General features: G+C 63.9%; 51 protein-coding genes and 2 pseudogenes. 22 read left to right on the top strand and 31 right to left on the bottom strand.

Annotated elements, in window-relative coordinates; genetic code table 11:
- Positions 1-298: 298 nt before the first annotated feature.
- The 4 genes from MKK49_RS02495 to MKK49_RS02510 all read right to left on the bottom strand — a co-directional run bounded on the left by MKK49_RS02495 (position 299) and on the right by MKK49_RS02510 (position 2,227).
- Entirely contained in the window at positions 299-1,255 is a 957-nt protein-coding gene (locus MKK49_RS02495) for an IS630 family transposase (protein ID WP_244026483.1), read from the bottom strand.
- A gap of 264 nt (positions 1,256-1,519) precedes the next feature.
- Positions 1,520-1,726 carry a hypothetical protein gene (locus tag MKK49_RS02500; RefSeq protein ID WP_244026484.1) on the bottom strand — a complete coding sequence of 69 codons (207 nt, stop codon included), beginning with the start codon at positions 1,724-1,726 and terminating at the stop codon, positions 1,520-1,522.
- On the bottom strand, positions 1,719-2,036 hold the full coding sequence (locus MKK49_RS02505; protein WP_244026485.1) for a hypothetical protein: 318 nt from the start codon (positions 2,034-2,036) through the stop codon (positions 1,719-1,721). Before MKK49_RS02505 ends, MKK49_RS02500 begins: the two co-directional genes overlap by 8 nt.
- Positions 2,033-2,227, bottom strand: coding sequence for a hypothetical protein (locus tag MKK49_RS02510; RefSeq protein WP_244026486.1), 195 nt, complete (start codon positions 2,225-2,227; stop codon positions 2,033-2,035). Before MKK49_RS02510 ends, MKK49_RS02505 begins: the two co-directional genes overlap by 4 nt.
- A gap of 155 nt (positions 2,228-2,382) precedes the next feature.
- On the opposite strand from MKK49_RS02510, the gene tnpA reads away from it, so the two are divergent.
- From tnpA to MKK49_RS02525, 3 genes and pseudogenes are all read left to right on the top strand, one after another.
- Positions 2,383-2,769 carry an IS66-like element accessory protein TnpA gene (gene tnpA / locus MKK49_RS02515; protein WP_244026487.1) on the top strand — a complete coding sequence of 129 codons (387 nt, stop codon included), beginning with the start codon at positions 2,383-2,385 and terminating at the stop codon, positions 2,767-2,769.
- A 26-nt stretch (positions 2,770-2,795) separates the two neighbouring features.
- A pseudogene (gene tnpB / locus MKK49_RS02520) lies at positions 2,796-2,888 on the top strand (IS66 family insertion sequence element accessory protein TnpB); the annotation flags it as partial.
- 60 nt (positions 2,889-2,948) lie between these two features.
- Positions 2,949-3,434 (top strand): annotated as a pseudogene (locus tag MKK49_RS02525) (transposase); the annotation flags it as partial.
- Between the two features lie 223 nt (positions 3,435-3,657).
- Here the strand turns inward: MKK49_RS02525 and MKK49_RS02530 are convergent.
- From MKK49_RS02530 to MKK49_RS02545, 4 genes are all read right to left on the bottom strand, one after another.
- Positions 3,658-4,791, bottom strand: coding sequence for an HD domain-containing phosphohydrolase (locus tag MKK49_RS02530; RefSeq protein WP_244026488.1), 1,134 nt, complete (start codon positions 4,789-4,791; stop codon positions 3,658-3,660).
- Positions 4,792-4,888: 97 nt separating this feature from the next.
- Positions 4,889-5,080 carry a hypothetical protein gene (locus MKK49_RS02535; protein ID WP_244026489.1) on the bottom strand — a complete coding sequence of 64 codons (192 nt, stop codon included), beginning with the start codon at positions 5,078-5,080 and terminating at the stop codon, positions 4,889-4,891.
- Between the two features lie 87 nt (positions 5,081-5,167).
- A complete protein-coding gene (locus tag MKK49_RS02540) occupies positions 5,168-6,853 on the bottom strand; it encodes a methyl-accepting chemotaxis protein (protein ID WP_244026531.1) in 1,686 nt (561 codons plus the stop codon).
- 283 nt (positions 6,854-7,136) lie between these two features.
- Positions 7,137-7,757, bottom strand: coding sequence for a PAS domain-containing protein (locus MKK49_RS02545; RefSeq protein WP_244026490.1), 621 nt, complete (start codon positions 7,755-7,757; stop codon positions 7,137-7,139).
- 138 nt (positions 7,758-7,895) lie between these two features.
- Here MKK49_RS02545 and MKK49_RS02550 point away from each other — a divergent pair, with 138 nt between their 5' ends.
- The 4 genes from MKK49_RS02550 (at position 7,896) to MKK49_RS02565 (ending at position 10,255) form a co-directional block, all read left to right on the top strand.
- Complete coding sequence (locus MKK49_RS02550; protein WP_244026491.1) at positions 7,896-8,495, top strand: recombinase family protein; 600 nt, start codon at positions 7,896-7,898, stop codon at positions 8,493-8,495.
- Positions 8,496-8,500: 5 nt separating this feature from the next.
- Complete coding sequence (locus MKK49_RS02555; RefSeq protein ID WP_244026492.1) at positions 8,501-8,932, top strand: hypothetical protein; 432 nt, start codon at positions 8,501-8,503, stop codon at positions 8,930-8,932.
- 334 nt (positions 8,933-9,266) lie between these two features.
- Complete coding sequence (locus MKK49_RS02560) at positions 9,267-9,923, top strand: ParA family protein (RefSeq protein ID WP_244026493.1); 657 nt, start codon at positions 9,267-9,269, stop codon at positions 9,921-9,923.
- Complete coding sequence (locus tag MKK49_RS02565; protein ID WP_244026494.1) at positions 9,920-10,255, top strand: ribbon-helix-helix domain-containing protein; 336 nt, start codon at positions 9,920-9,922, stop codon at positions 10,253-10,255. Before MKK49_RS02560 ends, MKK49_RS02565 begins: the two co-directional genes overlap by 4 nt.
- A 186-nt stretch (positions 10,256-10,441) precedes the next feature.
- Here the strand turns inward: MKK49_RS02565 and MKK49_RS02570 are convergent, their stop codons facing one another.
- From MKK49_RS02570 to MKK49_RS02590, 5 genes are all read right to left on the bottom strand, one after another.
- A complete protein-coding gene (locus MKK49_RS02570) occupies positions 10,442-11,455 on the bottom strand; it encodes a DUF1376 domain-containing protein (protein WP_244026495.1) in 1,014 nt (337 codons plus the stop codon).
- A complete protein-coding gene (locus tag MKK49_RS02575; protein ID WP_244026496.1) occupies positions 11,452-12,933 on the bottom strand; it encodes a replicative DNA helicase in 1,482 nt (493 codons plus the stop codon). The genes MKK49_RS02570 and MKK49_RS02575 overlap by 4 nt, the downstream gene beginning before the upstream one ends.
- The gene (locus MKK49_RS02580; protein ID WP_244026497.1) at positions 12,933-13,163 is read right to left on the bottom strand and encodes a PC4/YdbC family ssDNA-binding protein; all 231 of its coding nucleotides are present in this window, start codon (positions 13,161-13,163) and stop codon (positions 12,933-12,935) included. The genes MKK49_RS02575 and MKK49_RS02580 overlap by 1 nt, the downstream gene beginning before the upstream one ends.
- 158 nt (positions 13,164-13,321) lie before the next feature.
- Positions 13,322-13,594: a helix-turn-helix domain-containing protein gene (locus MKK49_RS02585; RefSeq protein ID WP_244026498.1), complete on the bottom strand. Its 273-nt coding sequence runs from the start codon at positions 13,592-13,594 to the stop codon at positions 13,322-13,324.
- A 247-nt stretch (positions 13,595-13,841) separates the two neighbouring features.
- Complete coding sequence (locus tag MKK49_RS02590; RefSeq protein WP_244026499.1) at positions 13,842-14,456, bottom strand: GIY-YIG nuclease family protein; 615 nt, start codon at positions 14,454-14,456, stop codon at positions 13,842-13,844.
- A 287-nt stretch (positions 14,457-14,743) separates the two neighbouring features.
- Here MKK49_RS02590 and MKK49_RS02595 point away from each other — a divergent pair, with 287 nt between their 5' ends.
- The 6 genes from MKK49_RS02595 to MKK49_RS02620 all read left to right on the top strand — a co-directional run bounded on the left by MKK49_RS02595 (position 14,744) and on the right by MKK49_RS02620 (position 20,488).
- The gene (locus MKK49_RS02595; protein WP_244026500.1) at positions 14,744-15,412 is read left to right on the top strand and encodes a hypothetical protein; all 669 of its coding nucleotides are present in this window, start codon (positions 14,744-14,746) and stop codon (positions 15,410-15,412) included.
- Between the two features lie 11 nt (positions 15,413-15,423).
- The gene (locus MKK49_RS02600; protein ID WP_244026501.1) at positions 15,424-15,936 is read left to right on the top strand and encodes a hypothetical protein; all 513 of its coding nucleotides are present in this window, start codon (positions 15,424-15,426) and stop codon (positions 15,934-15,936) included.
- A gap of 51 nt (positions 15,937-15,987) precedes the next feature.
- Positions 15,988-16,419, top strand: coding sequence for a hypothetical protein (locus tag MKK49_RS02605; protein WP_244026502.1), 432 nt, complete (start codon positions 15,988-15,990; stop codon positions 16,417-16,419).
- Between the two features lie 410 nt (positions 16,420-16,829).
- Positions 16,830-17,084 (top strand): type II toxin-antitoxin system HicA family toxin, encoded by a 255-nt coding sequence (locus tag MKK49_RS02610; RefSeq protein WP_244026503.1) that lies wholly within the window; start codon positions 16,830-16,832, stop codon positions 17,082-17,084.
- Positions 17,085-17,119: 35 nt separating this feature from the next.
- A complete protein-coding gene (locus tag MKK49_RS02615; protein WP_244026504.1) occupies positions 17,120-17,464 on the top strand; it encodes a type II toxin-antitoxin system HicB family antitoxin in 345 nt (114 codons plus the stop codon).
- Between the two features lie 408 nt (positions 17,465-17,872).
- Positions 17,873-20,488 carry an EAL domain-containing protein gene (locus MKK49_RS02620; RefSeq protein ID WP_244026505.1) on the top strand — a complete coding sequence of 872 codons (2,616 nt, stop codon included), beginning with the start codon at positions 17,873-17,875 and terminating at the stop codon, positions 20,486-20,488.
- A 330-nt stretch (positions 20,489-20,818) separates the two neighbouring features.
- Here the strand turns inward: MKK49_RS02620 and MKK49_RS02625 are convergent, their stop codons facing one another.
- The 8 genes from MKK49_RS02625 to MKK49_RS02660 form a co-directional block, all read right to left on the bottom strand.
- Entirely contained in the window at positions 20,819-21,862 is a 1,044-nt protein-coding gene (locus tag MKK49_RS02625) for a site-specific integrase (protein WP_244026506.1), read from the bottom strand.
- A gap of 119 nt (positions 21,863-21,981) precedes the next feature.
- Positions 21,982-22,464, bottom strand: coding sequence for a hypothetical protein (locus MKK49_RS02630; RefSeq protein ID WP_244026507.1), 483 nt, complete (start codon positions 22,462-22,464; stop codon positions 21,982-21,984).
- Positions 22,430-22,654: a hypothetical protein gene (locus tag MKK49_RS02635; protein WP_244026508.1), complete on the bottom strand. Its 225-nt coding sequence runs from the start codon at positions 22,652-22,654 to the stop codon at positions 22,430-22,432. Before MKK49_RS02635 ends, MKK49_RS02630 begins: the two co-directional genes overlap by 35 nt.
- Positions 22,651-23,154, bottom strand: coding sequence for a DUF5681 domain-containing protein (locus tag MKK49_RS02640; protein WP_313899143.1), 504 nt, complete (start codon positions 23,152-23,154; stop codon positions 22,651-22,653). The genes MKK49_RS02635 and MKK49_RS02640 overlap by 4 nt, the downstream gene beginning before the upstream one ends.
- A 233-nt stretch (positions 23,155-23,387) precedes the next feature.
- On the bottom strand, positions 23,388-26,177 hold the full coding sequence (locus MKK49_RS02645; protein WP_244026509.1) for a hypothetical protein: 2,790 nt from the start codon (positions 26,175-26,177) through the stop codon (positions 23,388-23,390).
- A gap of 387 nt (positions 26,178-26,564) precedes the next feature.
- Positions 26,565-27,032: a hypothetical protein gene (locus MKK49_RS02650; RefSeq protein WP_244026510.1), complete on the bottom strand. Its 468-nt coding sequence runs from the start codon at positions 27,030-27,032 to the stop codon at positions 26,565-26,567.
- A gap of 125 nt (positions 27,033-27,157) precedes the next feature.
- Positions 27,158-27,691: a phage baseplate assembly protein V gene (locus tag MKK49_RS02655; RefSeq protein ID WP_244026511.1), complete on the bottom strand. Its 534-nt coding sequence runs from the start codon at positions 27,689-27,691 to the stop codon at positions 27,158-27,160.
- 185 nt (positions 27,692-27,876) lie between these two features.
- Positions 27,877-28,113, bottom strand: coding sequence for a DNA-binding protein (locus MKK49_RS02660; protein ID WP_244026512.1), 237 nt, complete (start codon positions 28,111-28,113; stop codon positions 27,877-27,879).
- Positions 28,114-28,571: 458 nt separating this feature from the next.
- Between MKK49_RS02660 and MKK49_RS02665 the strand changes: the two genes are divergently transcribed.
- From MKK49_RS02665 to MKK49_RS02675, 3 genes are read left to right on the top strand one after another with little or no spacing between them, the layout of a single operon-like run.
- Positions 28,572-28,784, top strand: coding sequence for a type II toxin-antitoxin system ParD family antitoxin (locus MKK49_RS02665; RefSeq protein WP_244026513.1), 213 nt, complete (start codon positions 28,572-28,574; stop codon positions 28,782-28,784).
- On the top strand, positions 28,769-31,621 hold the full coding sequence (locus MKK49_RS02670; RefSeq protein ID WP_244026514.1) for a PAS domain-containing protein: 2,853 nt from the start codon (positions 28,769-28,771) through the stop codon (positions 31,619-31,621). Before MKK49_RS02665 ends, MKK49_RS02670 begins: the two co-directional genes overlap by 16 nt.
- Positions 31,622-31,634: 13 nt before the next feature.
- Positions 31,635-33,356, top strand: coding sequence for a sensor histidine kinase (locus MKK49_RS02675; protein WP_244026515.1), 1,722 nt, complete (start codon positions 31,635-31,637; stop codon positions 33,354-33,356).
- Positions 33,357-33,521: 165 nt separating this feature from the next.
- Here the strand turns inward: MKK49_RS02675 and MKK49_RS02680 are convergent, their stop codons facing one another.
- The 3 genes from MKK49_RS02680 to MKK49_RS02690 all read right to left on the bottom strand — a co-directional run bounded on the left by MKK49_RS02680 (position 33,522) and on the right by MKK49_RS02690 (position 35,388).
- The gene (locus MKK49_RS02680; protein WP_244026516.1) at positions 33,522-33,785 is read right to left on the bottom strand and encodes a hypothetical protein; all 264 of its coding nucleotides are present in this window, start codon (positions 33,783-33,785) and stop codon (positions 33,522-33,524) included.
- Positions 33,786-33,788: 3 nt separating this feature from the next.
- Positions 33,789-34,553, bottom strand: a complete 765-nt coding sequence (locus MKK49_RS02685; RefSeq protein ID WP_244026517.1) for a Crp/Fnr family transcriptional regulator — start codon at positions 34,551-34,553, stop codon at positions 33,789-33,791.
- A 310-nt stretch (positions 34,554-34,863) separates the two neighbouring features.
- On the bottom strand, positions 34,864-35,388 hold the full coding sequence (locus tag MKK49_RS02690) for a hypothetical protein (RefSeq protein ID WP_244026518.1): 525 nt from the start codon (positions 35,386-35,388) through the stop codon (positions 34,864-34,866).
- Between the two features lie 770 nt (positions 35,389-36,158).
- Here MKK49_RS02690 and MKK49_RS02695 point away from each other — a divergent pair.
- A complete protein-coding gene (locus MKK49_RS02695; RefSeq protein WP_244026519.1) occupies positions 36,159-36,383 on the top strand; it encodes a hypothetical protein in 225 nt (74 codons plus the stop codon).
- Between the two features lie 549 nt (positions 36,384-36,932).
- On the opposite strand, the gene MKK49_RS02700 is transcribed toward MKK49_RS02695, so the two are convergent.
- Genes MKK49_RS02700 through MKK49_RS02720 form a run of 5 tightly spaced genes read right to left on the bottom strand, consistent with a single transcriptional unit; the run spans position 36,933 to position 41,271 of the window.
- Positions 36,933-38,738 carry a PAS domain-containing sensor histidine kinase gene (locus MKK49_RS02700; RefSeq protein WP_244026520.1) on the bottom strand — a complete coding sequence of 602 codons (1,806 nt, stop codon included), beginning with the start codon at positions 38,736-38,738 and terminating at the stop codon, positions 36,933-36,935.
- Complete coding sequence (locus MKK49_RS02705) at positions 38,728-39,015, bottom strand: circadian clock KaiB family protein (protein WP_244026521.1); 288 nt, start codon at positions 39,013-39,015, stop codon at positions 38,728-38,730. Before MKK49_RS02705 ends, MKK49_RS02700 begins: the two co-directional genes overlap by 11 nt.
- Positions 39,016-39,059: 44 nt before the next feature.
- The gene (locus tag MKK49_RS02710; protein WP_409565008.1) at positions 39,060-39,404 is read right to left on the bottom strand and encodes a circadian clock KaiB family protein; all 345 of its coding nucleotides are present in this window, start codon (positions 39,402-39,404) and stop codon (positions 39,060-39,062) included.
- Positions 39,401-41,089, bottom strand: coding sequence for a circadian clock protein KaiC (gene kaiC, locus MKK49_RS02715; RefSeq protein WP_244026522.1), 1,689 nt, complete (start codon positions 41,087-41,089; stop codon positions 39,401-39,403). The genes MKK49_RS02710 and kaiC overlap by 4 nt, the downstream gene beginning before the upstream one ends.
- Complete coding sequence (locus tag MKK49_RS02720) at positions 41,089-41,271, bottom strand: hypothetical protein (RefSeq protein ID WP_244026523.1); 183 nt, start codon at positions 41,269-41,271, stop codon at positions 41,089-41,091. Before MKK49_RS02720 ends, kaiC begins: the two co-directional genes overlap by 1 nt.
- Positions 41,272-41,472: 201 nt before the next feature.
- Between MKK49_RS02720 and MKK49_RS02725 the strand changes: the two genes are divergently transcribed.
- Positions 41,473-41,898, top strand: a complete 426-nt coding sequence (locus tag MKK49_RS02725; RefSeq protein ID WP_244026524.1) for a hypothetical protein — start codon at positions 41,473-41,475, stop codon at positions 41,896-41,898.
- A 1,547-nt stretch (positions 41,899-43,445) separates the two neighbouring features.
- Positions 43,446-44,270: a KilA-N domain-containing protein gene (locus MKK49_RS02730; RefSeq protein ID WP_244026525.1), complete on the top strand. Its 825-nt coding sequence runs from the start codon at positions 43,446-43,448 to the stop codon at positions 44,268-44,270.
- 1,636 nt (positions 44,271-45,906) lie between these two features.
- Here MKK49_RS02730 and MKK49_RS02735 read toward each other — a convergent pair.
- Positions 45,907-46,158, bottom strand: a complete 252-nt coding sequence (locus tag MKK49_RS02735) for a hypothetical protein (protein ID WP_244026526.1) — start codon at positions 46,156-46,158, stop codon at positions 45,907-45,909.
- A gap of 441 nt (positions 46,159-46,599) precedes the next feature.
- Positions 46,600-46,860: a hypothetical protein gene (locus tag MKK49_RS02740; protein ID WP_244026527.1), complete on the bottom strand. Its 261-nt coding sequence runs from the start codon at positions 46,858-46,860 to the stop codon at positions 46,600-46,602.
- A 302-nt stretch (positions 46,861-47,162) separates the two neighbouring features.
- On the opposite strand from MKK49_RS02740, the gene MKK49_RS02745 reads away from it, so the two are divergent.
- The 3 genes from MKK49_RS02745 to MKK49_RS02755 all read left to right on the top strand — a co-directional run bounded on the left by MKK49_RS02745 (position 47,163) and on the right by MKK49_RS02755 (position 49,135).
- A complete protein-coding gene (locus MKK49_RS02745; RefSeq protein ID WP_244026528.1) occupies positions 47,163-47,891 on the top strand; it encodes a hypothetical protein in 729 nt (242 codons plus the stop codon).
- A 185-nt stretch (positions 47,892-48,076) separates the two neighbouring features.
- Entirely contained in the window at positions 48,077-48,376 is a 300-nt protein-coding gene (locus tag MKK49_RS02750; RefSeq protein WP_244026529.1) for a hypothetical protein, read from the top strand.
- Positions 48,377-48,595: 219 nt separating this feature from the next.
- Positions 48,596-49,135 (top strand): MucR family transcriptional regulator, encoded by a 540-nt coding sequence (locus tag MKK49_RS02755; RefSeq protein WP_244026530.1) that lies wholly within the window; start codon positions 48,596-48,598, stop codon positions 49,133-49,135.
- Positions 49,136-49,426 lie beyond the last annotated feature (291 nt).

Below are 49,426 nucleotides of genomic sequence, written 5' to 3' on the forward strand. Positions count from 1 at the left end.
ACCAACTGCCATGCCGCGGGCCGCGGCGGTCCCTGCCGCCGCTGCGACGCCCAGGCCATCGCTCAGCGCGCCGTTGAACTGCGTCAGCGCATCATGGCGAACAAAGCCGAAGGCCGCCCCCTCTATGCGCCGCGCAGTACCGAACGAGGAACCGGACCGAGCAACTGATGTCGTTCGAACCGTCCTGTTGGGTGAGGTGACCTGAACGCAGAACGACGGGACTTTCGCCCCGCCGTCTTCTTGTCATCAGATCGCCCCAACATGAAGAGGCGTGCAACCAGCCTAGAGCATCGTCCATTTAATCGGACGCATAGTTTTTGGCTTTGAGATAGTTCCAGCACTCTTGAGGATCGAACAGGTCGCAGATGTCTCCGATGGCGCGCCAGAGGGCGTCGAAGGTGCGCGCCTTGGCCTTTCTGAGGTGTGCCTTGAGCTTGGCGAAGGCTTCCTCGATCGGGTTGAGGTCGGGGGAGTAGGGCGGCAGGAACAGGAACCAGGCGCCCCGCTCCTTGAGGCAGGCGGCGGCCCTTGGGCTTTTGTGGACGGCGAGATTGTCGAGGATGACGACGTCGCCCTTGTTCAGGGTCGGGGCGAGTTGGGTCTCGATGTAGAGATCGAACGCGGCCCGGTTCATGGCCTTGTCGACGACCCAGGGTGCGGTCAGGCCATGGCAGCGCAGGCCGGCGATGAAGGTCTGCGTGCCCCAGTGGCCGAAGGGCGCCGTGGCGGGCAGTCGGGTTCCCTTGCGGCTGCGACCGCGCAGGCGGGTCATCTTGGTGGTGACGCTGGTCTCGTCGAGGAAGACGAGGCGGTGACAGGCCACCCGCATCAGCGGCTGACGCTGCGCCTTCCAGACCCGGCGGTCCTCACGCACGTCGGCGCGTTCTTGCTCGGCCGCCATCAGGGCTTTTTTATATGTGAAGCCCTGTCGGCAGAGGAACCGCGACAGCATCGCGGGCGTGGCGCTGACGGCGTGGGCGACCAGAAGCCGCTCGGCCAGTTCCGGCATCGTGATATCCGGGCTCGCCTCGACCGTCGCGATGAGGAACCCTGCCACGGGCACCAGCTTGCCGCTGCCCGTTGGTCGACCCTGCCGCGCCGGCGCCGCAGACCCGGTCCGAGCGTGGCGCCGTAGAAGCTTGATCGCGCAACTGGCGCTCACCGCAAACTGCCGTGCGGCCGCCCGTCGCGATCCCCCGGCCTCGACGAACCGGGCCATCCGCTCGCGCAGGTCCAAGGAGTAGCACGCCCCCATGATACACCTCCGCCCAGGAGGGAATCACCCAGGCCCGCAGAGCGCAACCCACGAGTCCGATTTCATGGACGATGCTCTAACTTCGAACTTGGGCCACCGAATGGGGGTAGGACAAATCCACAAACAAATAGCTTATAATAAAAATGAACTTACTAGAGTAATAATTGATTTTTTTGATGGCGAATTTCTAAAATAGTTTGAGTTTTATGACGAGGCTTGTCGTGCGGTGCGGTGACCTAGGCCTCGTCGTAATATGCCGTTGGGTCAGTGCTTTGATTGGCCCATGCCGAAGCCCTCTTCCATCACCAGCTTCAACGCCTCGGCAAACTCATGCTTGGTTAGGTTCGGGAAATGCTCGGCGGTGTGATCGTAGAGAATATCAAATATCTCGGCGGGCGGTGTATTCGGGGGCGGCGGGGACCAAGGGGCCAGCGTAAGAAACACCACGATCGCGTCGATACGGTCAGCCATAGGATCGCTCCTTATCAACCTGCAACTCGGCGCAGGCACGCTTAGCCGCCACCTTGAGGGCGCGCCGAACGTCGGGGTCCGTCAGGGTGATGCGCGATCCGGTCTGACTGCACCGGGGCATGAATACCCTCATGCCGGACCCAGGCATAAAGATGAGGCGCACGCCCTGTATCTCGAACGGTCCGACCCGGCACGAGAAGACCAGCACCGTTGTCCCATCGCCCGGTGCCGGGTCTGCCGATGTAGGCAACCGGGCATCATAGACTTCGACCCGATCCACACTCGGAATGGTCATGGGCTCGTCAATCATCGGGTAGCGGCGCTCCGGTCTAGGTCATCATCAAACCATCCCGCGAGCTCAATGTCACATACGCGTTCAATGTCGTCGCCGGGCTGAAAAGCAAAGGTCACTCTGGCGCCGTCCGCGCGCCGAATCACGGTCATCAGGTTATCGAAGCCGGGCTTGACGATGTCGAAGGCTACGGCCTCATCCTCGGTCATCCTTGGTACCTAATCGTCGAAAGGTAAGAGGTGTTCCGACCCCATCTTCTATGAGACGACCTGACCGGTCAGTTTGACGATCCGCTTGAAAGGATCGTTTTGTGTCTGGACTTGACCGTAGACTTGAGCCGGAGGGGACCGTCCGGCGCTTTGAGGTGATCGACGGCGCGGCCGGCCGCAGGCGCTGGAGCCCTGACGACCGAGCGCGGATCCTGGAGGAGACGTTCGTGCCAGGCGCGGTGGTGTCGGCGGTGGCCCGCCGCCACGGGCTGACCCCGCAGCAGCTGTTCACGTGGCGACGCGAGGCACGCCAGGCAGCCGCCGCGCTGCCGGCCTTCGTGCCGGCAGTGGTCGCACCCGAGCCCGTGGAGATGGTGCCCGCCTGTGCGGAACCACAGCGTCAGCGCACCAAACGATCCTCATCGCGCCGCCGCGCGGTGGGAATCGAGGTGGAGGCGGGCGGCGTCACCGTACGGATCGGCGACGGCGCCTCGCCCGCCACCATCGCGGCGGTGATCGGCGCGCTGAAGGGCGGCGCATGATCGGGCCGACGGGCGCGATGCGCGTCATGGTGGCGACGAAGCCGGTGGACTTCCGCAAGGGCGCAGAGGGCTTGGCGGCGCTGGTGCGCGAGAGCCTGGGCGCCGATCCGTTCAGCGAGGCGGTCTATGTCTTCCGCGCGCGACGCGCCGACCGGGTCAAGCTCGTCTACTTCGACGGTATCGCTGAACTCTACCGGATCAAGGGCGAGATCCGCGGGCGTTCACACGACGCGCGGCGGGTCGTGCATCAGGACCGTAGCCAGCCGGTCGTGGTGGCGCTGGAGCCGTGGCTCACCGCCAAGCTCGGGCTGATCAGCCAGAAGAGCAAGCTTGCTGAGGCGATCCGCTACGCGCTCAGTCGCTGGGCCGGCCTGTCCCGCTTCCTCGATGACGGTCGTGTCGAGATTGACAACAACACGGTCGAGCGGGTGATCCGGTCGCTGGCCCTGACGCGCAAGAACACGCTGTTTGCCGGCTCGGACGGCGGAGCCGGGCATTGGGCAGTCGTCGCTTCGCTGGTCGAGACATGCAAGCTGAACGGGGTCGAGCCGCAGGCCTACCTGACCGAGGTCATCGCCCGCGTCGTCACCGGCCACCCGCAAAGCGGCCTCGACGACCTGCTGCCCTGGGCCTACGCCCCGCAGCACCTCAAGGTCGTGGCCTGAGAACGACGCTTACGTCGAAAGCTCAACGGTCGATCGGCGAACGCGCCTTCCGTGCGTCGGCCTTGCGCTCGGCATGCCAAGCCTTAAGCGGACCTTCCGAGGGTCGGCAAGGATTCGATAGCAACTTAGATGATATGTCGGGTATCCAATCGAATTCCCAACAAGCTTTGGTTGCGCTAACGAAGATAACTCAGGCTATGGCGATCTTGGTATCGGTGATTGCTCAATATACAGATTGCAAAATTCTGCATTCGTCGTGCACTTCCCGCAGGAGCTCTGGTACACGCGCCCAGGGCTCCGTTGTGCGCCCGAAGACGGTCTCACGCCTTGCCACCGCAATGGTGCTGACGGCAACGATATCGGTCCAGCGCGCGACAAAGGCTGCAATGCAATTCGGATCGAAATGTTGCGCGCTCTCCGACTGAAGACAGCGCAAGGCCTCCTCCCGCGTCATTGCCTCCTTGTAGGGGCGAACGGTCGTGAGTGCGTCGAACACGTCGGCCACAGCGACGATCCGGGCTGAGAGCGGAATATCTGCACCCGCAAGGCCACTGGGATAGCCGCTGCCATCCCACTTCTCGTGGTGGGCGTCCGCAATCTCAGCTGCGAGTTGGATCAACTCCGAGGCACTGTCCCCCAGGATACGCCGGCCGACCTCGGTATGCGTGCGCACCACCGCGAACTCTTCCGCCGTCAAGGATCCCTTCTTGAGCAGGATGCCATCCGGCACGGCGACTTTGCCGACGTCGTGCAGGGGCGCCGCGAGGTAGAGGCGGCGGCACATCTCCGGAGGGAGACCGAGAGCCTCGGCAATGATCTGGCTGTAACGTGCCACCCGCCAGGTGTGATCACCGGTGTCGTTGTCCCGGTACTCCACGGCGAGTGCGAGGCGGAAGATGATTTCCTCCTCGCGTTCACGCAGATGGCGTACCGCCGTCTCGACCTCACCCGCCAACCAGGCCGCCTGATCGTCAAGTCGACGCACGGCGGCGGCGAGCTTGATCTGGTTGCGCAAGCGGACGCTCAGCTCGATGCCCTTCGTCCGTTTATCGAGGAAGTCCGATGCACCGGCTTCGAGAGCGGCCAGCCTGACGGCGTCGCATACGTCACTGGTAATCATGACGATCGGCACCTGCGCGTAGTGCGGAATGTCGCGCATGCGCTGGACGAAGGTGGTGCCATCCATGTCCGGCATGTGGTGGTCGACCAGGATGAGGTCGAAGGCTCGCATCTGCGCCTCGACGAGCGCGCTGCCCGGGCTGGTCAGCGTGGTGACATTCACCCCATGCTCCTGTTCAAGGATCTTACGCAGCCGCAGCAGCATGGTCGGGCTGTCGTCAACGAGAAGTGCGTCCATGGCTCAGCTCCTCCAGGCCTTCGATAGGCAGAGGCCTAGTGTGGGTTGTCGGATGACGCTGCGTGCTGTCGGCTGATGAGGTCCAACTGCTCATGTCTCAGGATCGGTAGGTGCTCGCGACGGCAGCAAGCTGTCCGATGGCTTGGGCGAAGCGATCGAGTTCTACACGCATGTCCGGATCAAACGGGAAGGCTTCTGCCGCGCGTTGCATCTCCCGGCTCAACTGCGCCAAGTTCAGCCCGACGGCACGGATGTGGTGGCCACGTGGGCCGAGATCCTGGCCGTCCAACAAAGCTCTGGTGAGAGTCTGAACGAGCCGACGCGTGTCGAGCGGGCTCGTCTCGTGGTTGAGGATATGGACCCCTGCCTCAGACATTTATGCCGCTCGAACCGTTGCGAGGAAACGGCCAACCTCGGCGGAGAGATACTCGGACTGACGTGAGAGTTCGGAGGCTGCCCCGAGCACCTGGGTTGCCGCAGCACCCGTCTCCTCGGCCGCCTGTGCCACTCCGGAGATGTTGGAGGTCACTTCGCCCGTGCCCATTGCTGCCTGGGACACGTTCCGCACGATCTCCTGCGTCGCCGCCCCCTGCTCCTCGACCGCCGCCGCGATGGAAGCGGACACGCCGCTAATTTCCTGGATGCGGCTTGTGATGTTGCTGATCGCTTGCACGGCCTGATCCGTCGAACCCTGGATACGTCCGATTTGGCCCGAGATTTCTTGAGTGGCTCGGGCCGTCTGGTTGGCAAGCTCTTTCACCTCGGCCGCAACCACAGCAAAACCGCGTCCTGCTTCACCAGCCCGAGCCGCCTCGATGGTGGCGTTGAGCGCCAGGAGGTTGGTCTGGCCGGCAATGGTGGAAATCATCGTCACGACATCGCCGATCTTGATCACGGCTTCGCTGAGATCCTGCACGAGATCGGCTGTCTGCGCGGCTTCAGCAACCGCGACCTGTGCGAGGCTGGCCGATCCATCCACCTGACGGCCGATCTCCTGTACTGACGAGCCCAGCTCCTCTGCGGCCGCAGCGACCGTGCCGACGTTGGAGGCCGCTTCCTCCGCAGCAGCGGCAACAGTCGTGGACTGGCTCGCGGTCTGCGTGGCCGTTGCCGTCATGGTCTGGGCTGTCGCCTGCAGCTCGGTCGCCGAGGAGGAGACCATGCCGATGATGCCTCCAACCGCATTCTCGAAGCTATTGGCCAGCTCGCGCATCGCCATCTTCCGCTGCTCCTCGGCCGAAGCACGGGCGAGCGCCGTCTCCTCCTCCAGAGCGCGGGTGCGGATGAGGTTGTCCTTGAACACCTGCACGGCAGCGGCCATTGCGCCGATCTCGTCCTGCCGCTCACGATAGGGGACTTCGGACTGTGCGTCGCCGGCTGCCAGAACGCCCATGGCCGCAGTCATCCGAGTAATCGGACGCGCGATGCGCAAGGAGCTGAATATCATCGCGCAGAGTGCCGCAACGACGGCGATGGCCACGGCAACGTAGGACGCAAACGCTGCAGCAGCGGCATCGCTTACGCTCGCATCCGCATCAAGCTGCGCTCCCTGTTCGTTGAGGTCGACATCCTGCGCGAGCGCCTCACTCATATCGGTGTAGAGCTTCAGGGTCTCGGGATGAGCGAGCTCAGCGAGGGCATCCTGCTGCCGACCCGCCTCCATCTGGCCGAGCATGTGCCGGCTGGTCTGCTGGTAGGCGTCCCAGAGCTTGGAGAACCGCTCGTAGAGCGCACGCTCCTCGGGCGAGGAGATCATCGGCTCGTAGCGCTTACGGACCTGCGCCATGCTGTCCAGTGCAGCCTCGTACTGTTGCCGGTGGGTGGTAAGCTTTTGAGCGTCGGTTGAGGTCGTCACCAGCCGATACTGCTTGATGCGAACCTCGGCTGCCTTGGCACGGATCTGGTTGACGACGACAACGGACGGCAACCAGTTTTTAGCAACTTCAGTGATGCTAGCCCGGATGCCGCCAAGCTTCCAAACTGTAAGACTACCCTGGACCGCTGCGACGAAAGCAAGCAGACAGAACAAGGCAGTCAGCGTTGATTTGAGGGAAAGCGTCAGACGAGGTGAGGCAGCGGCGGAAAGGGACATGAGGCAAATTCCAGGTCGAGCAGGACCAGGTCCATGAGCAGATTAAGAGACGTATGTCTCGCTGCGCAGAGGGATGCATCCTTGCAAAAGCAAAGTTGAAGGAAAGCCTTCGGCAAGGGTCCGTCTAACGCAGACTCCATTCGCTTTAGGTGCGTTAACGTACAGAAAAAATAGTTAATATAAAATTTATTGCAAAATAGGATGGAGTTCAAAAATCACATAAAATAACAATTTTTTCTGAAATTTATAGAATTCACGTCATTTGATCAGTTTCATTTGAGTGAAACACGTTCATTGACCGCAGCGCGTCCGTTAATAAGGCGTTACTAACGTGCGCTGGGACGTAGCGTCCCGCTCTGCTCAATGCGGGACGCCCAAGGCGCCTCACCACCTCACGCTCGAAAGCAATGAAGTGCTCGACTTTGCCGCTCGCGCTTAAAAGCGGTCGGCAGTCGATCTCGACCCGGTACCGGGTGCCATCAGGGCGATAGTTCGAAAGGAAACCATGGAAAGGCTTGTTTGCTGCAAGAGCCTGATGGAACGCGTCCAGTGTTGCACGACGTGTTTCGCGTCCTTGCATAAAGCGAGGCGTAAGTCCGACGATCGTTGTGCAATCCCGCCCCGTCAGCGCGCCAAATGCCGGATTGGCATAGAGGATCGTGGGGCCCGGTGATTCAAGGACTGTGTCCGTAATGACGACAGCGACAGGGGTGTCGTCCGCGAACGCCCGTATGAACTCAATGATCGTCATGTGCGATACATGTCTACCCGTATCCAGCGCATCAACATGCAGCATAAGCCCACGGTAACCCTGCTCCTGAATGCGCGTTCCGATCGATCTTGCGTGAAGAGAAATCCAGAAAATGTTCGACATCGTTTGAACGAAAAACGATCGTTTTCCCGACGCTGGCGTACGGCAGGCTCCGAACCAATCAAAACGGCCGAGTTCATGTCGGGAAAATATGACTGGTTTTCTATTGCGGATTAAACGCGGTTGAATCACTATCCCGACATGCTCGTTGGATATGCCCGCGTCTCCACCCTCGACCAGAACCTCGACCTTCAGCGTGACGCGCTGACGAAGGCTGGCTGCGATCGCCTGTTCGAGGAGAAGAAGTCCGGCAAAGCCGGGACCAAGCGCCCTGAGTTCGAAGCAGCCCTCGCCTACCTTCGCCCGACCGACGTGCTCGTCGTGTGGAAGCTCGACCGGCTCGGCCGCTCCCTCGTCGAGATGATGCGCACCATCGACAGCCTGCGCACGAAGGAAATCCATTTCCGGAGCCTGACAGAGCAATTCGACTCCGACACCGCCCATGGCCGCTTCGCCCTGCAAATGCACGGCGCCATGGCCGAGTACTTCCTCGACCTCAACCGTGAGCGCACGATGGAGGGGCTCAAGGCGGCGCTGGCTCGGGGACGCAAGGGCGGCCGGCCGAAGAAGCTCACGGAGGCCGACATCGAAGTGGGGCGGGCCCTACTCCAGTCGGGTACGATCTCGATCGCGGCCATCGCGAAGCGCCTCGGGGTGAGCCGAGACACCTTCTACAGCTACTTCCCGCAGGCCCGGGCCCGCAGTCAGGCGGCTGTCGCGGCAGCAGCTCGGGACGCTTGAGATCGATGCCGATCCGGCGTGAGCATCGCTACTTCTACCCCATCGACTGGCCGCAACTTTCTGCCGTGATCCGCTTTCGTCGGGCCGGGGGCGCCTGCGAAGGCTGTGGCCGACCGCATGGTCGAACGATCTATCACCTCGGCGATGGCCGCTGGTGGGACGCGACCACCGGTTCATGGCGTGATGGAGCCGGCCACGCCGTTCGGACCCTGCCGAGCTTCGAGGAACTCGGACGTCTGCGTCCGACCAGGGTGGTGCTGGCGACCGCGCATCGCAATCACGACACCACCAACAACGCCGGCAGCAACCTCATGGCGTTCTGTCAGCGCTGCCACATGAACCACGACCGCCCCGAGCACCAGCGTCGCCGGTGGCGGACGCTGTTTCGACGGAAAGCCTCCGGCGACCTGTTTCGAGGGCCGTACCCGCGATCCTGATATCCGGTCGCTTTCGTCCATCGTTGAGAGCGTAGCGATGATAGAGGGACGTGGGTCGATCGGGTATCTCGCTCGCCCTCACCACCACCTGTCCTGATCTCACGACCGCCAGCGGCTGTCCTTGCTTCCAAGCTGTGAACACGTCCCGCATGGCCCTGCCGATGTGTCAACACGCTGACAGTGAAACGCGTTGTCATGTTTGAGTGTCAATTTATTGCGGTGGTGGCTTGTAAACGTGTTGCTGCGATGCTGTGTCAGCCCGTCAGCCCGTCAGCCCGTCAGCCCGTCAGCCCGTCAGCCCGTCAGCCCGTCAGCCCGTCAGGAAGCCAACACGATGAAAACCCTCGCCCTCGTCTCCCAGAAGGGAGGAGCCGGTAAGACGACACTGGCCCTTCATCTAGCAGTGGCCGCGCATCGCGCTGGGCTTCAGGTCGCCATCGCCGACCTCGACCCGCAGTCCTCGGCGTGGAAGTGGAGCGAGCGCCGCAGGGAGCATCCCGAGGCGGTCGTGACCTCGGCCGAGCAACTCAACCACCTGCAGGCTCAGGCATCAGCCGGCGGGCTCGACCTCCTCATCATCGATTCGGCGCCCCACGCCGACCGCCCGGCCCTCGTGGCGTGCAAGGCGGCCGACCTAGTGCTCATCCCCTGCCGCGCCTCAATCCTCGACATCGACGCGATCGGCCAGACCCACGACCTGACGACGATCGCCCGCAAGCCCTCGTGGGTGGTGTTCAACGCCTGCAACACCTCAACCGAATTCGACCTTGAGGAGGCGCGGGGTGGCCTGCAGGAACGCGGCATACCGGTCTATCCGCGCGCCATCTACCAACGCGTCTCGTTCTCCCGCGGCTTCATCCCCGGCAAGACAGCCGTCGAGATTGAACCGGGCGGTCGGGCGGCAACCGAAGTCCAAGACCTCTTTAAGTGGGTTGCGGCCGAGATCGGCATCGAGATCCCCGCGCCCTCCAGCGACATCGAGGCAGCATGAGCCCCACCCCCCGCTTCAGCCTCCGCGCTGCCGTCACCGACAGCGTATCTACTGGACGCCGCGACGAGCCGCCTGCGGCCATCGAGCCGGAGCCGGCGCCCGGCCCGAGCGAGCCTCCTGCCAAGCGCGCGACGCGCGGCATGTCCGGCACCAAGCGTCCAGCCTCTCGCGAGGGTGCGCGGGGCATCACGGTATGGGTCGAGCCCGAGGTCTATCGAATGATTAAGCTCATCGGCCTCGACGCCGACATGACCACCCAGGACGTGATGATGGAGGCGATCAACGACCTCCTCGCCAAGAGGGGAAAGGGACGGATCACGAAAACGCGCTGACGAACTGACAATGCATCGTGGTGACGTGTTGACATCTTCAGGGGAGGGCCGGCTGTAGCGGGGCCTCTCCACCCGGCTCGCTGTATTCTGGCTGTATTATCAGCCGTAAGGCCTGCGGAGCTGGTCCCGGGTCCCGCAGCCCACCCGGCGGCACCGGACAGATGCCATGCGCCGCCGAGTAAGCTTCTAAGCCGCGATCTTGCGTTCTTCCGGCAGAGGCGTCGCCGTATGCCGGATCCCGAACTCACCAAGGATATGGGCCGGCACGTTCGTCCGCGGATGATCGGGCGGTTCACACCGCTTCCAGGGCCACTGTCCGCAGTTTCTTTTCCACCGGACCACCCGCTCGCGCCAAGCATTGTCCGTGATGGCGAGCAACTGCGTCGTGTCCTCAGGCACGTCGCCAACTGGGGCGGCGACATAATCGAGCCAGCGGTTCTGATGCAGCCAGGCATCGGCATTTTGGACGAACTTGCCCCCGGTATTACCGAGACGCGTCTGTTCGGCGGCGTACGCCCTCGCACCAGCCTCGATCTCGCGGGGTGACGCGCCGCGCTTGATGACCTCGGCATAGCGCTTCCGGGCCTGCGTCGTCGGGAATGTGGTGCTCCGCTTGGGGTATGCGGCACGAAATCGCTCAAATCCCTCGTCCGTCCCCTTGGGGACTATAGGGGTATCTTCTCTCCTCTTATCTCCTCTAGCATGCACTGTTGAAGCAATTGCTTCAATCGAATCGTTATTTGTCAATGAGTTAGACGGGATCACTTGGGGTTCACTCGACCCGCACTCGGGGGTCACTCGGGGTTCACTCGACCCGCACTCGGGGGTCACTCGCTGGTCACCCCCCCTTTCGGTAGCCGCACCCCGGCGCGCCCGGCCGTTTTCTCCGCCCGCCCCACGCCTGACTTCCGACAGGCGCGCGCGCGCTGCGAGCTCAATCTCGACTCGACGGTTCGTGAGCATTCCACCATCCGTGCGCTGGATCTTGCCGGCCTTCACCAGTTGCGCGACGAGGGCGACCGCCTTGACGTTGCCGCAGCCTAAAATGCCTTTTAGTAGGCGCGTAGACTCCGGGATCGGACCCTGCACGTTGTACATCGCGTGGCATAGCCGGAGGTAGGCCCCTTGCTGCTCAAGGGTCAGGTCTACCGTCCCAATGTCCCAGGCGCGGTACTCCATCTTGTAGAATTCGCCCTTCACGATGCCATCTCCGCTAGAATGTTGCAGGCGATATCGCAGAAGCACTCGATGCGGATCGTGGGACCCGATCGCTGCTTGAGGATGCCGATTTCCAGCACGTCGAGTTGCCGGGCGAGTCGATCTTCCTCCTCATCGCTGCGATCTGGCTTGTTTTCGAGGTAGTAGGCTTCCCGGTACAGGCCGAGAACCACATCGGCGTCTTGCTCGATGGAGCCGCTGTCGCGCAGGTCCGATAGGAGCGGGCGCTTCTCCTCGCGGTGTTCCACGCTTCGATTGAGTTGGCAGAGGCCGACGACCGGCACGCCAAGCTCTTTGGCGAGCCCTTTCAGTCCGGCCGAGATCTCCGTCATCTCCTGCACCCTGTTCCCGCTATACCGGGTCGAAGGCTTCACCAGGCCGATGTGGTCGACGATGATGGCCGCGAGCGAGATCCCCTGTCGTTCAGCCTTCGCCTTCATCTGGCGGGCCCGCGCCGCGATCTGCGAGAGGGTCAGGCTCGGTTGCTGTTCGATCCAAATGGGGACCTTCGCAGCCTCGTACCGTGCCTCGTACAGACGCCTGAGATCGTCATCGGACAGGTCCCGAGCCTGCGCGATGGCCCGATAGCTGATCTGGACGGACTGCCGACTGTCGTACGCCATCGCTGAGAGCACGCGTTCCGCAAGCTCCACGTCGTCCATTTCCAGGGAGAAGAAGCCGACCGCTCCGGAGCGCCGTGCGGCCGAGAGCCCGATGTGAAGGGCGGTCGCCGTCTTGCCCATGCCGGGCCGGCCGGCAAGGACGATGAACTGAGGCGCACGCATGCCCAGCGTGGCCCGATCAAGGGAGGGAATCCCATAGAGGGTCCCCCGCTCGTTCTCTCCACGGCGCAAGCGCTCCACCTTGTCCATCGCACGGGCCGCGCTGTGGCCCAGCGTTGACCGCCTTGCCGTCTCGACCAGCCCAGCGCTCGCGACTGCGTCGAGGGCTTCGATCATCTCGGCTGCGTAGCTCGACGGACTGGCGATGTAGTCGACCGAGCCGCGCTCCACGCCCCCGAGCGAGATTTCGAGAACGCGCCGGGTCTGCGCCGCCTCTGCGATGGAGCGGGCATAGCCTGGGGCGCCGACCACGGTTGTCGCCTCGCGCATCAGCCGAGCGAGGTACCCGCCGATGGTGAGGCCGCCGAGGTCCGCCTTGCCCAGGACAGCCTTCATCAACCCGAGGTCGATGGTTTGTCCGGCATCCCGACGCTCGCACATCACCCGGAAGACATGGCGGTGCACGTCCTCGAGGAAGTCCTCGGGCTGCACATGGCTGCGAGCGCGGTCGAGGGCCTCCGGGTTCTGTAGGATCGCGCCGAGCAGGGCCTGCTCCACATCAATTGCGGCTTGGGCGCCTGGCGTGGGAGCGGGGTGCTGGCTCGCGCCACCCTGAGGATTGAGCCGGTTCAAATGGACCACGTTCTCGCGGGAGGCGGGTTGATTGGGATGATCCATCAGCGTGACGCCTCTCTCTGGGCAATCTGCAGCGCCTCGATCAGGCGCGTGAGTTGCGTGTGAGGGATGCAGATGCCGTTCTTGGTCGGACGCGGCTCGTCGTGCGCGTGGTGCGACACGGCGAAGACCCTCATGTCGACCATGGCGAAGCCGCCACGCTCGATGAGCCCGACTCTGATCTCCTCCAAGTTGTTCTTGTGGATGGTGGCGACAGTGCGCGAAGCGATCATCGTTCAGACCTCCCGTTGGGGGCGGGGGCTATCGCTCTGGCCGGGGCCGTCGTGCTATTCTCGATGCCGTAGCCCGCTGGGACGCAAGGCTTCACACCGAGCCCGACGATCATCGCGCCCTCACGCGATGATCGTCGGGCTTCTCTGTGTTTGGTCACTCAAACCGCCGCGTGCCGGGAGCCAGCATCGTTCGCCGCACGGCGCTTCCGAGGGCCCATTTTGCGCGCAGTCGTGGTCCGACGTCGCCCGGCGAGCCAAGCGTCGAGATCAGCGATCCTGTATTCGATCTTGCGGCCGATCTGGTAGAAAACGGGGCCATCCCCGTCTTCGGAGCACCGCATGTTCGATAGGTAGCTCGTCGAGACGCCAAGGCGTTTCGCGGCATCGGCCGGCGAAATTCTTTGAATCGCAGTGATCGTCTGATCGCTCATTTGTATCTCCGTGTGTGCTGCTTGTTGGCGGCGTGACACGGGGAACATTGCGTGAACTATCGATCCGCGCAACGCGGCAAAGGCCGAAAATCAGCAAAATGCCTGGATGTGCACCACGGCGATTGGACGATTCCTGAAGTATAAATCCTCTTTTGCCCCTTTCGGTTAGCTGCCTTCCGCACCCTAACTCTCAGTAGTGGTTTGGGTGAGCTCGGGAAGCACTCGCGTCTCTGCCAATGTGGGCGCTTTACCCCTCCAGGGACTTCCTCTCGCGAAACCGAATACCGGCTCCCCCTCCGTTCTCGGGGATGAACTCCAGGCCGGCCGCTTCGAAGGCGCCGCACATCGCCCGTTTGTTGTTGTCGTGGGGCTCACGGGCGCCTCTCTCGAAATCTGTGATGGTCCGATCCGATAGGCCACACTCCTTTGCGAGGTCGCTTCGGCTCCAATCCAACATGGCCCGGCCGGCCCGGCACTGCTCTTTGGTCAGCATCTGATCTGAAGTTGGGGGCGGTCCTCTGACTTGGGCCGGCTCGCGGCTTTGCACCTCTCTGATTGCCGCTTGAACTGCAGTCAGCGCATCTTCCACTGAAACATGGAACCACTCGCCGTGCGCGTGTGCTGCCGCCAGTAAGGTATGAGCAGCGCGCTCCACGGCGATGGCATGAATGCTTGCATCTATCATCTCGACGTGTGCGAGGCGGAGGGGGAACGGCGTTCCGGTGCGTAGGACTCTCAGGCGTTTCGCCGGATCCACGGCAACACCGATCTTCACCGGACCACCCTCAGCCTGAATTACGTAAACGCTAGGTCTCGGTGGGAGGTGGTGGTTCGTAGCAGATGCAGGCGCGGTGTTGGTCATTGGTAAATTTCACCCCAAGCCGCTCAAGGGCGACCCTCAGTTTCTCGGATGTATCGAGGCGTAAGCCGCCCTGCTCAGTCTCAAAGCGGCTGATGGTGTAGGGCGCGACCCCAGCAAGCTCGGCGATCTCCCGAACCCCCAAGCGCACCGCGGCACGAGCCATTCGTAACTGCGCAGGCGTCATACTGTACCCCGTACCAAAAAACCTACACAGGGTGTTGACACCGGTCTAGTCCCTGTCCTAAGTAATTAGCACACGGTGCAGTATATGCAAACCGGAGTGCCAAATGACCGCCATCGCAATCGTCCCGTCGAATGCCCTGGTCGCCGCGTTCCCCGGCGTCCGCCGCCCCGGCATCAGCATCCGCGTGCACGAGGCCCGCGCCCGCCGCGCCGCCGCCAAGGCCGCCAAGGCCGCCGAGCCCGCCCCGGCCGCCACCGCCTACCGTCCCCGTGTCGTCGTCACCACCAACGGCAAGTTCGCATCGGTGACCGGCCGCCCGGCTGGCGGCGGCGTGCCGCGCACCTACCAGTTCGCCATGGTCGCCGCCGCCGACCGCCGCCGCTACGCCGCCCGCCCGGTGGTTCTCGTCGCCATGCGGGCCGAGACCATCGTCGCCGTTGAGGCGTTCGAGGCCGAGGACGGCGCTCGGCTGGCCGCATGGTTCGACCGCGCCGCCATCGCCGCCGACATCCGCTTGGCCGCCCACACCGCCGCCACGACCCGCGCCGCGCGCGCCGCGATCGTCGCGGACCTGTCCGTTGCCGCGCCGCGCACCCACCGCGCCCTCGTCGTCGACGGCCGGTTCGACCGCGCGGCCGTCATGACCGCCGCGGTGACCGTTGCCCGCGCCCACCGCGCCCGCAAGGGCGGCACCTGGGCCGCCGCCATGTCGATCGCCCTGTGCGCCGTCTGGGCTGGCGCCAAGGCCGACCGTCTCGCCACCGCGCATTGAGGATCACACCGATGACCTTCCTGCCCCATGCCGACCAGGTCGTGTCCGAGACGGCCGTGACCCTAGGACTGTCCTTGCACGCGGCCCCGGAAGTGGCGCCGGCCTCGGTCCACGTGGCGATCATGCGCCACCGCGCAGCCTTCGATGCCTACCAGTCCGCCCCCGAGGGCGCGGCAGCGATGGTCGCCAACGACGATTACGACGCCGCGACGGAGGCGCTGGTCTCGACCGCGTGCGGCTCCCATGCCGGCGCGCTCGCCCTCTTGTCGCACCTGCGGTGTTGGCTCGCTGAGGAGGCAGAGTTCTCGGCCGGCCACCAACCCGGCTACCGCCTTGCCGAGACGCGCGTCGCGGACCTGGCGCTTCTCCTTAACGGGGGGATGCGGCCGGCCGGGTGTGCCCCCAGCGCTCGCCGCGCCGCCATCAGGCCCCGCAATCGCCTGCCGCAGATCGGCGAGGCCCTAGCGGCCCTCCTCGTCGTCGCGGGCGGGATGCTCGCGGTCGGTATCGCCACCCTCGTCTAACCCACCCCATCGGATTGCGGGCGTGATCCGCCCAACCATAGGAGAACCCCCATGCGCAGGCCGTCCGCCAGCCCTCTGCCGAGCCTCGACACCACCCCACCCCTGCGGGAACGGGCGGCGGTTCTCAAAGACCGTGCGCAACGGGTGGTCCGGAATAACGATGACTCGGCGCTGCCGGCGCCCGGATCTGAGGATGCTCGGGCGCGGTTCCGGGTCGCCTGCGATGAGGTGGACCGCGTCATGCGCGCGGTCTCTGCCGCTTGCGACTCAAGTCTCAGGCTCGCGGACGGCACGCTCTGGACCCGTCATGGTCTAGAGGCGGCCCTGACGTCGGGCGAGATCTCGGTGGGGGAGTATGCCCGCCTGTATCCCCTCGCGGCGGACTGCGAGGCGCGGATTGATGCGGCTGCGCGCGCCACCAATCTGCATGTGCTGCACGCGCTGGCGTTCACCGATCCGACGGGCCCCGGCATCCAGGCATGAGGCGGCGGTGACCATGGCTACCATCCACACCTTCACCCCGAGGCATCGCGTTCCGTCTGAGGCCCTTGTGGCGCGATCCAGCGTCGAAGGCGCCTTGGCCTACGCCCTCGATACCGTCGACCACCTGATTGCAGTCCTGGACAGCATGGATGGCAAACGAAACCCGGGCGATCGACGAGGGGCTGGGCTTGATCTGCCGCCCACGGAGGCGCCCTCACGGATCGTAAGGCTCTGCCAAGCCGGCCGTACCCGTGAGCCGGAACACGATCGGTAGAGCACTCTCGACCACGCATGGAGCGGCGAGTCGGGAATGATGGGCCTGCCGTGCGAAGTCACGCCGGCTGATATTTGCCGGTTCGTGCAATCATAAAGTGATTGCACGTCGACACGTGTCGGCCCATATTGCTTGCATGAACAGCAAGCACACCCGTACCCTGACGGTCGTGTTCACCGACCCGGTGTCGCCGTCGATTGCGTGGCAGGATGTCGAGGGCCTGTTGGTCGCGGCCGGCTGCAACGTGATCGAGGGCGCGGGGTCGCGTGTGCGGTTCGAGAAAGGCGGGGTGATCGCCATGTTTCACCGCCCGCATCCACGCAAGGAGGCCAAGCCGTATCAGGTGCGGGATGCACGAGAGTTTCTGAGGTCGATTGGGGTGACACCCTGAACGACCGTCCGGGGGGGCACACGGGAGACGACACCATGAATAGCACGATGAAGTACAAGGGCTTTCAGGCCCGGATCGAATTCAGCGCCGAGGACGAGGCGTTCGTCGGCCACATCGCTGGCATCAACGACGTCGTCGGCTTCCACGCCGAGACGGTGCCCGACCTCAAGGCCGCGTTCGAGGAGGCAGTCGATGATTATGTCGAGACCTGTGCCAAGGTGGGCAAGGCGCCCGAGCGTCCGTTCTCGGGCAACCTCATGATCCGCGTTGACCCCGCCGTGCACGCCGGAGCGTCCATCGCGGCGCAACTGTCCGGCAAAACGCTGAACCAGTGGGTGGAGGGGGTTCTACGCGCGGCGGCCGGGGCGCAGCCGGCATGATCATCCGTCGGTTCGACGGCTCTCGGTCCGCTTAGGGTGGTGAGCGGAACTCGGGCCGTCATCCGAAAGCGGACGTTCCGCGTTCGAGCCAACCTCGCCGAACTCGTACGTAGCCGTCGCAGCCGAAGCTCGGCAAGCCTGCAATCTGCGATTGCTTTGCGCGAAAATCCACCAACGCTCCGCGGCAACTCGCCGGACCATGGTGTGGTGACAGCCCAATGGCGGGACGATGCTGACAATTGAGCCGGTCTGCCCACTTCCAAAAAGCAGATAGAATTGTGGATACGACGCATGATCAAATGATCGGTTTTCATCGAATATCCTAAATATGATGTAGCGCAATATCCGCAAATTAAGCTTTGATAAAATATTGTGCCTGAGGCTCTCTAAAACCCGAAAACTTCAGGCATGCCGTCGATGATCGAGGTCGCCCCTGCATGCATCGTACCTGATGCATTTGCTGTCTCGGAGAAGTCTGCCTCCGACCCACCGCTCGACGCCGTCTGCCGGACGGCCGCCGCGCTCTTCGGTGTGCGCTACGCCTTCGTGTCGCGCCTCGACGAAACCCATCAGCGCTTCCTCGGACAGGATGGCCTGAACGTGTCCCAGACGCCCCGGGACGTCGCGTTCTGCGCGTACACGGTGCTGGGTGAGGCCTACGAGCCCCTGGTCGTGCTCGACACGCATCGCGACCGGCGCTTTGCCGCCAATCCCCTCGTCACGGGTGCGCCGTTCCTGCGCTTCTACGCGGGCATGCGGATCGCGCTTGCCGGCGGCATTCACGGGGCCACCGTCTGCATCGCCGACACGCTGCCCCGTGCGGGCTTCGGCAAGGCCGAACGGGAGCGCCTCACGGATCTGGCCCTGTTCGTCGAGGCAACCTTGCGCGGCCGCGCCGCCGAGATCGAAGCCGGCCGCGCACGGTACCAGGTCGCAGCCTCGGACAGCCTGCTGCGGACGACCCTGGAGAGCATGGACCAGGGCCTGCTCATGACCGACGCCGACGATCGCGTCCGGGTCTCCAACCGGCGCGTCGCGTCCCTGATGGGGGTGCCCGACACCCTGCTCTACGACGGCGCGCCGTTCGCGGCCGTTCGCGCCTATCAGGCGGCGCACGGAGAATTCGCCGATCTGCCCGACGATCTGCGGGGCTTTCTGGAAAAAGGCTGTCCGACAACGGAGAACTTCGACTACGAGCGCACGCGCCCGGACGGGACCGTCCTTCAGGTGTGCGCACGGCCCTCGCCCGGGGGCGGCGTCGTGCGGACCTTCACCGACGTCACGCAGCGCCGAAGCGCGGAAGGCGCCCTGCGGGCCAGCGAGACCCGCTACCGGCTCCTGGCCGAGAACGCCAACGACGTCATCGTGCTGGGCGATCTCGCGATGCGGCGCCACTACGTCTCGCCGGCCGTCCGCAGCGTCCTCGGCTACGAGCCGGAGGAACTCCTCGCGACGTCGGCAGCCGAGTTCTGCCATCCCGACGACGCGCAGGCCTTCACCGACCTCTGGAAGCAGGTGAAGACCGGGGCGGAGGGCCGGTTCATCACCTGCCTGCGCCATCGCCACAAGGCGGGGCATTACGTCTGGATCGAGGCGTCCATCCGCGTGGTGCGCGATGGGCCGGACCCGGGCCGGGCGATCTACGTGGCGGCCCTGCGCGACGTGACCGCGCGGCGCGAGGCCGAGGCGCAGGTCCGGCACATGGCCCTCCACGATGCCCTCACGGGCCTGCCCAACCGCACCCTGTTCCGCGACCGTCTCGAACAGGCCATTGCCCATGCGCGCCGGGTCCGGACCTGTTTCGCGGTGCTGGCGTGCGACCTCGACCGCTTCAAGGCCGTCAACGACAGCCTCGGCCATCCCGCCGGCGACGCCCTCCTGCGCGTCGTCGCCGCGCGGATGCGGGCGGTCCTGCGCCCGTACGACACCCTCGCGCGGTTCGGCGGCGACGAGTTCGCCATCGTGCTGACCTATCTCGACGCGGCCGGCGACGCCGGCGACCTCGCCGACCGGCTGATCGCGGCGGTGAGCGAGCCCATCGACCTCGATGGGCAGAGCGTCGAGGTTGGGGTCAGCATCGGGGTGACGGTGGCGACGGAGCGGGACCGCGATCCGGACGAGTTGTTCAAGCGCGCCGACATCGCCCTCTACGAGGCCAAGGCGGCGGGGCGCAACACCCATCGGGAGTTCGAGCCGAATGCAGGCGCGCGCATCGCCACGCGCGGGCAACTCGTCCTCGACATGAAGGAGGCGCTCCGGGCCCAAGAGTTCCATCTCGTCTACCAGCCCGTGGTCGATGCCGGGACGGGCGCCGTGGTGAGCTTCGAGGCGCTGCTGCGCTGGCGCCATCCGGCGCAGGGCGATGTGGCGCCGGGCGCGTTCATCCCGGTCGCCGAGGAGACGGGCCTGATCGTGCCGCTGGGCACCTGGGCGCTGCACGAGGCCTGCCGCGAGGCGGCCTCCTGGCCCGCGCACATCCGCGTGGCGGTGAACGTCTCCGTCGTGCAGCTGCGGCGCGCGGGGTTCGAGGCCACCGTGATGGCGGCCCTCGCGGACGCGGGGCTGCCGGCGGCCCGTCTTAAGCTGGAGGTGACCGAGAGCGTGCTGATGCAGGACGCGGAGGTCGTCATGGCCAGCCTGCACCGCCTGCGCGCCCTCGGCGTGCTGATCGCCCTCGACGATTTCGGCACGGGCTATTCCTCGCTGAGCTACCTGCGCCGCTTTCCCTTCGACAAGATCAAGATCGACCGGGCCTTCATCCGCGACATCGCCGATCCCGACGCGGCGGCGATCGTGCGGGCCGTCGTCGGCATCGGCGAGCGGCTGGGCATGGGCATCGTGGCCGAGGGCGTCGAGACGGCCGAGCAGCTCGACCTCGTCCGCCAGGAGGGCTGCACCCAGGTCCAGGGCTTCCTGTTCAGCCCCCCGCTGCCGCCGGACGCGGCACGGCGCTACATCGAACGGGTTGCCCAGCACCAGACGCCGCCATCCGGGCTCGCGCCCGCATCGGCCAAACAAGCCTGAGTGTCAGTGTTGCGGCAGCTTCGGTGAGGCGTCAGTCCTCGATTCGAAGCAGTCTATCCGCCATGTGATCGTCTACAGCAAGCGGAGCCAATGTAAGTTGGTCGGCTCGGCTCGGCTCGCGCGTTGACCGTCAGAAGGCCGAAAGGCTCAGGGCCGCTTATACGCGAGCTGTTGAGAGAGTCTGGATCGCCTGATGCTATCCGTTTAAGCGGACCAGCAGAAACTCACCCGACCCGGTCGTTGGGCTCGGTCTTGACAGCCCGGAAGCGGACCTTCCGAGGGTCGGAAAGGGGTCGACACCGGAAGGTTCGAGGTACTGGGTGCCAACCCTTAGAGGCCAGCGCTTCCTGCCGCATTCTGCCGGAATAGCTGTCCGGATCGAATGTACCCGGCGGTGGTATCGAACCGCTTATGGCGAAGCTGGCGCTGGATCGCGTGCCCCGGCGCATCGTTCGCCGCCGCGGATGTCGCGAGGCCCGAGCGCAGGGAGTGACCGGCGTAGGCGGCGGCCCGGCGCTCGGCCTGCCGGGGCGTGTCGCCCTCCGCCAGCGCCGCGGCGACGACGGCCCGCTTGACGATGCGGGCCACGGCGTGGCCGGTGATTGCGCCCTTGCCGAGAGTGCCGTGCCGGTTCACCGGCCGGAAGGCGGGTCCGGCTTTCAGGCGCGCGGCCTTGAGCCAAGCCCGGTAGTTCCGCACCGGACAGGTCTCGGGGTTCGACCCGTAGGGAACGCCGACCTCCGCGCCGGCGCCCTGCTGATCCGTCTTGGTCCGCCCGAGGTGGATGACGAGACCGTCGGGGCGCTCCTCGATCCACGAGACCCCATCTCGGCGCGTCACCTCGAGCGCGGCCAGTTCGGACCGGCGCAGCGCAGCGGCGAACCCCACCAGGATCAAGGCGCGGTCGCGCCGGCCGGCCAGCGTGTCGGGCAGGATCTCGACGGCGCGGCGAAGCTCGATTGTCATGAGCGGCCGCTTCTTCACGGCCGGTTGCCCATGCTCGCGTTGGATCCCGACCCACGCATCACGGAACCCGAGGCTGGCCGTGTCGAGGTCGTGTCCCGACGAGACGTGCCACTCCCGGATGGCGATGAGCCGCCGACGCAAGGTAGAGACCTTCAGGGCGCTGCCGGCATGGTCGATGAGGTAGGACAGCACCGTGGCGGGGCTTGCCGGGAACGGGCAGGCGCCCCGCGCTTCGCACCAGGTCGTGAAGGCCCGGACGTCGCCGGCGTAGGCCCGGCGGGTGTTGGCCGAGCGCGCAAGCGCGGCGTAACCCCGGGCCTGATCGGCGAATTCTTGGATCTCGGCCGAGGGGAGGTCCGAGGGCCGCGTCGCGACCGAATTCTCTAGGATTATGAGGTCGTTACCCATCGTCTCGCCTAAGGTCCGAGAACATCTCATTATCGGTCCTGAGACCGTCTCGCGGCACGCACCGCGCGAGCCCGAAACTGGTCCCGGGCGGGCATGGATTTGCCGTTGATGGATGGGCGCTAGGCCGCTTCCAACTCGTGGAGAGATTGGCGGATGGAGGGAGAGAGATAGCGGCCGGACGCCTCAAGCGCACGGCGGCAGACTTGGCCCATATCTTTAACGCTTGCAGTCTCGGCGGCTACGCCTTCGCCCTCAAGCAGGCCGGATACGACCTTCCACATTCGCTTGGCCATATCTGCCGGGTCCGTACTGAGGGCGACCTCCATCGCCGGGCGGTCCGCGTAGCCCAAGCCACGGGAGAACGCATTGCCGAAGCTGTCGGTTGGTCCATCCGGCCCGCTTGTGTGCCGGTAGTTTCCGGGGATGAGGGCGATCGTGTAAATGAGGGCATGCTGCACGGCGGGCGGGATGATTGCAGCTTTCGAGTTTTCGGCTGCGCGCCTCTCAAGATACAAAAGTCTGTCTCTAAGTTTTATCGTCATGCCCGCTTCGTAAATAGGGGTTAATTTATTGATTGCTTGGCGCAGCAGCGTCGTCGGCATGATCAATAAAGACAGCTATTATATATTGAGATCCGTTGGCTGCCTGTTCGCAATCGGCCAGGAAAGCCGCTTCATCAATGCAATCATCAGGTTGAAGAAACAATCTTATGCCTTCAGATGATTTATTATCGGCATAGGAAGACTGTAATTTCTTCAGCCGGCTGCGAAGGCTGTTACTCAACCCGCTCATTTGTTGACGTCCTTGCCCTGCGCCGCTTCGAGGTTGGCGATGCCCTCCGCCAGTTCGGTGGCCTCAAGGGCCCGGATGTGTGCGGTCACCAACTGGCCGAGCGATGCGGCCTCGCTTGGGGTGACATGCCCCCGCGCAACGGCGTCGAGGATCGCACCGGTGGCCTTGCTCAGATCGGCGGCGGTCTCGATGGGCGGCATGTCGAACAGGACGGGCCGATCCTTCCGGGCCGGCAGGATGCGCTCCATGCAGAGGCGAAGGGCTGGCCCGTCGCCGCCCAACGCGAGCTCGATCGCGCGCCGGCTGATCGTCTCAGCCTCGTTGTCGAAAAGGGCCTCAAGGGCGAGGAGCGCTTTGCTCCGCGCGCCCTTGGGTCGGCCGCGCGGGTTCCCGCTTCGGCCGGGTTTGAATGGTCTGCCCGACACGTCGAGCCTCCGTAGTTCTTGGCCTGGGCCACGGCGCTGGGAAGGCGGCGCGCCACGGATCCCCATGGCCGCCATGCGGCGTGTCACGGGGCATGTGATGGTGGTTCGAGGGGGGGCGGGGCTGCGCAGCGTTGGAGGGGGCGCGGGGTGGCGTCGTCAGCGGCGGAGCGGCGGCTGGGGCGCAGGCCGAGTCCGAGACACATAGGACGGGCGTGACGCCCATCGGATGGGTCTGGGGTGGTTGTGGCGAAAGGCCCGGCCACGCGTGAGCGCGACCGGGTCCGGTTCCATGGAACGAGCCGGGGGGCTTACGCCACGACTGGGTACCTCATGCCAACGGGGGTCTGAAGGGCGTTCGAGTCGTGCCCCGACGCCCGGTTGCGGGTGTCGTGCTGCGCAACGAACTGGTCCGATACGACCCGAGCCATCCGCCGCCCGTCGACGTTGAGGTTCGCCACCATCTGGACTGGCGGACCACTGTTGCTCCGGTAGACCACGCCGGACTGCTTGCCCGGTGCGGCGGGGCCAGCGGGGGCCGCTCCCGCGCCGCCGCCGGCCGGCGCAGGGCCGGACGCGCCAGCGGGGCCGGCCTTGGCACCGCCCCCCGCGGCAGACCCGGGCAGGCCCATGGAGCTTAACCCGCTGATCCGTGCCGCTAAGGTGGCCAGGGACCCACCCGCGCCGTCCGCAGCCGCTTTGACTGCATTGATGCCGCCCCTGGCCCCGTCGAGGCCTCCCGCAACCGCGCCGGCAGCCGTCTGGACGGCATTCAGACCCGCCGCCGTGGCCGTAAGGCCCGGCGCCGCCGCCCCGGCCGAACGAACGAATTCGGGCATTCCCGGCGCTCCGCCGCCGGGCGTCATAGGCGGCGGCATAAGTGGCATGGTCATGGTGCGGGCGCCGACTGCCGGGGGCGCCCCCCTGGTTCCCATAGATGGCGGTACGACGAGGCCGGGCAGGATTGGATCGGCTCCAAATGGCGAGCGTCGCGACCCCCCACGCCGAAAATCGCCACCCGAGCTCAATTTCTCCTTGAGCCAGTCCCCCCACGCCTGCTCCGGGATAGTCGGCATCACTTTGGCTCCCGGCGGCACCATACCCGGTAGCCCGCGCGTGAACCCGTATGCCCCCATGTTGGGCTTGAAGAACGGGCTCGCGCCGCCCTTACCGACATCCTCAGGCCGTCCGGAGCGCCCGACGCGGCCATAGTTGTTCCAGGCATCCTTGATGCCCAGTGCATCGCCAAACGCGCCCCAGGGTAGGGTGAGCGCGCTGATCGTCAGGGCGGCCACCGAACCGACGACCAGGGATGGCAACCCAACCGTACCCACGGCGGCGATCGTGAGGGCGGTGATGCCCGCCGCTGCGGCTCCGCCGACAAGGCCGGCGCCGGTCCCGAACACCGTGTGCGCAGCAACGGGGTGTTTTTCGAGGGTGTTGGCGATGCCGCCCAGTGCCGCATTGATCCGGTTCAGGTGCTCGACCATTCCCGGGATCGCAGGGCCGGAAACAGCGGCGCCAATCGCCGTAGTTTGCGCTACCGTTCCCTGCCCCGATGCGTAGGGATTGTCCCGGACGTATGCCGCAGAGTCACCGGAGGTGGCGTTATAACCTTTCGTATCTTTTTCAAGCTTAGATCGCTGTTGAGCTAAGGTGAAAAGAAGTCCATATGCGTTTTTGTCAGAAAATATCTTGCCAAGAACGCGAAGTAATTCCGTCTTATCGTCGGTGTTAACGCCGCCGGCTTTGAGCTTTGGAATAACAACGTGATATAACCAAAGATCTGGATCCTTTGCTCGATCATATTTCTGTCCGTCGGGGGCGACGTCAGAAAACTGGGCGCCGGGCTGGACCTTGGTCTTCTTCTTGTTCCAAGAAACCGTGTTCTTCTGTAGCAGGTCGTAATGGTATGCGTCGGTCAGTCCCGATACCATCATGCGTAGGCCGGCTATACCTTTTGCAGCAAAAGTGCCGAACTGTGTGCCGGCCTTCTGGCCAATCTCCTGGGTAAGTGCGGCGAAGGGGCCGAAACGGAACCGATCGCTGGTAACGTTCAGCATCTGGCCTGCGTTTTTCTGCGCGGTGAAATAATCGGTTGGATTTAGTTTATCACCATACCAGTACGATAAGCGTAGAAGCGAATTTGTGTGTTTCTTTACGCCCTCAGGTGTGATCTCGTTGGCGGTTTCGGCCGATTTTACGGCTGTGTAAATCTGGTTTACTGCCCCTTTTGATCCCTTGTTTCCCGTCTTCGCCTTCATGGCCGAGAACTCAGGTAGGAGGTCGGGCGCCTCGTGGATTGCCTGATCTATCGTGCCGAGAATACCGCGTAGATCGTTGATGTGTTCGAAAATCTCGATGGGCGACAAGTTCGGAAATTTCTGTGAGCCCTCATACGAGACCTGTTTGGCGTGTTCGATCTGCTCTGGCGTCGCGCCAGTCTGGCGCATGCCAAGCTCGATGTGTCGCATCTCGACGCCAGTCTTGATGACCTCCTCGCCGAAATGCACGCCACCTGTCACGCCTAGGGCGCCCGCGAGGTGGGAGCCCTCATGCTGCACATAGCCGTGCCGCCCGTGCCCCCCATGGGTTCGGCGAGCCGATTGAAGGCCACGTACCCGCTGCGTACCCGCACCACCGCCGCCGCCAGAACCGTGAGATGGGTTCGGGAGGCGCATACCAGACGCGGCGGAGTTCATACGGCGCATGGCGGCTGCGGCCGAATTGATCCGGCCGGCCCACGAGTCGATGGACCGCGAGACGCCCCGTGCGGCCGTCGCAACGCCCTGGGTCGTGCTGCGCATCGTACGCATCTCGGCGAGGGGCCGTGCCATGGCTGAGGCCCACGCGGCCATCTGTTTGTCCATACCACCCGCGGCCTTGAGGCTCGACATGGCCCTGCCGGTCTTGGCGATCTCCCGTTCGACAGAATGGGCTTCACGCCGGACGGACGCCATCTCTCGTGCGACACGTCCAAGCCCAGCTACGGTACGGTCGATCGGGCTAACCCAGTGCCGTACGGATTTCTCAACCGACTTGGCTTCCTTGTCGATTGTCTGCATATTCTTCAGGAGGGACTTGAGTTCGGGGGCAAGCATCCCGCACAATTCCATTGATACTTGGATACGGTAAACGTCCGCCATGCTAGTGCATGCCTGTAGTGTTGGAGTTGCGGTATGCGCACTCGCGTCGACGATACTGCCGACAATGGCGGCAGCTTGGTCCAGCGCGTTTTTCCGCGCGCTGGACGGGGTCGCGATGCGTTAGGAGACGGGCGCGTCTAGGTCATCGACAGGGTGGCGGTGGGCGCTGTCAGGCTTCCCGCTTACGCCAGCCCCAAGCGCCCCAATCAAACTCGCCGCCCTGGTTCTGTCCGTCGGCAATCAGCATGGCGGCGCGCAGAATCGGATCCATGCTGAACGCCACGTCGAATGGGACCCCAAGTTTCAAAAGGGCGACGCATTCGCCCAACTCGGGGTCCTCGGTTAGTTTTTTACAGCGGCCCCATCGAACGGCGCCGCCTCGGGCTCGCTAAGGGCTTCCCTCATCAACTCCGTGAGATCCTCGAAATCGTCTCCAACACGGTGCACGATCGCCTCAATCTGCATCTGCGAGGACGGCATTCCGTGCACTTGGCCGTCGATGGCGGTGATGGAGCACGCGACGAGGGCATAATTCGCCCAGAGGGCGTTCGTGACGAGCTCCGAACCGATGGCGCGGGCGGCGTTCATGCGGTCGAGGGCGCCGAGGCGGCGAACGGTGAAGCTCCGTCCGGATGGAACCGTGATGACGGCCGTTTTCCGGCCCGGCGCCGCCCGCAGGATGGACTCGCTGGGTGTCGGGGCGGCGGGCGGCGCTGCAGCCGGGACGGTCTGGGCGGCGACGGGCGCGGCTGCGACGGCCTGGGGCACGGGCTCGGGGGTCTCGCCGGCCTGGATGATGCGAATAGACATGGATCGGTTCTCTCGACAAGGCGCCGTGCGCCGGGGTGAGGGCGAGTGCCCGCCGGCGCCGGGCGGCGCAGCGCGGGCGGATGATGAAAGGGAGCGGGCCGGACTAGGGCCGGCGGCGCCGGCCGTTAGCAGTTGAGGAGGATCTTGCCAGCCGTGTGCTGGATCGTCTTGCTGGCCACGGTCGTCACTTGGCCGGCGGCGGTGGCGACGGTCTTGTCGCCGTTGTCGGTGACGAGCGTGCCGTTCTTGTCCCAGGTCATCGTCCCGCCGGTGGCGTGGGTCTTCGTGTGCGACCCGTCCTCGGAATAGACGTCGCGCGTGCCCGACTCGTGCCAGATGACCATCTCGCCGCCCTTCACCTTGGGCGCCTTCTGGACGTCGCTGAACACCCGCGAGATCACGATGGGGCTGCTGTGGTCACCCTCGGGGTAGGCGACCATGACCATGTCGCCCGCCTTCGCACCGACGGCGACGCCGAACCCGTTGCCGATCGCGATCGACCCGAGCGGCGCCCACCCGGTCTCGATGCCCTCGGGCATGATCTTGAGTTTCACCGCGTGGGTTTTTTCGTTGTAGCTCGTCACCTCGGCCATGCGGTTCGGCGATGGCAGGTGGGTCATCAGCACTTCGCGGCCGACCAAGTCCATAAAATCAGTCATACGAGATCATCGTCCTTTCTGAGCGATCCCGGCGTGCGGCGCACGTCTTCGCCACGCGCCCGGAGGCACGGTGCTGGATCTCGGGAATGCGGTGGTGGTGGGTGTTGCCGGGGCCGGCCCTGGGGAGGGCTCGGCCGGTCCATGATCGACGCCGGGCCGAGATGGGCGAGCGAGGGCCGGCCGGGCTATTCCGCCGGCTGGGCCGGCGCGGTCTCGGCTGGGGCTCCCGCCTCGACCTGGACGGCCCATTCGGCTAGCGTGGATCGGTTCCCGCAGAGGGTACGTCCGACGCGGAAATGCGGGAGGCGCCCGCGTTCGGTCAGGTGGAACACCTGGCGGGTCGTGATTCCGAGGAACTCCGCCATCGCCTTCGCCCCGTAGAGCATCTGCCCGGGCACGAAGGGAGGGGTCTTCTGGTTCATGGCTGCATCACCTGAAGGTTGGGACGGCTCGTGCGCATCGGAGCGCGTCGGGAAAAAAATAGGCCGCCCGGTGGGGGCGGCCTCTATGTGGCGCTGGCCCGCAGGTCGCGCGGGTCGCGCGGGTACGGGCCACGCCCGTCCCGGAACGAAAACGGCCCCGCGCGGATGTCCGCCGGGGCCGTTTCGATTTCTACAAAGTCGGGTCTACTGCAAGCGACACTTGGAAGCAACGTCACACTTACGCGATGCCGTCGAGCGCGGCCGCCACCGTAGGCGTACGTTCGGTCTCAGTCAGAGCGCGGCGGCGAACCTCATGCGGTGGTGGGAGGCGGCTCGAGCGCGGCTGAGGGTTTTTTCCGCTTATAAAAACGACGGGCTGTGTACCTCCGCGACGGTACGTCCGACATCAGTGGTCAAATGAGAAACACCCCTCCCGTTGAAGCGTGCTACGGGAGATCATGCCAGCCAAGCACTCCCGTCATATCGCGTTGACCGGCTCCCTCGTTGAATGGGCGGAGCATCAGGTGGCCAGGGGCGAATACACCTCCGTCAGCGATTTGATCCGAACTGCGGTCCGGTTTCTCAAAGCCCATGAAGAGGGCCGTCGTGAAGCGTTATCGCTTACTCACGAGCCGGAGACGGTCGCCGACGAATCGTGCCGGCTCCGTTGAGTACCCATGTCATTGAGCAGGGCGGCCAGGCCACTGCGAACTTCTACAACGACATCGATATTGGCTTCTGCATCATCGAGGTCGCCTTCGACGCGCTCAACCGTCAGGCCGACTACCGCTTCCTAGAGGTTAATTCCGCCTTCGAGGAGCATACGGGCCTGATCGACGTGACTGGCCGGTGGATGCGCAACCTCGCCCCGGACCACGAGCAGTTCTGGTTCGACCGATATGGCACCATCGCCCGCACGGGACGACCGGCCCGTTTCGAATACTCGGCGCAGGCCCTCGGTGGTCGTCACTTCGAGGTCTACGCCTATCGCACGGGAGACCCCGAGCAGCGGCGGGTGGCGGTCCTGTTCGCGGACATCAGCGCACGCAAGCGGCAGGAGAAGCTCCGTACCGCGCTGTTCGATCTGACCGACCGGCTCGCCGAGCAGGAAGACGTGGCCGCCCTCACGGATGTCGCCTGCGGCGTGCTGGGCCGGACGTTGGGCGCCCAGCTGGTCGGCTACGGCCTGGTCAATCCGGCGGCGGAGACCATCACGGTCGATCACGACTGGACCACCGACGGAGTTCAATTGCTGGCCGGAATGCTCATGTTCCGCGACTTCGGCTCGTACATCGAAGACCTCAAGCGCGGCGAGACCGTCGTTGTCGAGGACGCTCGTACGGACCCGCGCACGCAATCGTTCGTGGCGGCCTTGGAGCAGCGCTGTGCACGGGCGTTCGTCAACACCCCGATCTTCGAGCGCGGACAATTTGTGGCGCTGCAATACGTTAGTTCGGGCGAGCCACGCGTCTGGAACGAGGAGGAGCTGCGGTTCATCCGCGAGGTGGGGGTTCGCACCCGGACGGCAACCGCAAGGCGGCAGGCGGAAATGGCCTTACAGGCCAGCGAGGCGCGTCAGCGCCACCTCCTGCAGCAGATGCCGAGCTTCGTCGGTGTCCTCACCGGACCCGACCATACCTACGCGTACGTCAACGACGCCTATGTGCGGACGGCGGGTCCGCGCGCCTATCTCGGGCGTCGCGTGCGCGACGTGTTTCCGGAGCTGGCCGGTCAGGGCTTCTTCGAGCTTCTGGACCAGGTCTACGCCACCGGCGTGCCGTTCTCCGCCCGGACCACGCCGATCCGGTTCGCTGGCGAGGACGCGGACCGGTACATCGATTTCAGCTTCCAGCCGACCCGTAACGACGATGGTGCTGTCACTGGTATCTTCGTCGGCGGTTACGACGTGACCGAGCAGCAGCGCACTGCCCTCGCGTTGCAGGAAATGAACACCGAGCTCGAACGCAAGGTCACGGAGCGTGCCCTGGCGCGGGGCCGGACCTGGCAGCTGAGCCCCGACATTATGGGCGTGATCAACGCGCAGGGCTACTTCGAGCAATCGAATCCCGCCTGGTCCACCGTGCTCGGCTGGTCGGAGGCGGAGGTCGCGCGCACCGTGTTCTTCGACTTCCTCCATCCCGACGACGTCGCTCCGGCCCGGGAAGCCTGGGCGGCGGCGCTGGACCTCGGCCTGCCGGCCCTAAGCTTCGAGAACCGCTACCGGCACAAGGACGGCACCTGGCGCTGGCTCTCGTGGGTCGCGGTGCCGGACGACGGCAAGGTCTACTGCTCCGCCCGAGACATCACCGCGGGCAAGGAGCAAGCCAGCGCCTTGGTGCGGGCCGAGGAAGCCCTGCGGCAGTCCCAGAAGATGGAGGCCGTCGGCCAGCTCACCGGCGGCGTGGCGCACGACTTCAACAACCTCCTCACCGTCATCAAGTCGTCGACCGACCTGCTGAAGCGGCCGAACCTGCCGGAGGAACGCCGCGTGCGCTACGTTAGCGCGATCTCGGACACGGTGGACCGGGCCGCCCGCCTGACCGGCCAGTTGCTCGCCTTCGCCCGCCGCCAGACCCTCCAGCCCGAGGTGTTCGCGGCCTGCGATGGCGTGCGCGCGATCACCGAGATGGTCGGCACGCTGACGGGCGCGCGGATCAAGCTCGTGACAGACCTGCCAGAGCATCGCGTCTTCATCAGCGCCGACCCGAGCCAGTTCGACACCGCACTGGTCAACATGGCGGTGAACGCCCGGGACGCGATGGACGGTGAAGGGCAGATCACCATCGCCGTGCGCCAGGCGGATGCGATCCCTGCCATGCGCACCCACCCGGCCGTCGCCGGTTCCTACGCGGCGATCTCGCTTAGCGACACGGGCAGCGGCATCGAACCGGACAAGCTCGATCAAATCTTCGAGCCGTTCTTTACCACCAAGGAGGTCGGCAAAGGCACCGGCCTCGGCCTGTCCCAGGTGTTCGGCTTCGCCAAGCAGACAGGTGGCGACGTGATGGTGTCGAGCGTGGTCGGCGAGGGCACAACGTTCACCCTCTACCTACCGCACGTCGCTGCGGGGCAGCGGGAGATGCCGGCCAAGGCCCCTGAGCCGGATATCCTGACAGTGGGCCACGACACCTGCGTGCTCGTGGTCGAGGACAACGCTGACGTGGGCGGCTTCTCGGTGCAGGCGCTGATCGAGCTAGGCTTCCGACCGGTCCTGGCCGGCAACGCCGATGAGGCGCTTGCCGAGCTGGCGACGGACGCGGTCCGCTTCGACGTGGTGTTCACGGACGTGGTGATGCCTGGCATGAACGGCATCGACCTCGCCCAGGAGATCCGGCGCCGGCATCCCGGTCTGCCCGTGGTGCTGACCTCCGGGTATAGCCACGTGCTGGCGCAGGAAGGGACTCACGGCTTCGAGCTGCTGCAAAAACCCTATTCGGCCGACGACCTGTCGAGGGTGTTGCGGCGGATGACGAGCCGGCGCTCGCATCCGACGGCGCAGCCGGACTGAGCGCGCAACTCCGATGCTAACCCGACGCATCCTGGCCCTGGTGGCACTCGCCCTAACGCCTGCGCTCGCGATCCAGGGCTACAACGAGTACGCCCTACGTGCCTCCCGCGATGCTGCGGTGCGGGCCGACGCACTGGGCACCGCCCGGACGGTGGCCACCGATCTCAGGCAGCTCGCGTTGAGCCTACGGCAGGTGCTCGACCTCGTCGGCACTGAGGAGGCCGTGCGTAACAAGGATGCGCGGGCCTGCACCGCCTACCTCGGGACGATCATTGATCGGTTGCCGCAACTCAGCCTGCTCTCCGTCGCCGATCCGGACGGACGCGTCGTTTGCGACTCCCGCGGCTCGTCTCCCGGGCTCTATTCGAACGCGGAGCGCGCCTATCACAAGCGCGTCCTGGCCGGAGACGACTTCGCTGCGGGCGACTTCGTGATCGGCGTGCGTACGCATCAGCCGGCGATGCACTTCGCCCAGCCCGTCCGCGGGTACGACGATCGGCTGGCCGGCGTGATCGTGGCCAGCGTGGACCTCGCTCGGCTGTCGGAGCGCCTGCAGGTGGCGCTGCGTTTCCCCAGCACCACCCTCACGGTCACCGACCGGGAAGGAACGGTTTTGGTTCGTCGCCCGGATCATGAGGCATGGGTCGGACGCAAACTTTCGATCGAACGGCTGTCGCGATTAATTCAGGTAGAGGAGACCACGCGTTCGGTCGAGGGTCTTGACGGACGCCCGCGCATCGTCGGGATCGCCAAGCCCGATGGCGTGCTAACGGGATTCAACGTCATCGTCGGCCGCGACCGCGAGGTGGCGTTCGCGGACATCGACGCAGCCACATACCGCGGCGTTACCGTGATCCTGCTCGGTGCCATGCTCGCGGTGCTGGCGACGCTTTTCGCGGGCAGGCGTTTCATTGAGAGGCCGGTGCGGCGCCTGCTGCGGGGAGTTGCCGCCTGGCAGGGGGGCGACCTCGATGCGCGGACCGGAATGAGCGGCTCCTCCGAGTTCGACCGCCTGGGCGCGGCGTTCGACGCCATGGCCACGACGCTGCAGGGCCGGGAGGGTGACCTGCGCGGCGAGATCGCCCGTGGACGGAGGATGCAGGAGCAGCAGACGACGATGCTGCACGAATTGAACCACCGGGTGAAGAACACGCTGGCCACGGTCCAGTCGCTGGCACGCCAGGCACGCGGCGGCGAGGCGCAGGCGGCGCAACTGGAGGCGCGCATCCTCGCACTGTCGAAGACGCACGACCTGCTGACCCGCGAGGATTGGACGGGCGCCTCGTTGCGGGACGTGCTGGAGAACGAGCTGGCCCCTTACCGCAGGGGCGACGACCACATCACCCTGGATGGACCCGAGGTGCCCTTGCCGCCACGCTACGCGCTCGCCATCGGCATGACGGTGCATGAGTTGGCCACCAATGCGGCCAAGTACGGAGCCCTTTCGGAGGTCGGTGGCCAAGTCCACGTCGCTTGGCGCCTCGTTCATTGCGAGGGAGGTGGTCGTCGCCTGCACCTCAACTGGCGGGAGAGCGGCGGACCTGAGGTCGAACCACCCTCCAGGCGCGGCTTCGGCACGCGTCTGATCGCCGGTGGCATGCAGCGAGAGCTGGGGGGCCAAGTTCGACTGACGTTCGACCCGGCCGGGCTGCACTGCGTTCTCGACGTGCCACTGCCGCGCGACAACGAACGGGCGCCCATGCTCAGCCCGGTGGCCGACGAGCGTCGCCACTAAAACGGTCTTTCATGCACCGCCCCGTGGCGGACGTTCGGCTCAGGTGTATCGCTCGGGTACACGCTAGGGGTGAAGAGGCTAGTGTCTGATCTAGGCCGTTTGCTGCCGGTCCGCTTCCGAGAAGCAGATCTGAAAAGCGGACGTTGGCTCACAGCTTTTCAGCGCTTATCCCTTAAGGCGCTGCCGCATCCAACGCGTTGCATCCTCAAGGGTATCGAACACAGGTGCGCGCACCCCTGCAAGCCGACCCAGTCCGACTTCCATGAACCAAGCCCCACTCCGCTCGTGTTCCGGTGCATCGAGGCGGACCAGTACGCCCACCAACAGCCCGTTGGCCATCACCAGCATGCCAGCCTGATCCGGGCTTCCCGTTTCGACAGAGACGGGCTGGAGAACGACCAGGGTCTCGACGTTGTCCTGGTCTGCCACCCGCTATCCCCCTTGAACGCTGCTCAGCCACGGCACCTGCCGGCGGCCACTCCAACGTGCGTTCCTAAGGTGGAGGTAGTTCGGGTTGAACCCGCAGTACGCCTTGAGCCGCTCGACGTCCAGGATCGTCAGGACCCGGTGGTGAAGGGTGATGAGTTCAAGCCGGCGCAACTCCCTGAGCGTGCGGCTCACATGCACGCCCGACAGGCCCATCGAGTCGGCAAGATCGATTTGGGTGAAGGGGAACGGGTAGCTGTTGTCTTGGACACGCCCAACCACTTCCAAGCGCAGCAATAGTTCGCAAAAGAGGTGCGCGATCCGTTGGTCCGGCGACCGCGAACCTATGTTGACGAGCCATTCGCGTAGGACCGCTTCATCGACAAGAGCGCACCACCATAGGGCCCGCGTCACCAGTGGGTGGTGGCCCGTCATGTGATCGATGGCTTGCCGCGGGATCTCTACCACCTGGCATTGCGAGATCGTGCCGATGTTGTGGTCCATCTGGTCGAGGATGAACACGTTCAGATCGCAGAAGTCGCCTGGTACGAAGTAGGCCATGATCTGACGCTGACCGTCAGGGAGCACCTTGTAGCGGCAGGCGTAGCCATCCAGAATGAGATGCACATTGCCGGGGACGTCGCCTTCTCGGATCAGGTCCGTCCGCGCTGGCACCTGTCGCAGCCGGGGCACAAACGCTCGCAATGCCTCCCGATCCGCGTCGGTGAGTTCCTCGAAGCTCTCAAGCTTGCGAATTAGTGCATCTTGCATCGGACCACGGTAGTGAGAAGTAAACTGCGAGCCCTATGAGCGGTGCAAACGCGCAGAACCTTATCAAATGACGGTTTTATGACAAGTAGCGGATTAATGACTATAACTAATGTGATTATTTTCATCTGGACGCCCCGAACCAGACCATAACCATATCCGATCGAGTGGACATCCGGCTTGGAATGTACAGCGAGCTGGCGCCTATGGCGAGGTAAGGTGGACGGCGGAACGGCCGCTTTGGGGCGAATCCCCACCCAGAGCAGCCCAATTACGTGCGCCAAGCCGTAGCTCGGCACACCAAAGCAGGAGCCTACACAGGCGCCTTGCTGCGCTTCCTGCCTGGCGTGCCGGCCAACGCTTGGAAGTGGGCCCGCCGAGTCTCGCGCGCCGCTTCGAGGTGCCTGATCGCGTCTGACATATCCGCTTCCGCCTTTCTGACCAGAAGGAGCTGGTCAACGAGCATCGAGGCCGCCATCTGCAGGCTGGCGCGGCGGATTTCTTTCGTCGCATAGTCGATGTCGAACGTTCCGTTTGCCTCCCACCGCGCCCTGTCCTCGTCCGTGCCGGCTGCCCAGGGCCTGAACTCTGCTTGAGCAGCATCCGGATCTATGGCGCGCTGGATCTCCTCGGAGGACGGTCCGCACTCGGCCGCAGCCCAATGAGCATTCATCGCTTCCAGGCAGTCCGCCATCTCGTTGGCAAGGCGATGCGGATGCCCGGCACCCCGCGAGATCCGCATCAGGTTGGCGGTTAGGCGACGAAGGGCTGGCTTCATCCGGTCGAGCGCTCGGCGCCGGTTCACCTCGGCTTTGGATTGCTCGCTCACCAGCCGCATGGATTGCACCCGCCGAGTGCCGAAGCGATGGCTTCAGATCGGCAGCATGTTACTGCGCCCTCTCCGTGTGTCGAGAACCTTGGCCTCTCAGCGAAATGCAGGCTGTCCAGCGGGGGCTGGCGTCAGAACCACCTCACAAGACCCGTGACAGCCGCTCAATCTCGGCGTCCAACTCCGCGCCCGCGACGATTCCCGTAGGGTTCAGGCGGGTGTGCATGAATCTTCCAGGCTTGAACACCAGCAGCCGCCATGTGGCCACGTGCACCGCTTTACTGGCTATTGGGGTTCTGAGTGTTCGCACCGTCCGATTTTTGCACGAATGAAGAGAACGCAATGAGCGATCATGGGGTAATTGGGAATGTGATTCCATCAGATAATTAATTTGGATGTAATTATCAAAAACATATCTTATGATGATTTTATAGACTCCAATATATGCATAAATCGGATTGTTGGACGGCAGACGGACGTCGTCTCATCATCGCATTGAGCCTCTCTGATGGATATCTGCTCCCAGATACTTCGCCTCGCAGTCTCAGGACTTGCGAGGCGTTTTTGATACGTCTGCGGGCAAAATCCGTCCCTTACGCCTTATCAACGGGAAGGGCACAGAAAGAGATCGCCTACGAACGCGAGACGGCGATCAATCGCAAATGGATCGCATACATTATCCTATCGACCGTCGTGTCCGAGTTAATTGGTTTCGTCATCCTGGGGTGGTGAATCTTTACAAACAATATATCGCCGCCTCACATTCATGGGGGTCAGTGATGTTCGAAGCTGTGAAAATGTATTCAGACATTTTGTCTGAGCCGAGATCTCCAATCTACCATATCATCTTACTGGCTGACTGCGGCAAAGTGCATAACGTTTTGCGTCTCAACGCGGACGATGACGAACAGGCCATCGAACGCGCGAAGATGATGGTTGATGGCCACGCCGTCGAGCTATGGGACGGCCTGCGCCTCATCGAACATTTCGCACCCGTGACGTGAGGATGTGGCGATGAACCAAAATCAGCCAGCTCAAAATCAGGCTGCGTCCCTTGGGGTGAGGGTCGAAGTCACAGGCGAGCAGCCTCGCGGGTGGGCGTGGGCGATCTATCGCGACGTGGATCGGGTTCTCATCGTGCGATCACGCTCGCTGTACTGGAGCCAGCGTGAAGCCGAAGAGGCTGGAGGCGACGCCGCCGCCACCGTGAGGCGGAACCTCCAGCTGCGCGCGTCCCGGTCGGGTCGGCCTCGCGCGGGCGAAGGGTGATCCAAGCGGCGAAGGTCGTCCTGCATGAGATGCTTTCCAGTTCCCATGCCTTGCAGCGATCCCAACACCGCGCCTTGTCCTGACCCTCCACCCCATGCTCGAATTCTGACTGGACTGCGTCCGGAGCAGCCATTCGACATCAGCATCCAACTCCGCGCTTGTTACGGCGCCCGAGGGGGTTGAGGCGGGCGTGCATCGCTCTGCTGGGCTTGAACTACAGCAGCCTCTTGGTCTCGACGGACACCGCCGCGCCGATTTTTGAGTGTCTTGCACTGAATCACCGGCTACCTAAGCAGGCCAGCAACGGTTGTCGGGCATTCGGACAGGTCTTCACGCGCTCCCTCGATCATCGAGCGGATGCGCGCGGCCATAGTGTCTATGGCGAAGGGCTTGGTCAGCACCGCCATCCCCGGCGCGAGGTGTCCGTTGCCGAGCACGGAGTTCTCGGCGTAGCCCGTAATGAACAACACCTTCAAGTCCGGCCGTGACACCCGGGCGGCGTCGGCCATCTGCCGGCCGTTCATGCCGCCAGGTAGCCCAACGTCGGACACGAGCAGGTCGATGCGTACGTCGGACTGAAGGACCTTCAGCCCCGCCACACTGTCACCCGCCTCAATGGCCGTGTAGCCAAGATCTTCGAGGATGTCGGTGACCAGCATGCGAACGGTGGGTTCGTCGTCCACGACCAGCACCGTCTCGCCCTGTTCGGAGCGGGGAAGCGTCGCCGTCGCGGTCCGTGCGTCCTCCTTGTCGATCTCGCCGTAGTGACGCGGCAGATAGATCGAGACGGTCGTGCCCTTGTCCACCTCGGAGTAGATGCGGACCTGACCGCCCGACTGCTGCGCGAACCCGTAGATCATGCTCAAGCCGAGGCCCGTGCCCTCGCCGAGCGGCTTCGTGGTGAAGAACGGTTCGAACACTCGCGCGATGATGTCGGGCGGCATGCCGGTCCCGGTGTCGGTAACGCTCAGTGCGAGGTACTGGCCTTCCGGCATGTCCTGGTGGCGCGCCGCGCGCTCGTCCAGCCACTTATTCGCGGTCTCGACCGTGATGCGGCCGCCACTCGGCATCGCGTCCCGCGCATTGATGCACAGGTTGAGCAGGGCGTTCTCTAGCTGGGAAGGATCGACCAACGCCGGCCAAACCCCCGACGCTCCGACGACCTCGATCAGGATCGCCGGTCCGACCGTACGCTGGATCATCTCCTGCATGCCGGAGACGAGGCGGTTCACGTCAGTCGGTTTCGGGTCGAGGGTCTGCCGTCGGGAGAAAGCGAGGAGGCGGTGGGTCAGGGCAGCCGCCCGCTTCGAGGCTCCCTGGGCCGCCGCCATGTAGCGCTCGACGTCGTTGAACCGCCCCTGCTGCATCCGGGTCTGCATCAGCTCCAGGGAGCCAGAGATGCCCGCAAGCAGGTTGTTGAAGTCGTGCGCCAGGCCGCCCGTAAGTTGGCCGACTGCCTCCATCTTCTGCGATTGCCTGAGAGCCTCCTCGACTCGCTCACGTTCGGCGGCCTCAGTCCTGAGGCGGTCGTTCACCTCGGCGAGATCGCGCAGGTGGAGACGTTGCTCGCTGAGGTCGGTCAGCACGCCGCACAGGAGCGGGGTGATCTCCTCGCGGTGCAGCTGACTGAGGGAGAGGTTGACCGGTCGTCCGCCGCCGCCGGCGTATCCCAACGTCAACTCGCCACGTACGACGCCCTCGGAAGCCCCATTCAGCAACCGCTCGAATAAAGGGATATCGCCTGCGAGTAGGAACGCCTGCAAGGGTATTCCGATCAGCCGTTCCTGGGGAACGCCGAGCATCGTGGCGAGGCGCTGATTGCAATAGAGCACGGTGCCGTCGGCGCCGAGGGTGAAGGCACCTTCCTGGATCTGCTCGATCAGGACGCGGTAGGGTCGGTCGGCGTCCTCCAGCGTGTAGACGAAGCGCTCCCCCGCCGGACCCTCGACCACGACCGCATCGAAGTCGCCGCGGCGGATCGCGGAAACGGTCTCCTCCGCCTCCTGCAACCGGGCTTCCGTGTCGCGCAGGCGGGCGCGGCATTCCACGAGGTCCGCGACGAGATCGTCGTGAGAGGTCTCAGCGATCATCGTTTCCGGTGCCTAAGCCAGAATGAAGATCGAGGCCTCGCAGGACCCGGGCCTCGTCCGAGAGGTCGCCGACGAGGCGACGCTGGGGAAGCGGCTCCAGTCGGAGCAGGGTCGGTGCCGCCACGACCTGATGTTTCTCCGCGAGATGGGGCTGCTGGTAGATGTCGATGGTCTCAAGATCGACGCGGCCCGCCAAGGGGCCGTCGCAGATCCGGCGGAGGTTCTCGACAGTCCGACGGGACCGTGGGGTCATGCCGGCCACGAACAGGCGGAGCACGTAGCGTACCTCCGCCAGAGCCGGAATAGGGGTCTCGCTCGCACTCAAACGGCCTTCGCCTTCGGCCGGATGTCGAGGCCGACCAGCACCTTCTCCGTGTTCGACAGGTCGCCGATGATCCGCTTCAGCGGCTCGGGGATACGCCGGACGAGGGTCGGGATCGCGAGGATCTGGTCGCCCGCAGCCAGTTGCGGGTTCTTCATGAGGTCGATGACCTCAATGTCGTAGCGGCCCGGCAGGTGCTCCTCGCAGATGCGCTTCAGGTTCGCCATGGCCGCCATCGACTTCGTGGTCTGCCCGGCGACGTACAGGCGCATGTGGTAGGGGCCGCCGTCGATCTCGTCGCCGGTGGACGGGTCCACGGCCGGACCGGTCATGTCCGCGCTCATTCCGCTGCGCTCCGTCGTTGGGTGATCGCCCGGCGTTCCGTCGCCAATAAGGTCTCGCGACCCTCGTCCTCGCCGAGCAGGACAGCCTCCTCCTCCTCGGCCACCTCAAGGCCGGCCCGCAATTCGGCGATCTGCCGCTCGATGGCCTGACGCCGTCGGATCACCTCGCGTTTGCGACGCTCGCTCTCCTGGCCACGGCGCAGGGCGTCAGCCTCTTCGCGGGCCTCCTGGACCACGCGGGCGGTCCCAGTCAGCACGCCGGCCGGGCCGACATAGGCGTCGACGAGCCTGACGCCCGCCGCGGACATCTGGAACTCGCGGACCTGGTTCGAGTGGCTCATGCCGCGGGCCTTGATCACGTAGAGTGTGCGCGTGCGTTCGCCGTTGGCCTCGACGTCGAGAAGCTTGATCCACGCGTCCATCAAGGAGGACAGGCCGAGGTCACCGCGCTCGTCGAAGCCACCGTCCGTGCGAAGGCTCGTGAACACCGCGGTGATGCCACGGCTCTTGAGCATGTCGACCATACGCAGCAGCGTCGCCTGCAACTCGGTCGCCGGTCCGCGTAGGGCGGAGATCGGATCGATGACCACAACGCTGGGATCAAAGCGCTCGATGTCGCGATGCATCCGCGCGAGATGGGTCTCCAGCCCGTACAGGGTGGGGCGGGCGGCCTCGAACCGCAGGAGCCCGCTTTTGATGTGACGACTTAGATCGAGGCCGACGGAACTCGCGTTCCGGCAGATCTGTGCGCCGCTCTCCTCGAACACGAACGACATCGCCCGTTCGCCGCGGGCGCAGGTGGCATCGACGACGTAGGAGCTGATCGTGGTCTTGCCCGTTCCAGCGACGCCCGAAATGAGCACACTGGAACCGCGGAAGAACCCGCCGGGACCCATCATCGCGTCGAGTCCCTCGATGCCGGTCGGGACGATGTCGTCCGAGACGCCGTAATCGAGGTCCGCCGAGGTCACGGGCAGGACGCTGATGCCGTCCTCGTCGATCAGGAACGGGTACTCGTTGGTGCCATGGGCCGACCCGCGGTACTTGACAATGCGCAGGCGCCGGGTGGTGACCTGCTCCTCGACCCGGTTGTCGAGGAGGATCACGCAGTCGGAAACGTATTCCTCCAGACCCTGCCGGGTTAGCCCGCCGTCGCCGCGCTCGCCAGTGATCACCGTGGTGAGACCGCGATCCTTGAGCCAGCCGAACAGGCGCCGGAGCTCAGCCCGCAGGATGGCCGCGTCGGATAGGCCAGCAAACAGGGTTTCGATGGTGTCGAGCACGACGCGCTTGGCGCCGATGGTGTCGACGGCGTAGCCGAGCCTGATGAAGAGGCCCTCCAGGTCGTACTCGCCGGTTTCTTCAATTTCGCTGCGCTCGACCCGGACATGGTCGATAGCAAGTTTGCCCTCGGCGACGAGGCCGCCGAGGTCGTAACCGAGCGAGGCGACGTTGGCACCGAGGTCCTCGGCGCGTTCCTCGAAGCTCATGAACACGCCGGGCTCGTCGAATTTCGTCGCGCCGTTGACGAGGAAGGTCATCGCGAACAGCGTCTTGCCGCAGCCGGCGGCGCCGCAGACTAGGCTGGGCCGACCGACCGGCAGGCCGCCGAAGGTGACGTCATCGAAGCCGGAGATGCCAGTCGGCGCCTTCGCCAGGGCCTTGCCGGTGGATGGTTCAGGCATCACGCCGTATGTTCCTTCTTGAGCACCGCGCGCAATTCGGGGCTCTGCCCCGCCATCTCCTCGACGCGGCGTCGCAGGACGGTCTCGATGAAATTGGTCAGCGTGCGGTTATCGTGACGCGCGCAGTCCCGTACGTTCGCAAGCAGATCCGCGTCGATGCGGATCGCGAGAGGTTTCTTCACGCAGCGTTCTCACGGTACATCATCGCGCACGCCTAGGGGCGTGCCCTGCAAAACACAATACACTTTAGCGTCACGTGGGCGGCTGAATTCTCGAGTTACGTCTGTTCGCTTCGTCCCACCACCGCCACCTTCTGCGTGCCGTCCCTTTGCCGCACGGGCTGCGCCCTGGCACCCTTCGCATACCAATGCCTGCCGAGCCCCATGCCGATCCGCCGCGAGCACCGGTTCTTCTACCCCATCGACTGGCCCCAATTGTCGGCCGTGATCCGCTTCCGCAGGGCTGGCGGGGCTTGCGAGGGGTGTGGCCGGCCGCACGGTCGGTTCGTCTACTGCCTCAAGGATGGCCGCTGGTGGGATGCGGCCTACGGAGCATGGCGAGACCGGCAGGGGCGCTCCGTGGCTGTCTTGCCCCGCCTGGACGAGCTTGAGGGGCTGCGGCGCACGAAGGTGGTCCTGGCCGCCGCGCACCGTGAACACGACACAGCCAACAACGCCGACGCCAACCTCGTCGCCCTCTGCCAGCGATGTCACATCAACCACGACCGGCCCGAGCACAAGCGTAGGCGGTGGCGGACGCTGTTCCGCAGGCGGGCCGATGGCGACCTGTTCGGTGGTTCTGGCCCTTAACCGGTGGACCCTACAGAAGAGACGATGGGTGGTGAAGCAGCTCGGCGGTAGACCATTATCGCGACTCAAAGGCGGCGTGATCGGGAGCATTTTGCGCCCATTAATCCAAAAAATGATGCTTACTGAAACTTAACCAAATAACTGGAGCTGAGCGCTCATACGAAAACAATTTCGTGAGGAAAGTTCTTAATCTAGGGAGAAGCTACACGGAGCCCGAAGCCCTCATGCCGGCTTTCTTTTCTGACCCAGTATTTGTTTGGCTCGATCCAGCACGACCCGATTTTGGATTCAGGCTGATAAGAAACGTGCCCGAGGGACTAGCGGCTCTACATAGACATAAACTCAATGACGCGCTTCGAAATGAGAATGCGCATCTTTGGCATTCTGCTGCTAATGCCCTTAGGCGAGCTGACGCCAATCAAACCTCAGAAAATATTCATGACGCTTTCGAGGCATTGCTGCGATTGACCAAGAAGGTTGCGCCGGTCCCTTCGAGCATTCGATTGACGACATCTCCGCGTGGGCTTCGCGAGCATGTGCAGGCTTTTTTTGATTTCTCGGGAGCTGCTATTACTTCGTAACCAATTTTGGTTCCGGTCCAACAAGACAAGCGTCCCACCCCGACAGCCACAATCGGATTGGGCAGCGGGGTCATTACGCGGGCGCCGTCGGCAACTCGGTCACTCGGGTCGTGTAGCGGGGCGAGCGTATCTCGAACTTTGTCGATCACGTCCGCTTTGGGGCGAGCTCGGCGCGGGCCGCCACGACTATTCCATACCCGGGCCGGCCTTTGCAGGCGTTCAGCGCCGTCACACCTGTCTGTCTCCCCGCGAATGGAGAAATCGGGCAAAGGTTCTAGCGTCCTGTATCGAAAGATGTAGAGTTTGAAACGCGAAAGTCATCAAACGTCGCAGGTTGTTATGCGTGCCAGTGCTCGTGTAGGGTTGGTTCTGGTTGCGAGTTCGTATGCGGCCGCATGCGTCATCGGCCGTATCATCATGCTTGAAGGGCAGGGGCCCACCGTAAGCGATTGCTTGGCCGCGAATGTGTGTGCCTCCGTGGTCCTACTTGTCGTGACATGCCGAACGTGAAGATCGAACGATCGATTACACACCTCGTCGATCGTATGAGCAGCTTCGCGCTCAGGCTCGACCTGGAGGAAGCAGCGCTACGTACGGTCATTGAAGGCCGTTCTGGCAGTGACACCCGGTGGGCTCATGGTTGACCAAGTTCCCGCTATCCGGCGGCGGTTGATGCGGGCCGCTGGGGCGGCCGGGTAGGCGTTGCGGTCCAGCCACGAAAAAGGGCCTTCCACAGCCAATCGCCGTGCGGCGTGCATCGCAGGTGGACGGAGAAAACACCGAGGTCCCATGGTGAACGTCCTTCAACGAAAAAGCCGCCACCGATTCGCATCGGCAACGGCTTTCTTCGGTGTAGGCCGGTCAGGGACCGGACCCGTTCTGCACAGGCAATCAACACCATGGTCGTACGGATGAGTCCAGACCCTGACCGGCGTTTTCAACACGCAGTCAGGACCAGTCGCAGCCTTGCAACAGCATCTGGATCTCATCCCCCATCAGGTAGGTGGCGCCCTTGTGTGCCAGCGCCCGAGTGATGGCTACATCAACGCAACAGCCATGTGCCGCGCGCACGGCAAGCTCTATGCGGACTACGCGCGCCTCGGCACGACGATCGCCTTCCTTCAAGCGCTTTCGACCGATATGGGAATTCCCATAACGGAACTCGTTCAATCACTTAGGGGCGGCGAGCCGGACCTGCAGGGCACATGGGTCCATCCTGATGTTGCGGTGAACCTCGGACAGTGGTGCTCGCCAGAGTTCGCCGTGAAGGTCGCACGCTGGGTGCGAGAGTGGTCCAGAGCCCGGGCCGCATCTCAGCCGGCGGTCCCCTATCATCTCCGTCGCTACGCCACGAACCATCCGAACGTCCCGGCGGCGCACTTCTCCATCCTCGTCGAGATGACCCAACTGCTGATCGCCCCGATGGAGTTGATGGGCTACACGCTGCCCGAGAAGATGCTGCCTGATATCTCGCAAGGTCAGTTCTTCTGCCGCTGGCTGCGCGAAGAATGGGGCATCGACACCGATTCGTTGCCGACCTACCGGCACGATTTTGAGGATGGGCGGATCGTCTACCCTAAGTGCTACCCCGACGAGATGCTGGCAGCGTTCCGCAAGCACTTCTGGACGGTTTGGCTTCCTGAGAAGTCCGAGGCCTACTTCCTGGGCAAGGATGCCAAGGCGCTCGAATACCTGCCCCGTCTCCTTGCGCGAGCCACGGCGGCCGGCATCCCAGCACCGTTCAAGAAGCTCCCGCCGCGGCCGATCCCGAAGCACCTACGGCGGGCTTGATCAGCAGCGCCAAAACTAAAGCCCGGCGTGCGATGATGGCAGCCGGTCGGGTGTTGGGAGCGGGTAATTTTAGGTAAGGCCAGGCTTATGCGCAAAGCATCAGCCTCAACAGAACTTTGGAAGAATGAATTTATCCCACAAAGTAGTATCTGAAGTCAGTAATGAGGTTGATGATACCACTCGTTCAGAGGTCGATGAGTTTTTCCTTCTGAGAGGTAGAATACTAAGCAGTTATTCTCAGTTGGAGTTTCTTGCAGCTCATCTTATGCAAAGTATTCATTCAAAGTTTGCAGATAAATATGGGTCGAGTCACCAAGTCGCCTACACATTGGATCGAAGAATTTCGCAATTGAGGTCGGCCGCTGATATCTTTCCTCAACTAACTCCCTATCAAGCCGAGCTTCTATCTTATCTCGACAGGATGCTCTCGTTCTCTGACGTTCGTCACTTCATGGCGCACGGCTATGTCGAGGTCGATAAGTATATTGATGGGTACAAGTTTAGACTCATATTGTACCAATTTCCAAAAGCGGAAAAACCTTACATATCCACGAAAGAGTTCACGCTGGAAAACTTACAATCTCTTAGTAGCTATCTAAATATTTATACCCAGACGACAATAAAATTTGTGAGACGAATTTACCTTGAGCTAGAACTGCAGAGCCGAAACGAGGATGGCATGCCTTAATCAAAAAACCCGCCTCGGATTGCTCCGGGCGGGTGAAGGTGGTGTCTTGGGAGAGACATGAAGCGCAGATAGGGGAGCACCCCGTCGCTTAGGACTTATCTATTCTATTTGTACCAATGAGATATCATCATATGACGGATTGGATTTATTTATAGCCAGATTAAGCATCTGGCCCACAATACCGCAAACGGGGCAAGGGCAAGTAAGGCAACTTCTAAAATTGGCCAATCAATATCTACTGGGTGAATTCTTGCCCCCGGAACAGTAAACTTAACTTTTCCGACTGGCTTTTGGAATGCCATGAGATTGCGCCGATTCAAAAATAGGAAATCTCACCGTTCAGTGATTCATGATATGTCGCATGAATTGACGGGACCACCATTATCATATGATGCATTCCCGAAATTACGTCTGTAAGCCGGCAGAGGACTACCAAAGCTGAAATATGCCTATAAGACATTAGAAACCCGCCGGGCCGGAGCCGGGCGGGTGAAGGCGGTTTAAGGATGAGGACGCCCGTAATTAGGCGCAACGCTCTTCCAGAGGTGTCAGCCACATGGGTAAGCCCCCCATTCTCGACGCTCACGCGCTCTGCTGCATGAGCACGCCGCAATCGGAGCGGGAAGCGTGATCAGACAGTCGGAACTTGAGGCCCACGCGAGGGCAAAGCAGCTCTTTGAGGGCGAGAATCCTGGTCGTGTATGGCGTACCGTCCCCGGCGCTTTGAACTACGCCCGGGTGCCTCCCCCGGTCGCCAGCCTAATGGAGCGCCAAGCCTACCTATTGCGTGCCCGGGGCGAGATGCGAGCAGAGGGACAGTTGCTCAATCCCGGGCAATCTGAGGAATGACCAAGCGCTGATGTAGTAGTCAAGATCATTATGATACGTAGTAGAAATCCCGCCGCGGCAGGGCCGGGCGGGTTTAAGCTGTTCAACAGGTGTGGGCTACTAGCGACCGCCGCCGTTGGCACTACCATTCGGGATCGCCTGCTCAGGACGGGAGGCATTGCCGCCAGCAGCCGAGTCGGTCGTCACGGTGTCGGCGCCAGTCGCCCCGCGAGAGACCACGATGTTTTCCTCGTTGCCGGTGGTGTTGGCTTCGTTCTGGACAATGACGCCCGGCTGACGCGGGGGGCCGACCTGGGCGAACGCGGGTACGGCGATCAGCATGGCGACGCCGGCAAGAATAGAGATTTTCACGGAATGCTTTCGATTGGCCACATGACGGATGCGTCATCGGCCGTTGGGGGTAGGTAAAGTCGTGTTGGTGGAAACAGTTTCGTGAAGCCTTTGTCGCATCAAGGGTAGGTGCACATGGAAAAACCCGCCACGGCGTGAGCCGGGCGGGTGAAGGTGGTTCGTGGAGTTCCCACCGATGAACGGCTGACCGGTGCCACGGTTCCGACCTACCGCTTGGCCATGCCTCCGATGATCAGCCCGACGAGCCTCGCCACCAGCGCGTAGACGGCGCCCAGATCCTGAGGCTCCACGGGCGGACAGGTCACGGCGCCGCTTTCGGCAGGATCTCGAACTCTAAGGGCTGGAGCATGGAGATGATCGACCAGCCTACCCTTCCCTGAAAACGCGCGCAGGCCTGCCGACGGACATATTGGGTATCGCGAGCGCGGTTTTCGGTCGCCTTTAGATCTGGCCGGGCTGGCATCCATACGGCGGTACGGCCTTGGGAAACCGCTCTTTGATCCGCCCGCACCCCCAGGCTCGCAGCGACTCAGGCAAGCGCCGGTTCACCTCGATCCCCACCTCATCATAGGGCGAGGCTCCAGCTGTTACGTAGCTGTACCAACGCCAGCCCATCGTACCGACGCCGGCCAGCAGAATGCCGAAGCCTACCGTGGCAGCTAAGGCTACTCGCGACGGCGCCTGTTGTGCAGCGTTGGCCATCCCTGACATCTCCCTACCGTTGACTTAAACGTGCTCCCCGGCCGACATGCCATGTCCGGCCCCGCTCGCTCGTGCGAGTCGTGAGCCGGCATCAGGAGAGATCACCGCCGCGAGATAGACCCTGAAACGACTACGGCCCCCCTGTCGCCAAACAGGAGGGCCGCGAAATCGAAATGGCCTGTGGTGGCCGCTACCAGTCCCCCACAAGCCATACGACCCCTTCGGGTGTCAAGCGGGAACGCCAATTCCCGCATCGAGAAGTCGTGCCTTGTGCCTGCCGCGGCCCGAAAGGGTTGGGGACGATGTTTCACGCCGCCATGAAGGCCGCGATTGAGGACGCGCGGACGCTTGCGCAGATGGACGCGCTGTCTCGCCAGCTTTGGCAGGGGCACGGGTCCGGGGTGCTGGGCGACGAGGATGCCCAGGCGCTCGCCGAGCGGCTCCACGGGCGCCGCAGCGCGATCCGTGACGGCATCCGGCCCGTTGGCATCCCCGCCGGCCGGGCGAGCCTGTTCCCGCCCCGTGCGCGGTCCGCGAGCCCCGACAGGGCAGCATCCCGAGACCGCCGGCGCCTGCTGGCCTGTTCCGGCCCCATGCCGCCAGCCCTCGCGGCCCGGTTCACCACCGGCCAGCTCGCGGTTCTGCGCATCGTCGGCGACGAGGTGGCCACCAAGGGCGTGTGCGGGCTGTGCGTGGACGCCATCGCCGCCCGGGCCGGCGTGTGCCGGCGGCTGGCCCAGGCCGCGATCCGTCTCGCCGAGGGCGACGGGCTGCTCACCATCGAGGAGCGGCGCCACGAGGGCCGGAAGAACTCGCCGAACCTCGTCCGCATCATCAGTCGGGAATGGCAGGCGTGGATGCGCCGAGGTCGCCGCGGCAGCCATCGAGAGCAGACAGAGGCGGCACCCCCTGTGCAGGGCATAGGGTGCAAACCGATTCACCCCACGGATAAGGGGATAACTCTGGGGATGATTTCCCCAGCGGAACCGTCAAAGAAGCTGCCGGAACGGCAGAGTCAGACCCGGCCATGAGACCAATCTGGAATCGTCGCGACGGGTACAGGCGGCGGAGCTATGTCGCGGGTGCATCCAGCTGATCGGAAGAACGGACGCTAGAGGCTAAGACAGAAAAGGGCCTTCTCTGCTCGCCCATTGCGGAATGAACGAAAGGCTCTGTGCCCGCGTTTGCACGCCACATCCAGATTGGAGCAACGCACATGCGTACGACCACACTCGCCCTCGCGGCCTCGTTTGCCCTCGCGTTGACAGGTTCGGCTTTCGCTCAGACGCCGGCCGGCGGTGGAAGCTCGGAAGGCAACATGAACAATCCCGGCAGCGTGAAGAGCAGCGGTGAAAAGAGCTCGGAGCGTTCCATCGGATCGGCCACCGGCAGCACTATGGCCCCTACCGGCGGCGCTGCGGGAGGCTCCGGCAATATGGGTGGTGGTACCGGCGCAAGCTCCAACACCGGCGTCGGCACCGGGAACGCGGGGAACTCGCAGGGGCCGCGCCAGTAAGCATTTAACTGAGCGATCAGATTGAAGGGCTGGGGGTATCCCCGGCCCTTTTTGTTTGGCGGCTCCACGCCTACCCATGCTCCGGTCTGACGCTCGCCTTCAAACGGATGTGCAACTGAGGAAAAAACACAGCATCTAGATGTTTTCAGACCAATCTTGTTGATCTTTCAATATTACTGCGCCTAAAGCGGCATCGTCGCCTACCGCCGGAATTTTTCAATGAACGAAGCTGAAACCAACCACGCGTCCGATTACGTCGAGCTGAGCGCCGATCTCGTCTCAGCCTACGTCTCCAACAACTCCCTCCCCGCAAGTGAGATCGGCAATCTGCTTGCCAGTGTGCATGCTGCTATCAGCAGCCTTGCGAAGGGTGGGAATGCCTCTCCCACGAAGGAGAATGGGGTCGAGAAGGCCACCCCAGCGCAAATCAAGAAGTCGATCACGCCGGATGCCCTCATCAGCTTCGAGGACGGCAAGTCCTATAAGACCCTGCGCCGCCACCTGACGATCCGTGGTCTGACCCCTGAGGCCTACCGCGCAAAGTACGGCTTACCTGCGGACTACCCAATGGTCTCTGCCGGCTACTCGGCGCAGCGCTCTGAACTCGCCAAGGCCCTTGGTCTTGGTCAGCAGCGAAATGGGGCTAGCAAGGCGGCCGAGGCCAAGGCCGCTCAACCCGACGAGACAGTTTCTGAGGCTCTGGCCGATGCGAAGCCGAAGCGTGCGGGGCGTCCTCGGAAGGCTGTCGCTGCTGAGTAATGCTGACGGGGCGCGGTGGCCATGTGCCGCCGCCCTCCAGCGTTCGTCATGCCCGTGTTCCGCCGGGTGCCGGAGGAGACAACGACTGGCAACGATCAGCTCTGCTGATTATGCTCAAGCTCGATGCCGCGCTCGTCCTGCCAGAACCCGACCAACTGCCATGCCGCGGGCCGCGGCGGTCCCTGCCGCCGCTGCGACGCCCAGGCCATCGCTCAGCGCGCCGTTGAACTGCGTCAGCGCATCATGGCGAACAAAGCCGAAGGCCGCCCCCTCTATGCGCCGCGCAGTACC

The organism is Methylobacterium sp. J-090 (genome assembly GCF_022829345.1).
In the GTDB taxonomy this organism is placed as follows: domain Bacteria; phylum Pseudomonadota; class Alphaproteobacteria; order Rhizobiales; family Beijerinckiaceae; genus Methylobacterium.

Excerpts from the sequence above, each read along its gene's own strand:
- MKK49_RS02495 (WP_244026483.1), bottom strand. The coding sequence starts at position 1,255 with ATGGGGGCGTGCTACTCCTTGGACCTGCGCGAGCGGATGGCCCGGTTC.
- MKK49_RS02500 (WP_244026484.1), bottom strand. The coding sequence starts at position 1,726 with ATGGCTGACCGTATCGACGCGATCGTGGTGTTTCTTACGCTGGCCCCT.
- MKK49_RS02505 (WP_244026485.1), bottom strand. The coding sequence starts at position 2,036 with ATGATTGACGAGCCCATGACCATTCCGAGTGTGGATCGGGTCGAAGTC.
- MKK49_RS02510 (WP_244026486.1), bottom strand. The coding sequence starts at position 2,227 with ATGACCGAGGATGAGGCCGTAGCCTTCGACATCGTCAAGCCCGGCTTC.
- MKK49_RS02530 (WP_244026488.1), bottom strand. The coding sequence starts at position 4,791 with ATGGACGCACTTCTCGTTGACGACAGCCCGACCATGCTGCTGCGGCTG.
- MKK49_RS02545 (WP_244026490.1), bottom strand. The coding sequence starts at position 7,757 with ATGTCGAACATTTTCTGGATTTCTCTTCACGCAAGATCGATCGGAACG.
- MKK49_RS02550 (WP_244026491.1), top strand. The coding sequence starts at position 7,896 with ATGCTCGTTGGATATGCCCGCGTCTCCACCCTCGACCAGAACCTCGAC.
- MKK49_RS02555 (WP_244026492.1), top strand. The coding sequence starts at position 8,501 with ATGCCGATCCGGCGTGAGCATCGCTACTTCTACCCCATCGACTGGCCG.
- MKK49_RS02560 (WP_244026493.1), top strand. The coding sequence starts at position 9,267 with ATGAAAACCCTCGCCCTCGTCTCCCAGAAGGGAGGAGCCGGTAAGACG.
- MKK49_RS02565 (WP_244026494.1), top strand. The coding sequence starts at position 9,920 with ATGAGCCCCACCCCCCGCTTCAGCCTCCGCGCTGCCGTCACCGACAGC.
- MKK49_RS02575 (WP_244026496.1), bottom strand. The coding sequence starts at position 12,933 with ATGGATCATCCCAATCAACCCGCCTCCCGCGAGAACGTGGTCCATTTG.
- MKK49_RS02580 (WP_244026497.1), bottom strand. The coding sequence starts at position 13,163 with ATGATCGCTTCGCGCACTGTCGCCACCATCCACAAGAACAACTTGGAG.
- MKK49_RS02585 (WP_244026498.1), bottom strand. The coding sequence starts at position 13,594 with ATGAGCGATCAGACGATCACTGCGATTCAAAGAATTTCGCCGGCCGAT.
- MKK49_RS02590 (WP_244026499.1), bottom strand. The coding sequence starts at position 14,456 with ATGACCAACACCGCGCCTGCATCTGCTACGAACCACCACCTCCCACCG.
- MKK49_RS02595 (WP_244026500.1), top strand. The coding sequence starts at position 14,744 with ATGACCGCCATCGCAATCGTCCCGTCGAATGCCCTGGTCGCCGCGTTC.
- MKK49_RS02600 (WP_244026501.1), top strand. The coding sequence starts at position 15,424 with ATGACCTTCCTGCCCCATGCCGACCAGGTCGTGTCCGAGACGGCCGTG.
- MKK49_RS02605 (WP_244026502.1), top strand. The coding sequence starts at position 15,988 with ATGCGCAGGCCGTCCGCCAGCCCTCTGCCGAGCCTCGACACCACCCCA.
- MKK49_RS02610 (WP_244026503.1), top strand. The coding sequence starts at position 16,830 with ATGAACAGCAAGCACACCCGTACCCTGACGGTCGTGTTCACCGACCCG.
- MKK49_RS02615 (WP_244026504.1), top strand. The coding sequence starts at position 17,120 with ATGAATAGCACGATGAAGTACAAGGGCTTTCAGGCCCGGATCGAATTC.
- MKK49_RS02620 (WP_244026505.1), top strand. The coding sequence starts at position 17,873 with ATGCCGTCGATGATCGAGGTCGCCCCTGCATGCATCGTACCTGATGCA.
- MKK49_RS02625 (WP_244026506.1), bottom strand. The coding sequence starts at position 21,862 with ATGGGTAACGACCTCATAATCCTAGAGAATTCGGTCGCGACGCGGCCC.
- MKK49_RS02630 (WP_244026507.1), bottom strand. The coding sequence starts at position 22,464 with ATGCCGACGACGCTGCTGCGCCAAGCAATCAATAAATTAACCCCTATT.
- MKK49_RS02635 (WP_244026508.1), bottom strand. The coding sequence starts at position 22,654 with ATGAGCGGGTTGAGTAACAGCCTTCGCAGCCGGCTGAAGAAATTACAG.
- MKK49_RS02640 (WP_313899143.1), bottom strand. The coding sequence starts at position 23,154 with ATGGCGGCCATGGGGATCCGTGGCGCGCCGCCTTCCCAGCGCCGTGGC.
- MKK49_RS02645 (WP_244026509.1), bottom strand. The coding sequence starts at position 26,177 with ATGCTTGCCCCCGAACTCAAGTCCCTCCTGAAGAATATGCAGACAATC.
- MKK49_RS02650 (WP_244026510.1), bottom strand. The coding sequence starts at position 27,032 with ATGTCTATTCGCATCATCCAGGCCGGCGAGACCCCCGAGCCCGTGCCC.
- MKK49_RS02655 (WP_244026511.1), bottom strand. The coding sequence starts at position 27,691 with ATGACTGATTTTATGGACTTGGTCGGCCGCGAAGTGCTGATGACCCAC.
- MKK49_RS02660 (WP_244026512.1), bottom strand. The coding sequence starts at position 28,113 with ATGAACCAGAAGACCCCTCCCTTCGTGCCCGGGCAGATGCTCTACGGG.
- MKK49_RS02665 (WP_244026513.1), top strand. The coding sequence starts at position 28,572 with ATGCCAGCCAAGCACTCCCGTCATATCGCGTTGACCGGCTCCCTCGTT.
- MKK49_RS02675 (WP_244026515.1), top strand. The coding sequence starts at position 31,635 with ATGCTAACCCGACGCATCCTGGCCCTGGTGGCACTCGCCCTAACGCCT.
- MKK49_RS02685 (WP_244026517.1), bottom strand. The coding sequence starts at position 34,553 with ATGCAAGATGCACTAATTCGCAAGCTTGAGAGCTTCGAGGAACTCACC.
- MKK49_RS02690 (WP_244026518.1), bottom strand. The coding sequence starts at position 35,388 with ATGCGGCTGGTGAGCGAGCAATCCAAAGCCGAGGTGAACCGGCGCCGA.
- MKK49_RS02695 (WP_244026519.1), top strand. The coding sequence starts at position 36,159 with ATGTTCGAAGCTGTGAAAATGTATTCAGACATTTTGTCTGAGCCGAGA.
- MKK49_RS02700 (WP_244026520.1), bottom strand. The coding sequence starts at position 38,738 with ATGATCGCTGAGACCTCTCACGACGATCTCGTCGCGGACCTCGTGGAA.
- MKK49_RS02710 (WP_409565008.1), bottom strand. The coding sequence starts at position 39,404 with ATGAGCGCGGACATGACCGGTCCGGCCGTGGACCCGTCCACCGGCGAC.
- kaiC (WP_244026522.1), bottom strand. The coding sequence starts at position 41,089 with ATGCCTGAACCATCCACCGGCAAGGCCCTGGCGAAGGCGCCGACTGGC.
- MKK49_RS02725 (WP_244026524.1), top strand. The coding sequence starts at position 41,473 with ATGCCGATCCGCCGCGAGCACCGGTTCTTCTACCCCATCGACTGGCCC.
- MKK49_RS02740 (WP_244026527.1), bottom strand. The coding sequence starts at position 46,860 with ATGGCCAACGCTGCACAACAGGCGCCGTCGCGAGTAGCCTTAGCTGCC.
- MKK49_RS02745 (WP_244026528.1), top strand. The coding sequence starts at position 47,163 with ATGTTTCACGCCGCCATGAAGGCCGCGATTGAGGACGCGCGGACGCTT.
- MKK49_RS02750 (WP_244026529.1), top strand. The coding sequence starts at position 48,077 with ATGCGTACGACCACACTCGCCCTCGCGGCCTCGTTTGCCCTCGCGTTG.
- MKK49_RS02755 (WP_244026530.1), top strand. The coding sequence starts at position 48,596 with ATGAACGAAGCTGAAACCAACCACGCGTCCGATTACGTCGAGCTGAGC.